The organism is Microbacterium resistens (assembly GCF_031456305.1).
In the GTDB taxonomy this organism is placed as follows: Bacteria; Actinomycetota; Actinomycetes; order Actinomycetales; family Microbacteriaceae; genus Microbacterium; species Microbacterium resistens_A.
Genome location: NZ_JAVDUM010000013.1, coordinates 1 through 54,230, shown reverse-complemented (window position 1 = coordinate 54,230; position 54,230 = coordinate 1). Strand labels below are relative to the sequence as shown.

Sequence of the window (54,230 nt, the reverse complement as noted above, 5' to 3'; positions counted from 1 at the left end):
ATGGCATCGGCCGACGCCTCGTGCGCATCGTCGAGAAGAACGTCATAGTGGGCCGCGACGACCGCGAGCGTCCGCTTGCCCGGGCGATAGCGGTCGTAGGCCTTGTCGATCACGAGCGGATCGATCACCGGGGCGGGCGCGTCCAACGGCTCGACACCGTGCCGCCGCGCCTCGGCGGCGAGCAGGGAGAAGTCGAAGGATGCGTTGTAGGCGACGACCGGAACGCCCTGCGCGAGGAGGGCCTTCAGCGAACCGGTGACGGCGGCCGTCACCGCGGCGGCGGGAGCGCCGTCCCGTCGTGCGCGCTCGGTCGTGATGCCGTGGATGGCCGCCGCCTCGTCCGGGATCGGGACACCCGGGTCGGCGAGCCAGGACCGCGCCGCGATCTCCTCGCCCCGCCGATCCAGCACCCCGACATGGGCGGTGACGATCCGATCGCGGTCGACATCGATCCCGGTGGTCTCCAGATCGAACACGCCGATGCGGTCGAGCCAGACGGGGAGGACAGGTTCGGGGGCCATGCGACCACGGTAGGACGCACTACGGACACCGCCGCCGTGGCACGCCCGTAGACTCGATGAATGCCCGTCCCGTCGCCCTATGCCGAGCGTCTGTGCCGAACACCGGTCGAGAGGGGCGAGGTGGAGGTGCTGGGCGGGACCACCGCCTACTGGACCTACGGTCCCTCCGACCCGGGAGACGGCACGCCGACCGTCGTCGCCGTCCATGGCTTCCGCGGCGACCACCACGGACTGGAGCCGGTCGTCGCCTATCTGCCCGGTGTCCGGGTGATCATGCCGGACCTCCCCGGTTTCGGCGAGACCGCGCCGCTTCCCGATCGCGTCCACGACATCGAGGCCTACGCCGACTGGCTGCGGGCGTTCGTCGCCGAGGTCGCCCCCGGTGCGGTGGTGCTCGGGCACTCGTTCGGCTCCATCGTCAGCTCCGCCGCGGTCGCGGGCGGGTTGGAGACGCCGCGTCTGATCCTCGTCAACCCGATCGGCGCACCGGCGCTCGAGGGGCCCAAGGGCTTCATGACCCGGCTTGCGATCCTGTACTACGCGCTCGGCGCCCGGCTGCCGCGGGGGATGGGCACCGCTCTCCTGCGCCACCCGCTGATCGTGCGGGTCATGAGCATCACGATGGCCAAGACCGGGGACCGAGGGCTCCGCCGGTTCGTCCACGATCAGCATGACCGGTTCTTCTCCCGCTTCGCTGATCGAGACGTGCTCCGCGACGCCTTCGTCGCCAGCGTGTCGCACGATGTCCGCGAGTTCGCGCCGAGGATCGAGGTGCCGACGCTGCTCGTCGCCGCCCAACGCGACGACATCACGCCGATCGAGGCGGAGCGGCGGCTCGTCGGCCTCTTCCCGCAGGCACGGCTCGACGAGATCGCCGGGGTGGGGCACCTGATCCACTACGAGACGCCGGCGGAGGCTGCCGGCGTCATCCGACGATTCCTCAGGCTTCCCTACGCGCCATCCCGATGAGCCCGCCGACGCGGAACGGGATGACCTCGCCCATCGCGAGCGACGTCTCGGTGCGCTCGACGCCGTCGATCGACAGGATCCGCGCATCGGTGTCGAACAGATGGCGGGCGTCGCGGCAGGCCACGCGCGCGAGGATGTCCACGGATCCGCTCAGCCCGTGGGCCTGGACGACCTCCGGGACTCGGGCGAGCTCGACGATGATCCGTGGCAGCTCGGTCTGACGGACGCCGATGTTGACGAACGCCTGCAGCGGGAAGCCGATCACGGCGGGGGAGTAGGACCTCTCGTACGGCAGGAAGACGCCGGTCTGCTCCAGGCGCGTCATCCGTGCCTGGACCGTGTTGCGCGAGAGGCCCAGCCGCTCGGCGAGTGCGACCACGGTGGCGCGCGGCTCGGCGGCGAGAGCGTCGAGGAGGTCGAGGTCGATGCGGTCGAGTGCGGACATAGTGCCAAACGTTAGCAGGCGCTCTTCCCGCGCAGTTTGGCAACATGCTCAAGAAGCTCTCAGATGCTTGAGCTAGGTGCTGAACGGACGTAGCCTCAACGCAACGGCGAGGACGCCGTGCCGCCTCACGAGGGCGGTCGCATGAAGGAGGACGAGGATGTCACCCAGCATCACCCCCATCGCCGACGTCGCGTCGGATCTCGCGCTCTCCGAGCAGCTCATCGCCCCCGACGGGACACGGCACGCCCACGCGCTGCTGGATCCGTTCGTCGCCGATGTCTCGCTCGATCAGCTGCGCGGGCTGTATCGCGACATGAGCATCGTCCGACGGATCGACTCGGAGGGGATCGCGCTCCAGAGGCAGGGACAGCTCGGCCTCTGGGCGCCCTGTCAGGGGCAGGAGGCGGCGCAGATCGGCACCGCCCGCGCTCTTCGACCCGACGACATGATCTTCCCCAGCTATCGCGAGATCGGGGTCCTGTACACGCGTGACGCCGAGCCCGGCGACTTCGTCCGTGTCTGGCGGGGCGAGGAGGGCGCGGGGTACGACCCCGCGGAGCGGCACGTCGCCCCCACCCAGATCATCATCGGCGCGCAGACCCTCCACGCGGTGGGCTACGCGATGGGGATCGCCCACGACGGCACCGACGAGGTCGCGGTGACCTACTTCGGCGACGGCGCGACGAGCCAGGGGGACGTCAACGAGGCGATGGTCTTCGCCTCCTCCTACGGCGCCCCGGTCGTCTTCGTCTGCCAGAACAACCACTGGGCGATCTCCGAGCCGGTCTCGGTGCAGTCCTCGTACCCGATCGCAGGCAGGGCGCCGGGCTTCGGCATCCCCAGCCTGCGCGTGGACGGCAACGACGTGCTGGCCTGCATGGCGGCGATGCGCTGGGCGCTCGAGCATGCGCGCTCAGGACGCGGTCCCGTCTTCATCGAGGCGGTCACCTACCGGATGGGTCCGCACACGACGGCTGACGATCCGACCCGCTATCGGGAGCCGGAGGAGCTGGAGGCATGGCGCTCACGGGACCCGCTGGTCCGAATCGAGACCTACCTGCGTGCGGCCGGAGGGCTCGATGACGCCCAGGCCGAGGAGATCGCGGCGGCGGCGGACACCGCGGCGCGGGAGCTCCGCGCGGCCTGCCTGGGGATGACCACCCGCGAGCCGCTGGCCGTGTTCGACGGCGTCTACGCGGCGCCGCACTCCGGGCTCGACGAGCAGCGCACCGCCTATGCCGAGTACCTCGCCACGTTCGAGGAGGCCTGAGATGACGCAGCTGACGATGGGCAAGGCGCTCGGCGCCGGTCTCCGCCAGGCAATGCGCGACGACGAGAAGGTCGTGCTCCTGGGCGAGGACATCGGCAGGCTCGGCGGGGTGTTCCGGATCACGGACGGCCTCCTGGACGAGTTCGGCGCGAAGCGGGTGATCGACACTCCGCTCGCGGAGTCCGGGATCGTCGGGACCGCGGTGGGGCTTGCGTTCCGCGGATACCGCCCGGTCGTGGAGATCCAGTTCGACGGCTTCATTTACCCCGCTTTCGACCAGATCGTCGCCCAGGTCGCGAAGCTCCACTACCGCACCCAGGGGCGCGTGAAGATGCCGATCACGATCCGCGTCCCCTGGGCGGGCGGCGTCGGTGCGGCCGAGCACCACTCCGAGTCCCCCGAGGCGTACTTCGTGCACACCGCCGGTCTTCGCGTCGTCGCCGTCTCGGACCCGCAGGACGCCTACACAGTGCTTCAGCAGGCGATCGCGAGCGATGACCCGGTCATCTTCTTCGAGCCCAAGCGTCTCTACCACGCCAAGGGCGAGGTAGAGCTGGACGCTCCGCTGGCGGACGCGGCGCCGATGGGGGTCGCCCGCGTGGTCCGGCAGGGGAGCGACGCCACGATCATCGCCTACGGGGCGATGGTGCGCACCGCCCTGGACGCCGCCGAGGCCGCCGCGGATGAAGGACGCTCACTGGAGGTCATCGACCTCCGCTCCCTCTCCCCGGTGGACTACGACACCGTCTGCGCCTCGGTGCGCCGCACCGGCCGCGTGGTGGTCGTGCATGAGGCCTCGCGGGAGGCAGGCGTCGGCGCCGAGGTCATCGCGAGCATCACGGAGAAATGCTTCACCTGGCTGGAGGCAGCTCCCCTCCGAGTCACAGGGCACGACATCCCCTATCCGCCGGCGAAGCTCGAGAAGCACCATCTCCCGGACCTCGACCGCATCCTGGACGCGGTGGACCGCGTGCTGGAGGAGCCGAGCAGCCTGACAGGAGCAGACCGATGACGCAGGAGTTCCGTCTTCCCGATCTGGGCGAGGGCCTGGCCGAAGCGGAGATCGTACAGTGGCTCGTCGCCGAGGGCGACACGGTCACTCTGAACCAGACCCTCGCCGAGGTGGAGACAGCCAAGGCGGTCGTCGAGCTGCCATCGCCCTACGAGGGCACTGTGGCGACGCTGCATGCCGCGGCCGGAGACACGGTCGAGGTGGGCGCACCGCTGATCGCGTTCACCCTTGAGGGCGAGGAGCAGGCCTCCACGTCCGGTGCCGCAGAGGCCGATGCGCCGGAGGAGAAAGCGCAGCCGAACCTCGTCGGCTACGGCAGCGCACCGGCGAGCAAGGGGCGTCCCGCCCGTCGGGCTCGACGGTCCGGCTCGCCGCTGAGCGTCACCGACACCGCCGTGCTCGACGCCGCGCCCCATGACGCGGTCGTCGCCGACACGCCGCCGGCACTCACCCCGGAGCGTCCGCGCTCGACACCGCCGGTGCGCGCCTATGCGCGGAGCCGGGGCGTGGACCTCGTCCTGGTCGCCGCGGAGCTCGGGGACCGGGTCATCGCCCGTTCGGACGTGGACGCGTATCTGGCGCGGATCGACGAGCGGGCGGCCGGATCCGCCGGACCGGCCGGTCATCAGCAGGTCTTCATCGACGGCACGGACGGCACCCGCCGTACCGGGGACGAGCGACGGACGACGAGGGTCCCGATCCGTGGCGTCCGGAAGCACACGGCGGAGGCGATGGTGCGGAGCGCCTTCACCGCGCCCCACGTGACGACGTTCCACACGGTCGACGTGACGGCGACGATGGACCTGATCGCATCGCTGCGGGAGGACCGCTCCCTGCGCGACGGGCCGCGGATCGGTCCGCTCACGGTGATCGCGAAGGCCGTGTGCCTCGCGCTCCCGCACTATCCGGGGCTCAACTCAACCTGGGACGAGGCGGCCGGCGAGATCGTGCAGAACCACTTCGTCGACCTCGGGATCGCCGCGGCGACGGAACGGGGCCTCATCGTCCCGATCATCCGCGACACCGATCGGCTCTCGCTGACGGGCCTCGCCGGCGCCCTCTCGATGCTGACGGAGACCGCTCGCTCGGGAAAGACCCCTCCTGCGGATCTGATGGGCGGAACCTTCTCGCTCACGAACATCGGCGTCTTCGGGATCGACGCGGGGACGCCGATCTTGCCGCCCGGCCAGTCCGGGATCCTCGCTGTCGGAGCCGTGCGCCGGCAGCCCTGGGAGCATCAGGGGGAGATCGCGCTGCGCCAGGTCATGACGCTGAGCCTGTCCTTCGACCACCGCCTGGTCGACGGCGCCGAGGGCGCGCAGTTCCTGAAGGCGGTCGCCGACGTCCTGGAGGAGCCGGGGCGGGCGATGCTGCTCTCGTGACGACGCCTGGACCGTCCGCGGCTCAGCGTCGTGGGCGGTCCAGGCCGAGCACGCGTCGTGTCAGCCTCCGCTCGCGGAGGATGAACGCGCTGCCGATCAGCCAGAGCGGGATCTGGGTGAGGAAGGCCCAGCGGAACGCATCGAGCGTGTAGGTCTCCGGGGAGCCGGCGCCCTGGAGGTCGAGGGCGAGGCCGATCAGGAAGATCGCGATGAGTCCGGCCAGGAAGCCGCCGCCGTTGACGATCCCGGTCGCGGTGCTCAGCCGGTGCTGCGGATTGTGCGTGCGGGCGTGATCGAACGCGACCATCGACGCGGGACCGCCGGAGGCGAGCGCCGCCGCGAGGAAGATCAGCAGCCAGAGCGGTGCCGGGCCCGGCCAGAACGCGACGACGAGCCAGGCGACGAGCTGCAGGGCGACCGTGGGAAGGACGAGCATGAGCGACCGGCTGGTCGGATGCCGCGAGGAGAGCATGCCGATCAGCGGACCGAAGGCGACGCCGCACACGACGAAGACCGTGGTGACGATCGACGCCTCCGCCGCCGAGAGCCCTTCGCCGACGGTGAGGAACGGGATGCCCCAGAGCATGATGAACGCCGTGCCGGCGAACGGGGTGGTGAAGTGGGACCAGAAGCCGAGCCGCGTGCCGGGTTGGGCGAGGGCGGCACGCAGAGAGACCCGGAGGTCTGCGCTCGAGGTGACGACCCTGATCGCGCCGGTGTCGGTGTCCACCGAGACGTCCTCGGCGAACTCGGGAGGGCGGTTGCGGATCACGCCGAACACGAGGACGGTGAACAGCACGCCAAGGCCCGCGAGGCTGCCGAACGCGACGGACCAGGAGGTGGCGTGCAGCAGCGCCGCCAGGGGGACGAGCGCAAGGAGCTGGCCCGTCTGGCCGACGATGCCGGTGAGCTGGGCCATGAGCGGGCCGCGCTGCGCGGGGAACCACGTCGCCACGACGCGGAGGACGCCGGGGAAGATCGCCGCATCGCCGGCGCCGAGGATCATGCGCGCGACGATCGCGATCCCGACGTTGGGCGCGAAGGCCATGACCAGTTGACCGACCGTCATCAGGATCATCCCGGCGACCATGATCGGACGCGACCCGAACCGGTCCAGCAGGATGCCGACCGGGATCTGCATCAACCCGTAGACGGCGAGCTGGAGGACCGCGAACAAGGACAGGGTGGAGGCGTCGGCGTGGAAGAGCTGAGCGGCGTCGACGCCGACGGAGGAGAGCGAGGTCCGGTTCGTCACGGAGAGGACGTAGGCGGCGACGCCGACCGTCCAGATCGACCACATCCGCCAGGCCGGTGCAGGGGCGGGGATCACGGGCGGCACTCTCCTCGAAGGACGGGACTCCATCCTATGGCCGGGCGATCCGCCGACCGCGTGGCGTGTCAGCGGGTGACACGCCGGGGTCCGGTCAGGGCGCGGTGAGGGCGGCGCGAGCCATGGAGGCGAGGAGCGTTCGTGTGGCGGCCGTCGACCGATCGGTGGACCGGGTGCTGTGCGGCGTGGAGTTGATGAGGCCGAAGCAGGCCTGCACCCGGAGCCGGAGCTGTGCAGGCCCTTCGTCGACCACGGCGCCGAGCGTGTCCATCCAGAGCTCGATGTAGGCGCGCTGCAGGTCCCGCACACGCTGCCGGTCCTCGTCGCCGAGGTGCGCCGCGTCACGGTCCTGGACCCGGATGACGTCGGGATCGCGCAGGGCGAAGTCGACGTGGAAGCGGATGAGCGCGTCCATCCGCGCCGGCGCCTCCGCAATGTCGGTGCAGACATGCCGTCCGCCGTCGACGAGCCCCTGGCTCACACCCACGAGGACAGCGCCGAGGAGGGCCTGCTTACCGGCGAAATGACGGTAGACAGCGGGGCCGCTGACGCCCACGGCCGCTCCGATCTCCTCCAGGCTCGCGCTCGCATAGCCCCGTCGGGCGAAGAGATGCGTGGCGGCGCGGACGAGTGCGTCATGGCGATCGAGCTTGGCCTGCTCACGGGCGGTGGTTGCCACTTCAGTTAATCCTCGCTAACCTGATGACGTCGGTTAATGAACACTAACCGGTTTCCGTCCGGCCCACCACGGCGGCGTGACGGATCGTGAGTCGAGGAGGACGGCACGATGGCGCAAGCCCCCACCCAGCGCTCCCTGGCCGAAGGCCTGCGCGAGCGGATCGCGCGCGCGGCGCTCGGCGGTCCCGAGTCGTCCCGCGTGCGCCATGTCGCCCGGGGGAAGATGCTCCCGCGCGATCGTGTGCGGAGGCTGCTGGACGAGGGGAGCCCCTTCCTGGAGGTCGCGCCGCTCGCGGCCGAGGGGCTGTACGGGGGAGAGGCGCCCGGCGCCGGCGTCATCGCCGGGATCGGCCTCGTCCACGGCCGTGCGGTGATGGTCATCTGCAACGACGCCACGGTGAAGGGCGGCACCTACTTCCCGATGACGGTGAAGAAGCACCTGCGCGCCCAGGAGATCGCCCTCGAGAACCGACTGCCCACGATCGCGCTCGTCGATTCCGGCGGGGCATTCCTTCCGATGCAGGACGAGGTGTTCCCGGATCGCGAGCACTTCGGGCGCATCTTCTACAACCAGGCGCGGATGTCCGCCGAGCGGATCCCGCAGATCGCCGCCGTTCTCGGATCGTGCACGGCGGGCGGGGCGTACGTGCCGGCGATGAGCGACGAGACGGTCATCGTCCGCAATCAGGGGACGATCTTCCTCGGCGGGCCGCCGCTGGTGAAGGCGGCGATCGGCGAGATCGTCACCGCGGAGGAGCTCGGCGGCGGTGAGCTGCACGCGAGGGTGTCCGGGGTCGTGGACCATCTCGCCGAGGACGACGAGCACGCGCTGGAGATCGTCCGCGACATCGTCGGGACACTGCCGCCACCCCTGGATCCGGTCTGGGACGTGTCCGAGACCGTCGAGCCCTCCGAATCGTCCAGCCTGTACGACGTCGTCCCCGTGGACGTGAACGCGTCATACGACGTGCACGAGGTCATCCTCCGGCTGATCGACGGCGGAACGTTCGCCGAGTTCAAGCCCGACTACGGCGACACGCTGATCACGGGCTTCGCTCGTCTGCACGGGCACCCGGTGGGCATCGTCGCCAACAACGGCGTGCTCTTCTCCGAGTCCGCGCAGAAGGGCGCGCACTTCATCGAGCTCTGCGATCAGCGCGGCATCCCACTGCTCTTCCTGCAGAACATCACCGGCTTCATGGTGGGTCGTGACGCCGAGGCCGGGGGCATCGCCAAGGACGGCGCGAAGATGGTCACGGCCGTCGCGACGACCCGTGTGCCGAAGTTCACCGTCGTGATCGGCGGATCGTTCGGCGCGGGCAACTACTCGATGTGCGGCCGGGCCTACTCGCCGCGATTCCTGTGGACCTGGCCCGCCAGCCGCATCTCCGTGATGGGCGGCGCGCAGGCCGCCTCCGTCCTGTCCACGGTGAAGTCCGACCAGCTCGCCGCCCGCGGGGAGGAGTGGACGCCGCAGGAGCGTGCCGCCTTCGAGGACCCGATCCGCGCCTCGTACGAGGAACGCGGGGAGCCCTACTACGCGACGGCCCGGCTCTGGGACGACGGGATCGTCGATCCGGAGCAGACTCGTGACCTGCTGGGTCTCGCCCTCGATGTCGCGGCACGCGCTCCGCTGCCCGACTCCCGCTTCGGCCTGTTCCGGATGTGATGCCATGACCGACCCGCTCTTCCCGACCGTCCTCGTCGCCAACCGTGGCGAGATCGCCCGACGCGTGATCCGCACCCTCCGGCGCCTCGGCATCCGCAGCGTCGCCGTCTACTCGGACGCCGATGCGACGGCGCCGCACGTCCGCGAGGCGGACGAGGCCGTACGGATCGGCCCGGCCGCGGCCGTCTCCTCTTACCTCGACGTGGCTGCCGTGGTCGACGCGGCGGTGCGGACCGGCGCGCAGGCGGTGCACCCCGGTTACGGCTTCCTTTCCGAGAACGCCGCTTTCGCCAAGGCGTGCACGGAGGCCGGGATCGTGTTCATCGGCCCCGGGGGGAAGGCCCTGGACGTGATGGCGGACAAGATCCGTGCGCGCGATCACGTGGCCGCTCACGGGGTGCCGATCGTGCCGGGGTTCAGCGCCGCAGGCCTCACGGACTCCGAGATCGCATCGTCGGCCGCAGAGGCGGGCTTCCCGCTGCTCGTCAAGCCGTCCGCGGGCGGCGGGGGCAAGGGCATGCAGATCGTGCGCACTCCGGACGAGCTGCCGGAGGCACTCGCGACCGCACGCCGGGTCGCCGCGGCGAGCTTCGGGGACGACACGCTCCTCCTGGAACGTCTCGTCGAGCGCCCCCGACACATCGAGGTCCAGGTGCTGGCGGACGGTCATGGCGCCGTCATCCATCTCGGTGAGCGGGAGTGTACGCTGCAGCGCCGCCATCAGAAGGTGATCGAGGAGGCGCCTTCTCCCGTCGTGGACGAGGAGACGCGCCGTCGACTCGGCGAGGCCGCGTGCGCCGCGGCGGCGTCGGTCGGCTACCGGGGCGCGGGGACCGTGGAGTTCCTGGTGTCGGCCGATCGTCCGGACGACTTCTTCTTCATCGAGATGAACACCCGTCTCCAGGTCGAGCATCCGGTCACCGAGCTGGTCACCGGAGTGGATCTGGTCGAGCAGCAGCTGAGGGTCGCCGCGGGTCTGCCCCTCGCCCTCGCGCAGTCCGACGTGCGACTCGACGGTCATGCGATAGAGGCGCGCGTGTATGCGGAGACCCCCTCCCGGGGCTTCCTCCCGGCGACCGGCGACGTCCTGCGGTGGACGCCTCCTCAGGGTGTCCGCGTGGACTCGGCGATCGAGACGGGGAGCACCGTCGGTGCGGACTACGACCCGATGATCGCGAAGGTCATCGCGCACGGCGCCGATCGCGCGGAGGCCCTGCGTGCCCTCGACGCCGCGCTGGCCGAGACAGTGCTGCTCGGCGTCGAGAGCAACGTCGCCTATCTCCGCGACCTCCTCGCGGACCCTGCGGTGCGCGCCGGCGATCTCGACACCGGCCTGATCGACCGCCGCCCGCCGTCCACGGATCCGGCACCTGCCCCCTCCGCCCTCGCAGCTGCGGCCGGCGTCGTGTGGCGTCTCGGCGAGCGACAGCGGGAGAGCCGCCGCGCGTCGGCGTTGTGGTCGGCGGGGTCGGGATGGCGCATGGGCGCTCCGGCGGATCCGCCGCAGGTGACCTTCGGCGCGGGCGAGGACATCGTCAGCGCCACCCCGGCCGAGTCTGGTGACGAGGTGCGCATCGGGGCGCGCCGGGATCGAGCCGCCGTCATCGGTCATGCGGCGCCCGACGGCGTCGTGCTCGCGACGGCGGCGGACGGGACGGTCTGGGTGCACGCCGACGGCGTCACCAGCGCCCTCACGCCGCTCAGCAGACGTGCAGCGGCCGATCGACGGCTGGCCCGCCGCGAGCGTGCGGCGGGGGCGACCGATCCGGACCTCCGTGCGCCGATGCCCGGCACCGTCGTCGCCGTGCACGTCGCCGACGACGCAGAGGTCCACGCGGGGGAGCGCATCCTCTCGATCGAGGCGATGAAGATGGAGCACCCAGTGCTCGCCTCGCACGACGGGACGGTGCGGCTCCGCACTGCGATCGGCGACCAGGTACGACGGGACCAGGTCGTCGCGCGCATCGACATCCGCGAAGAGACTCGCGGCGAGACCCGCGATGAGACCAGGGAAGACACCCAGAAGGAGCGTCCATGATGATCGACATGAGTTCGGAGGAGCGCGAGCTCGCCGGGATGGTGCGGGAGTTCGCCGAGGCCGTCGTCGCCCCCCAGGCCTACGAGGCGGACCGCACCCACACCCTGTCCATGGAGGTCGTGGCGCAGATGGGCGACCTCGGCCTGTTCGGCTTGCCGTTCCCCGAGGAGCACGGCGGCCAGGGCGGCGACTACTTCGCCCTCTGCCTCGCCATCGAGGGACTGGGACGCGTCGACCAGTCCATCGCCATCACGCTGGAGGCCGGTGTGAGCCTCGGCGCGATGCCGGTGTTCCGTTTCGGCTCCGATGCGCAGAAGGCCGAGCTGCTCCCGGATCTGCTCGCAGGGCGGGCACTCGCGGGATTCGGGCTCACCGAACCGGAGGCGGGAAGCGACGCTGGCGCGACCAGGACCACGGCGCGGCTGGACGGCGGCGAATGGGTGATCGAGGGGTCGAAGCAGTTCATCACCAACTCGGGGACCCCGATCACCCGCTTCGTGACCGTCACCGCGGTGACCGGCGAGAGCGAGGTGAACGGCCGCGTCCGCAAGGAGATCTCGACCATCATCGTGCCCAACGGCACACCAGGCTTCACGGTGCAGCCCGCCTACGACAAGGTCGGGTGGCATGCATCGGACACGCATCCGCTGACGTTCGACGGCACCCGGGTCCCCGAGGAGAATCTGCTCGGCGAGCGCGGCCGCGGCTTCGCAAACTTCCTCAGCATCCTCGACGAGGGGCGCATCGCGATCGCCGCGCTGTCCACCGGGGCGGCCGAGGGGTGCCTCGAGGCGGCCGTCGACTACGCCAAGAGCCGGACGATCTTCGGATCCGCCCTCAGCACCCGCCAGAACGCGCAGTTCACGCTCGCACGGATGCGCGCGAGGGTCCACTCCGCTCGCCTGGCCTGGCACCACGCCGCGCGGCTGCGGGATGCGGGACGGCCGTTCGGCGAGGAGGCGGCCATCGCGAAGCTGATCGCCGGGGACGCCGCGATGGACAACGCCAGGGACGCGACCCAGATCTTCGGCGGCAACGGCTTCATGAACGAGTACCCGGTGGCGCGGCACTTCCGCGACTCGAAGATCCTGGAGATCGGCGAGGGCACCACCGAGGTGCAGCTGCTCGTCATCGCGCGGGCGCTGGGACTGGCCGGGTAGCGTGGCGGCATGACCGACATCGTCCAGAGAGGCCTCTTCTACGAGGAGTTCGTCGTCGGCGCGCGATATCTGCACCGCCCGGGACGCACCGCGACCGAGGCCGACAACGTGCTGTTCACCACGCTCACGATGAACACGCAGGCGCTGCATCTCGACGCCGCCTTCGCCGCCACGCAGGAGCCGTTCGGGCAACGACTGATGAACTCGATGTGGACGCTGTCGACGATGGTGGGGGCCTCGGTCGCCCAGCTCACCCAGGGCACCCTCGTCGCGCAGCTCGGGCTCGGCGACATCGTGTTCCCCCACCCGCTCTTCGCGGGGGACACGCTGTACACCGAGAGCCTGGTGGTCGAGAAGAGGCTGTCCTCGTCCCGACCGGGGCAGGGGATCTGCACGATCGCGCACACCGGACGGAACCAGGACGGAACGGTCGTCGCGACCGCGTCCCGATCCGTTCTCGTACACCGGATGCCAGACGGGCAGGAAAGGGCAGGGCGACGATGACGCACGCTGAGACTGCGCCCTGGGATCGCGGTCCGGCCCTGCTGTTCTGCCCGGCCGACCGGCCGGAGCGGTATGCCTCGGCGGCGACCAGAGCGGATGCGGCGATCATCGACCTCGAGGACGCGGTGCTCCCCGAGGCGAAGGCGGAAGCGAGGCAGGCGATCCTCGACGCCGACCTCGATCCGCGGATGACGATCGTGCGCATCAATCCCTTGGGAACTGCGGACGCCGATGAGGATCTGCGGATGCTCGCCCGGACCACCCTCCGCTGGGTGATGGTCGCCAAGGCCGAGAGCGCCGTCGCGTTCGATGCCATCGAGGAGCGCTACCGGGTGATCGCGCTCTGTGAGACCGCGCTCGGTGTCCAGGCGGCTCCGGAGATCGCCCGTCACGAGCGGGTTGCCGGCCTGATGTGGGGCGCGGAGGACCTGCTGGCCTCGCTCGGCGGCACCTCCAGCCGCCGTGCGGACCGGACGTATCGTGACATCGCGCGGTTCGCCCGCGCCGGGGTCCTCCTCGCGACGGGAGCTGCGGGGAAGGCGGCGATCGACGCCGTCCACCTCGACATCGACGATCTCGACGGGCTGGCCGAGGAGGCGACGGACGCGGCGGCATCGGGGTTCCGCGCGACCGCCTGCATCCATCCGAAGCAGGCGCCGGTGATCCGGGCCGCCTACCGTCCGTCCGACGAGGAGCTCGGCTGGGCGCAGGACGTGCTCGCCGCGGCGGAATCGGAGTCCGGTGTCTTCCGGTTCGGCGGACGGATGGTCGACGAGCCGGTCCTGCGCCACGCGCGTTCCCTGCTCGCCCGCGCGGGAGGCTGAGCCGGCCAGAGGACTCCGCCTGAGAACGTCAGGCCGAGATCGCGTCCAGCAGGCGTAGCTCGCCGCGTTCGGCGACGAACCGGTGCACGGAGCCGTTCCGCAGCATGTCGCCCTCCCGCGGGATCGTCCCGCCGGAGACGTGCAGGAGAAGGGACCGGATGACGCCGCCGTGGCTGACCACGACGACCGACTCGGCACGGGGGCTGGAGCGTCGCCGCGATGCGCGGGCGATGCGGTCGATCGAGTCCAGTGCCCGATCCCGGACCTGTTGCATGGTCTCGGCGCGCGGCACGTCGGAGTGCCAGCCGCCGTACTGCTGGAGGTAGTCGGAGACCAGCATGCCCTCGGCATCGCCGAACTCCCGTTCCCGCAGGCCGCGGGTGACGGCGGGCTCTGCCAGTCCCAGCTCTCGAGCGATGATCCGTGCGGTCTCCTGGGCACGGACGAGCGGGCTCGCGTAGATCGCCTGATGCGAGTCGCCGGCCAGCAGACGTGCGGCGGAGAGGGCGTCCTCGCGACCGGTGTCGTTGAGCGGGATGTCGGTCGATCCCTGGATGCGGCGGTCGAGGTTCCAGTCGGTCTGACCGTGGCGGACGAGGGTGATGAGGGTCACGTGAGCTGCTCCTGGAGGGCGGGGAGGGCATCGCCGGTGCGAGCGGACACCGTGGCGTCGGCCCACGCGTCGGCGCGCGTCGGTTCGAGGTTGACGATGACGAGGGGGAGGGCGCGTCGGCGTGCGCGCTCGATCACGCGGATGCCGGAGTTCACGACCAGCGAGGAGCCTGCGACGACGAGCGCATCGCAGGAGGCGACCAGGGACTCCGCGACGCGGAATCGCTCGGTCGGCACGTATTCGCCGAAGAACACGACGTCCGGCTTGAGCATGCCGTCGCATACGGTGCAGGTGGGCAGGACGAAACCGTCGGTGGTCTCCGGGGCGACGTCGCCATCCGGCCCGAGGACGATGTCCTCGGGCGTCGCGAGCCAGGGATTGCGCTCGTCGATCTGATCCGCGACGGCGCCGCGGTCGAAGCTCTGCCCGCAGCGGAGGCAGACCACGGCCCGCATGGTGCCGTGCAGCTCGACCGCGCGGGCGGAGCCTGCACGCAGGTGCAGGCCGTCGACGTTCTGGGTGATCACGCCGCCGGAGAGGCCGGAGCGCTCCATCTCGGCGACCGCACGGTGCCCGGCATTGGGCGCCGCCGAGCCGAAGGACCGCCAGCCGAGATGGCCGCCGACCCAGTACCGCCGCCGCGCCGCATCCGATCCGAGGAAGTCCTGCAGGGTCATCGGGGCGCGACGGGGAGTCGAGCCCTCGCCCCGGTACGCGGGGATCCCGGACTCCGTGGAGATCCCGGCTCCTGTGAGGAAGGCGATCCTCCGCCCGGCGAGCGCCTCAGCCGCGCGGGCGATATCGTCGCGCAGCTGCGCGGTCGTGGTGCTCACAGATCCTCCCTCAGCGAGTCTACGGGGCGGGCGCGGCCGGGGCCTGGGAAAGTAGACGGGTGAACCTCGTGCCCCTCTCCGATGCCGCCGACCCCCGCCTGGACGACTACCGGGGTCTCACCGACGTCGCTCTCCGCCGCGTCCGCGAGCCGCAGGGCGGGCTGTACATCGCGGAATCGGCGAAGGTGATCGCACGGGCCGTGGCCGCCGGGCATGTTCCCCGCTCCGTCCTCACGCAGCGGCGCTGGGTCGACGGTATCCGGGAGATCCTGGACGCGATGCCCGGCGACGGGGAGATCCCGGTGTACCTCGTCCCGGACGAGGTCGCCGAGAGCGTGACCGGATATGCGGTGCACCGCGGCGCGCTCGCCTCGATGCACCGCCCGGCGTTGCCGACGATGGCCGAGATGCTCGACGGGATCCGGGTCCCCGCCGACCGCTCCGGGTCGCTGAGCTCGGAGCGCCGAGGGTGCGTGCGCTCCAGGATCGCGATCCTGGAGGATCTGAACGAGCACACCAACGTCGGCGCCGCATTCAGGTCGGCGGCCGCGATGGGCGTCGATGCCGTGCTCGTGACGCGCGGCTGTGCGGATCCTCTCTACCGTCGTTCGGTGCGCGTCTCGATGGGCACCGTGTTCCAGGTTCCGTGGACCCGGATCGACGACTTCCCGAGAGGCCTCCAGGAGCTCAAGGATGCGGGCTACGTCGTCGCGGGCATGACGCTGGGGGAGGGGGCGATCACGCTCGACGATCTGGTCGCTGAGGGCCACGAGAATCTCGCTCTGGTCTTCGGCTCCGAAGGGCACGGACTCACCACGGCCACTGACCGCGTCGTCGATCGGCGTGTCACGATCCCGATGGAGGGCGGCGTGGATTCCCTGAATGTGGCGGCAGCGTCAGCCGTAGCGTTCTACGCGACGCGCGAGGTCGGACCGTAGTCCGGCGCCGGCTCGCGGTTCAGGATCCGTGGACGCTGCAGCACCCAGCCCAGCACGCACTGCCACAGCAGGAACGAGTAGACGGCCCCGCGCTCCCACACTCCGTCCGGGAGCCAGAGGTGCATCGTCAGCAACGTCGCGGAGACCAGCCCGAGCACGCCGAGGACCACGCCCAGGAACCGGAGCCGGCCGGTCGGGAGCAGCGGGCGCATCGCCGACGCCGACAGGATCGCCGCGACGTTCCCGCCCGCGATCGCGGCGAACGCGCCGAGGACGTGGATGATCATGAGCCCGTTCTCCGCGTTCGTCGGCGATCCGGGAACCAGCCCGACGAACACGATGCCGGCGGCGTGGAGCACACCGATGACGGCGAAGCAGATGGTCCCGAAACCCCGTCGCAGATACGGCACGAGCAGGATCAGCCCCAGCAGGAAGAAGAGGCCCGAGCCGATGAAGCCGGCATCCATCACCTGCGGCACGGTCGAGGCGAGCATCCGTGACTCGAACAGCGCATGATCGGGCACACCGAGGTCGCTGATGTAGAAGTGGGCGTAGTCGTAGCCGGGGAACGCCACCGCGGTCACGGCCTCGCAGAGCATGTACCAAAGGGGCCCGATGGCCCAGAGGAGTCCGGCCGTCCGCACGGCGGCGTCCTGTCCGTTCACTGACCTTTCCGTCATGATCCCTCCCGGTGATCGTCTCGATGGAATCGTGATCCGGGTACCCCATCGTCCGCCGGAGGAATCAGATGTCGGCGTCGGGCGGCGACACCGGTGCCGGTGCAGGGCGCTTCGCCTCGATGTTGTCGCCCGAGGACTGGTGGCGCAGCCGTCGCAGCACCCAGGGCACGAGGTACTCCCGCGCCCAGACGAGGTCTCCGGCCCGCGCGTCGCGCCAGGTCCGCTGCGGGACCGGGTCCGGCTGCATCTCCTGCAGATCGTTCGGCACGTTGAGGGCGCGGAGCACGAGACGGGCGACCTCATGGTGGCCGAGCGCGTTCATGTGCAGGCGGTCATCGGCGAAGAATCGCGTGTCCTGGATCACCTTCAGACCCCATTGGTCCGCGACGATGCAGTCGTGCCGGTCGGCGATGGCGCGCACGTTCTCGTTGTAGATCGCGACCTTGCCGCGGAACGGCCGGAACACCGGGGTGAAGTTCGTGTCGATCCCCGTGAAGAGCACGACGGCAGCGCCCGTCCTGGACAGCCGTGTGACCGCGTCGTCGAGGAGCAGGGCGATCTCGTCGGGATCGGTGCCGGGGCGGATCACATCATTGCCGCCCGCGCAGATCGAGACGAGGTCGGGGTTGAGGTCGATCGCCGGCTCGATCTGCTCATCGCCGATCTGGCCGATGAGCTTTCCGCGCACCGCGAGGTTCGCGTACGCGAAGTCGTCCACCTGTGCGGCGAGCACCTCGGCGACGCGGTCGGCCCATCCGCGGTGTCCGCCGGGGGCCGAGGGGTCGGGGTCTCCGATGCCCTCGGTGAACGAGTCGCCGATCGCGACGTAGCGTCGCCAGGGGTGCGCCGTCTCGTTCGGGACGAAGGGGGTGCGGGGCGGTTCGTGACCGGTCAAGGTGCCTCCTGGGATGCCGGCGGCCGGGTCAATCGACGCGCCGTCTCCGAGCCTAGTCCGCAGGTCCGACACGGTGGCGGAGCGGGATCTCCTGCGCGTTGGCCGGCGGAGTCTGCGCCGGCGCGACCGATGTCGGCGCACTCGTCTATCGTGGAATCCCATGCTCTCTCCGTCCTTCCCCCAGCGCGCTCCGTGGGGTACCGCCGACAAGCTGAGGGCCTGGCAGCGGGAGGCGCTGGACGAGTACTTCCAGGCCGACAAGCGCGACTTCCTGGTCGCGGCGACCCCCGGTGCCGGCAAGACCACGTTCGCGCTCACCCTCGCCGTCGAGCTGCTGCGGATGGGCGAGATCGACCGCATCATCGTGGTCGCCCCCACTGAGCATCTGAAGACGCAGTGGGCGGACGCGGCTGCGCGCGTGCACATCCGCCTCGATCCGGCTTTCCGCAACAGCCACTGGGCGCCCTCCGCGCAGTATCACGGTGTCGTGGTGACATACGCCCAGGTGGCGGCGAAGTCCTCCGTGCACCGGCAGCTGACCGAGTCCGCCCGGACGCTCGTCATCCTCGACGAGGTCCATCACGGTGGCGATGCGCTGAGCTGGGGCGACGCGATCCGCGACGCCTACTCGGCGGCCCGTCGCCGTCTCCTCCTGTCGGGAACGCCTTTCCGCAGTGACACCGCGCCGATCCCGTTCGTGGAGTACATCCCCGACGAGTCGGGCTCGCGGCTCTCCAGCACCGACTACCGGTACGGATACGGGCGAGCCTTGGCCGACGGGGTGGTCCGTCCGGTGCTGTTCCACATGTACGCGGGCAAGATGCGATGGCGCACGAGCGCGGGGGACGAGCTCGAGGCGCATCTCGGCCAGGACAACACGAAGGACGTCAACGCCCAGGCGTGGCGCACGGCTCTCGACCCGGCGGGCGAGTGGATGCCCGCCGTGCTCTCGGCGGCCGATCGACGGCTCACGGAGATCCGCCATCACGTGCCGGATGCGGGTGGCCTCGTGATCGCGACGGACCAGACCGTCGCCCGGGCCTATGCGGTGATCCTGAGGGAGCTCACGGGGGAGCGTCCCACCATCGTCCTCTCGGACGAGGCGGAGGCCTCGCTGCGCATCGAGTCGTTCAGCGCCGGCACGAGCCGGTGGATGGTGGCGGTGCGCATGGTCTCGGAGGGCGTGGACGTTCCACGTCTCGCGGTCGGGGTCTACGCCACGTCGGCCTCGACCCCCCTCTTCTTCGCGCAGGCGATCGGCCGGTTCGTGCGGGCCCGTCGCCGCGGCGAGGCGGCGAGCGTGTTCCTGCCGAACGTCCCCGTGCTGATGAAGCACGCGAACGAGATGGAGCGACAGCGGGACCACGCGCTGGATCGGAAGACCAAGGACGACGACGGCCTCGACGATTCGCTGCTGGACAGCGCGAACCGTGAGGATGCGGCGTCCGATGCGCTGACGCAGGAGTTCAGCTATCAGGCGATCTCGTCGCTCGCGCACTTCGACCGCGTGGTCTTCGAAGGGCTGGAGTTCGGTCAGCTCGCCGAGCCCGGCTCGGCCGAGGAGGAGGAGTTCATCGGGCTGCCGGGTCTCCTCGAGCCGGAGCACGTGCACGAGCTCCTCATGCAGCGCCAGGCCCGTCAGTCCCGTCTCCGCGAGGTCAGGGAGGCGACCCAGACGCCGGAGCAGACGACGACGCTCCCTGCGCCTTTGCACCGCACGCTCAAGGAGCAGCGTCAGCTCCTGAACAGCCTCGTCAGCGTGTATGCCCGCCAGACGGGGGAACCGCACGGCGTCGTGCACGCGGAGCTCCGCCGCGTCTGCGGAGGCCCCGCGGTCGCGCAGGCGACCGTCACCCAGCTCCAGTCCCGGATCGACCTGCTCCGACGACGCGTCCGCTCCTGAGCGCGACGTCCCTCGGCCTGTGAGAGGTCGATCGCCGCACGCTTTCGTTGCGTTGATGAGGGTGCCCGAAATGCTGTCAATCCGCGTTCTGGTGCGGATCGCGGTGCCCCCGCTCAGTACCGTGGAACGGTTGCCTGCGAACGAGGAGCCCCCATGATCGACACCCCGGCACCGGCCCCCATCCCCGAACCGACCGACGCCGACCGACGCCGCTGGGCCCGCTATCTCGTCGAAGAGCGCGCGGAGGGACGGGTGTACCGGCGCCTCGCCGCGCGACGGTCGGGGGAGGAGCAGGAGATCCTGCTCTCGCTCGCCGAGGCGGAGGGCCGACATGAGCAGCACTGGCTGGACCTGCTCGGGGGCGAGCCCGCGCGTCTGCCCTCTCCCGGCATCCGCTCCCGGATGCTCGGCTGGATGGCCGGACGCTTCGGCTCGATCTTCGTCCTCGCTCTGGCCCAGAGCGCCGAGGCCCGTTCGCCGTACGACTCCGAGGTCTTCGCGACGCCTGCCATGCGCGCCGACGAGAAGATCCACTACGAGGTGGTGCGCGGGCTCGCGGCCCGAGGACGCCGCCGCCTCTCCGGCTCCTTCCGTGCGGCGGTCTTCGGCGCCAACGACGGTCTGGTCAGCAACCTCGCGCTGGTGATGGGCATCGGCGCGACGGGTGTGAGCGGAGGCTTCGTCCTCTTCAGCGGCATCGCGGGGCTCCTCGCCGGTGCACTCTCCATGGGCGCGGGCGAGTTCGTCTCCGTCCGCTCTCAGCGCGAGCTGCTGGCAGCGACGGAGGCCAACGACGACGCGGCCGCATCGGCGGGCGACCTCGACATCGACGAGAACGAGCTCGCCCTCGTCTACCGCGCCCGCGGGGTCGAGACGGAGGAGGCGCTGCTCAAGGCGCGTCGGGTGGTCGAGGCCGCGAAGCTCGGCGTCCGGCAGACGAGCACCGGCCCGATCGGCGTGCGCGGGGCGGATCACGACCTCATCGGGAGCGATTGGGGTGCCGCCGTCTCCAGCTTCCTCCTCTTCTCCTCCGGGGCGATCATCCCGGTGCTGCCGTGGATCTTCGGTCTGGAAGGCCTCGCCGCGGTCATCACGGCGCTCGCGCTGGTCGGCGTCGCGCTCATGGGGACCGGGGCGATGGTGGGGATCCTCTCGGGAGGGCCGCCGCTGCGGCGTGCGCTCCGCCAGCTCGCGATCGGCTTCGGTGCCGCCGCGGTGACCTACGTGCTCGGACTCGTCTTCGGCGTCAGCGCTGTCTGAGCGGCGACACGGCCGGCCTCGCCTTGGGCCGTAGCTCTATGGGCCAGGCGCGTCGTGTCGCACGGCGGGCGACGATCGTCGGAGTCCGAACTGGCTCACGTCAGGCTGTGCAGGTCCGAGGTGCGGTGTGCGATTGCGGGTGTCCTCGCCTCCGGCGCGGTTGCTGCGCTCGGTCAGCGCGACGAGCGCGAGGTGTCGGTCGGCGGTCCAACAGACCAGACGCCCGCGCTGATCCTTCGTGCGTCCGAGAATGCCTGCCTCCGCCAGCCCGACCAATGCGCGGTGCGCGGCCGCGAGCGAGACCGAGAGGCGTGTGCTGACGGATTCGGCGGTGACCACGGGGTCGGAGGAGAGGCTGTCAAGGATTCGCAGCACGGCGGCATCCCGCCGCGGCACCTCCGGGTTCAGGCCGCGGTCGCGACGGAACGCGACCAGCCGGTCATACTCGTCGCGGTCGAGCGCGGCGATGTCCTCCGCCAGCCTCACGGCGTTCCCCGCGGCCTTCTCCGTGGCGTGCGCGAAGCCGATCACCCAATCGTCGAGTGCAGGCGGGCCGGCACGGTAGCCGGTAAGCCCTGCGATGTAGGCGTCGGTGTCGCCGGCGAAGACGGTGCTGATGGGGATGAGCGCGTTGCGCAGTGCGTCCGCGCGGCGCAGGATCGTGTGGATGAGGGCGCGTCCGGTGCGACCGTTGCCGTCGATGAACGGGTGGATCGTCTCGAACTGCGCGTGCGCGATCGCCGCCCGCACGACCGGATTCCCGCCTGTCTCCGTCACAAACCGCGCGAGGTCAGCCACGAGTCGAGGCACTTCGGTCTCCGGCGGTGGCACGAACGCCGCGCGTAACGGCGACCAACCGGAACCCCCGACCCAGTTCTGCTCCCGCCGCAGTCCCGGCTCCAGGCGGGGTTCGATCACGTGCTGCAGATCCACGATGTCGCCTGTCGTAACCGTGCGGGTATGGTCGGCGAGCTCCGCGATCGCGGCCTCTGTCGCGCGCACGTTCGCCACGACGTCGAGCGCTTGACGAGGGCCCTGGTGCAACAGCTCCGCGATCGCCAAGCGTTTGGGGGTGATGCGATTCCCCTCGATCCACGACGACGAGATGGACTCCGACCGGATCAGCAGATGGTTCAGATACTGGCCGCGTTCCCCGATCCGCTCGTCTGCTCGGGCGAGCACCGCCAGTGCATCCGCCGCCGCCCCCTGCGCGTCGGCGCCGAGCGCCGGGAGACCTGTGTCGAGTTCATCGGGCACATACGCCAGGTAGTGACCGGGCGCGTGATCCTTGCGGCTCAAGCCGCTCGTGTCCTCGGGATGCCACAGACGCTCGACGTATTCGCCCATCACAACCCCCGCCTCTACAGTTCCTATTTCTACTTTAGATGATCTAACCGAGAAATATCAGGAATGGAATCACGGTTAGTCGCCTTGCGTCGTCCGCGAACAACAGCAGGAGCGTCTCGTCTTCGGGGTCAGCGCGGTCTGAACAACGGCCCAGCCCCCTGACCTACCCTGAAGACGTGTCGGCCCGCTACTGCGGGCGGAGGACGGCCATCTGGGGCAGTCACGCTAGCTGGGGAAGGTCGTTTAGGCATCCCCCGGTCGCTGCGGGCATTCGCGACGCGCTCCTGCGAGCGACACCGCCCGCGGTGATGGGGCAAGTCACACAGAGCGTCCAACGCTGGACCGAGTCGTAGCGTGCGGGGGACGCTCAGCTCTCCTCAGCGGCGATCAGGGGTTCGTGGTCCTGTCCGCCGTAGACCCCGTAGACTTCCACCGTCTCCTCATGGACGGCAAACGCGATGACGACGCGGCGGCGGAAGCCGATCGTCCGCAGCCCCGGACGCAGGTCGTCCCGGGCGAGGCCGATCATCGGGAAGCCTGCGAGATCGTCGCAGTAGTCGAAGATCGCGGAGACGAAGCCCTCGGCTCGCTCGGGGTAGCCCGATTTCTCCGCGATCCAGAGGTAGAGGTCGGTGAGCTGCTGCCGTGCGCGGGGTGAGTAGACGACGCTCCGGGTCACGAGTCGCGTTCCGCGAGCCGCCCGGCGTGCAGTTCGGCGAGATGGGCGCGCATGTCGGCGGAGCTGATCGCGCGTGACGGGTCGGCGCGCAGCTCATCGTAGGAGGCGACGACCTCGGTGCGCAGCCACGTCTCGACGGCTTCCTCACGGGCGAACAAGGCGCGCAGGCCGTCACGGACGACCTCGCTTTCGCTCGCATACGCACCGGAGGCGACGCGCTCTTTCAGTGCCTCGGCCATGTTCGTGGGGAGGGTGATGCTGAGCTGCTTCGTCGTGCGCATGATCGAGCCTCGCTTCCAGTAGGACTCAATCCTACTCCGCTTCCTCGGCTGACGGCAGAGACAACCCGCTACGTCCGATCCTCGCTCGAGCCATCCGCGAACAGGGCAAGGAACGTCTCGCGCGGGATCACGACACGATGGCCGAGTTTGACGGAGGGGATGGTGCCGTCCTCGATGCCTACCGTGATAGTGGGGGATCGACCCCGAGGGCTTGTGCGGCTTCCTGACGGGTGATGACGAGGCTGCGCCGACGTTGGAGGTCGTCAAAGCGCCCGCCTCCTACAAGGTCGCCCGCGCCGAGCTGTCGTTCGAGCTGGCGAGGGCCGACGCCTACATTTTCGGCAGCGACCAAGGGTAGCCGCGCTCGCCTGACGCGATGACGAGTCGCTGGGGCTGCCGCCTGAAGTGGGCGGGCAAGGTCAAGAAGTTCGAGCACCTGCCATGCGTCACCCTCAAGGGCCTGCGGCACGCGCATGCGATGATCCTCATGGAACTCGGCGTGTCACCCGAAGTTGCGCAGGAACGCCTCGGGCACTCCGCCATCGCCACGAAGATGAACATCTATAGCCACGTCACCCCGACGATGCAGAAGAATGCCTTCGACCAGTTCGCCAGCCGCCTCGCCGGAAACTGAACCCCGCGATGGGGCAAACAGGGGTGCTGGGTTATAAGCCCATAAGCCAGACTGGACGGGCATACGACGGAAGGCGGCCCCTTCCGGGACCGCCTTCTCACCGTGCGCGAGGGGGGACTTGAACCCCCACGCCCTATCGGGCACTAGCACCTCAAGCTAGCGCGTCTACCTATTCCGCCACCCGCGCCGGGTGTTTTCGGCTGTCTCCAACCGAAGATCGAGATTAGCACGTTCTTCAGGGCCGCTCGAACCGAGGCGGGCGCCCGGGCGCGTCGATGGCGTTTCGATACGCTGAGAGCATGTCTGTCGCCGATCCCGATCTCCCCGAAGTCGCGCGCCTCGCCGCCGAGCTCATCCGTTTCGACACGTCGAACTTCGGCGGCGGGAACGCCAAGGGGGAGCGGGAGGCGGCGGAGCATGTCGGCGCCTACCTGGAGGGCATCGGTCTCACGCCGGAGTACTTCGAGCCGATCCCCCGACGCACCAACGTGATGGCCCGCGTGCCGGGACGCGATGGGGACAAGCCGGCGCTGGTCGTGCACGGACACCTCGACGTGGTTCCGGCGATGGCCGATGACTGGAGCGTCGATCCGTTCGCCGGGATCGTCAAGGACGGGATGCTCTGGGGGCGCGGCGCCGTGGACATGAAGAACATGGACGCGATGATCCTGACCTCCGTCGCCGACCTTCTCCGGGCGGGGGAGCAGCCGGAGCGCGACCTGATCCTGGCGTTCTTCGCGGACGAGGAGAACGGCGGCGTCGAGGGGTCGGCGATCGTCGTCCGCGAGCGTCCGGACTGGTTCGCCGGCGCCACCGAGGCGATCAGCGAGGTCGGCGGCTACTCGATCGACGTCGCAGGACACCGCGCCTACCTGCTGCAGACGGGGGAGAAGGCGCTCATGTGGATCCGCCTCGTCGCCCGTGGCCGTGCGGGACACGGGAGCAGGCTCCACCCGGAGAACGCGATCACGCGGCTCGCCGAAGCCGTTGCGGCGATCGGCCGCACCCAGTGGCCCGTCCGGCTGACCACCACGACCAGAGAGCTGCTCGCCGGGCTCAGCGCGCTGACGGGCATCCCGGATGACGACCCCGACGCGCTGGCATCGGCCGCCGGGCCGGCGGAGGCGTTCCTCCGCTCGACCTTCCGCACGACGGCCAACCCGACGATGCTCACGGCGGGATACAAGCACAACGTGATCCCGGAACGTGCGGAGGCGCTCATCGATGTGCGAGTGCTCCCCGGGACCGAGGACGCGGTCCTGGCCCAGCTGCAGGAGATCGTCGGCACAGATGTCCGGATCGAGATGGTGGTGCGCGACATCGGCATGGAGACGCCGTTCGAGGGCGATCTCGTCGATGCGATGGTCGGCGCCCTCGGACGCCACGATCCTGGCGTCCCGGTGATCCCGTACCTCCTCGGCGCCGGCACCGACAACAAGGCGCTGGCGACCCTCGGGATCACCGGATACGGGTTCGCCCCGCTGCGCCTGCCGGCGGATCTGGACTTCACAGGGATGTTCCACGGGGTGGATGAGAGAGTTCCCGTAGACTCGCTTGTCTTCGGCCAGCAGGTGTTGACCGACCTCTTCCGGACGTACTGACGGCTGTCGCCGATCGGGCGTCTCCGTCCGATCGAAAGCACGCCCATGCATCTGCTCGAAGCCCTGTTCCTCGGCCTCGTTCAGGGACTCACAGAGTTCCTCCCGATCTCGTCCAGCGCTCATCTGCGCATCGTCGGCATCTTCCTCCCGAACGCTGAGGACCCGGGCGCCGCCTTCACCGCCATCACCCAGATCGGCACGGAGGCGGCGGTCGTCGTCTTCTTCTGGCGCGACATCGTGCGCATCATCAAGCACTGGGCGCTGGCCCTGGTCGGACGGATCCCCCGGAACGACCCCGAGGCGCGCATGGGCTGGCTGATCATCATCGGCAGCATCCCGATCGTCGTCCTCGGCCTGCTCTTCCAGGATCAGATCGAGACGGTCTTCCGATCGCTCTGGATCATCGCGATCATGTTGATCGTGTTCGGCGTCCTGCTGGGGATCGCGGACGCGATCGGCGCCAAGCGCCGCGCCCTTAAAGACCTCACCGTCCCGCACGGCATGATCTACGGCGCAGCGCAGGCACTCGCGCTGATCCCCGGCGTCTCCCGCTCGGGCGGGACGATCACGGCGGGTCTGCTGATGGGCTACGAGCGCGCCGCGGCCGCCCGTTACGCGTTCCTCCTCGCGATCCCGGCCGTCTTCGGATCCGGCTTCTACCAGCTCATCAAGAACCTTCACCAGCCCGCGGTCTTCTCCCCGGGGGAGACGCTCGCGGCGACCGGAGTGGCCTTCGTGGTCGGGCTCGCGGTGATCGCCTTCTTCATGCGGTGGATCTCCAAGAACAGCTTCCTGCCGTTCGTGATCTACCGCGTTCTGCTCGGCGCGGTGCTCCTCGTGCTCCTCGGCATGGGCGTCATCCAGCCCTGATCCAGCACTGATCCGGGGAGCTCCGAAGGGTCCGGCGGCCTGCGCTCAGCGCTTGTGGTCGCCGGGCCCTTCGCCGTTGCGGCGCAGATAGCGCTCGAAGGCCTGGGCGATTGCGTCACCTGACGCCTCGGGGGAGTCCCAGGTGTCCCTGGTCCGCTCGAGCTGACGGATGTACTCGGCCATGTCCTCGTCCTCCGCGGCCGCGGCATCCACTGACGCCTCCCAGGCGGCCGCCTCGGTGGCGAGGTGTCCGCGCGGGACGTCGATCCCGGTGATCTCCTCCAGCCGGTCCAGCAGCGCCAGCGTCGCCTTCGGTGAAGGCGTGGCGGAGGCCACGTAGTGCGGCACGCTCGCCCACAGGCTCGCCGTCGGGATGCCCGCGCCCTCCGACGCATGTTCCAGCACGCTCAGGATCCCGACGGGACCCTCGTATCCGGATCGCTCGATGGCGAGGGCGCCCCGGACCTCCTCGTTCTCGCTCGACGCGAACACCGAGATCGGCCGCGTGTGCGGCACGTCGGAGAGCATCGCCCCGAGCGCGACGAAGCCGGTGACGTCATCGCGCAGGGCGACGTCCACGAACTCCGCGCCGAAGGCCTGCCATGCCCGAGCGGGCTCGACGCCGGTGAGAAGCCAGAAGCGCGACTCGCCGGCCTCGCCCACGGGGCGCCACAGCTCCGCCTTCGGCCACTTCAGCCTGCGGGTGCCGTCGCCGTCCATGCCGACGGATGGGCGCGTGTACTGGTAGTCGAAGTAGGACTCGGGATCGACGGCGTGCGCGAGCTCGTACTCGCCGTGGCTCCGCAGCAGCTCCAGGGCGGAGGTCGCGGCCTCGCCCGCGTCGTTCCATCCGTCGAAGGCGGTGACCACGATCCGGGGTCCGAGTGCCTGCACCTCGCTCCTCTCCGCGCCGCCCGACGCGTCGCTGGATCTCTCCAGGCTAGTCGCCGCCCGCGCCGAGCGGGCCGGGCCGCGCCCGGGTCCACGGCTACGATGGACCGGTGACTCAGCTTCCCGCCGCCGTCCTCTGGGACATGGACGGCACTCTCGTCGACACCGAGCCGTACTGGATGGCGGCCGAGACGCCGCTCGTGGAGTCGTTCGGGGGAACCTGGACCCACGAGCAGGCACTCACCCTAGTGGGGCGCGGCCTCGAGGACAGCGCGCGGATCCTCCAGTCCGCCGGCGTCGCGATGGGCGTGACCGAGATCATCGACCACCTCACCGAGGAGGTACGGCGCCAGCTCGTCACAGAGGGCGTCCCTTTCCGTCCTGGCGCACGAGAGCTGCTCAAGAGCCTTCGCGCCTCCGGGCTGCGCACGGCCCTGGTGACGATGTCGATGCGGCGAATGGCGGAGGATATCGTCGCGCTGATCGACTTCCCTGCCTTCGACCTCATCGTCGCCGGCGACGACGTCGAGCGGCCCAAGCCGCATCCCGACCCGTATCTGCAGGCATCGCGTCAGCTCGGCGTTGATCCCGCGTCCGTCGTGGCGCTGGAGGACTCGCCGACCGGCCTGCGGTCCGCCGTCGCGGCCGGAGTCGTGACGATCGGCATCCCGCACATTGTGGCGCTCGACGGCCTCGGAGCCCATGAGCTCTGGCCGACCCTGTCGGACCGGACAGCGGCGGACGTCGCCGACGTGTTCGCCGTGCACGGCACCGCAGGCCGACGCGACGAGGTCGCCGCGTCGGAGGCCCAGGCATGAGTGCCGTGCGTCCCAGCGGTCCGTTCCGTGAGGGCGACCGCGTCCAGCTGACCGGGCCCAAGGGCCGGATGCACACGATCACGCTTCGCGAGGACGGTGAGCTGCACACGCATCAGGGGGTCCTCCGCCATCGCGACCTCATCGGGCTGCCCGACGGCTCGGTCGTGGAGAACAGCTCGGGGCACGGCTATCTGGTTCTCCGCCCGCTCCTGCGCGACTTCGTGATGTCGATGCCGCGCGGCGCCGCGATCGTCTATCCCAAGGACGCCGCGCAGATCGTCACGCAGGCGGACGTCTTCCCCGGGGCGATCGTGGTCGAGGCGGGCGTCGGCTCCGGCGCACTCTCCTTGTCGCTCCTGCGAGCCATCGGCCCGGAGGGGAGACTCCTCTCCTTCGAGCGCCGGGACGACTTCGCCGAGGTCGCCCGCGCCAACATCGAGACGTTCCTCGGCGAGAGGCCTGCGAACTGGGACGTCATCGTCGGCGATCTCGTCGACGCGCTCCCCGAGTCCGTCCCGGCGGGGACGGCGGATCGCGTCGTCCTCGACATGCTCGCCCCCTGGGAGTGCATCGACGTCGTCGCCGAGACCCTCACGCCCGGCGGTGTCGTGCTCTGCTACGTCGCCACCGCGACCCAGCTCTCCCGCGTCGCGGAGTACATCCGGGGGACAGGGCTCTTCACCGAGCCCGAGGCCTCGGAGACCATGGTCCGCGGCTGGCATGTCGAGGGACTCGCCGTGCGCCCGGACCATCGGATGGTCGCGCACACCGGCTTCCTGATCACCGCGCGCCGGCTCGCTCCGGGTGCCGTGCCCCCGGACGTGAAGCGGCGCGCCTCGAAGAAGGCGGGCTACGGCGACGAGGACGTGGAGCTGTGGACCCCGGGGGCGGTCGGTGACCGCGAGATCACCGACAAGAACCTCCGCAAACGCGTCCGGGAGGCGCAGAAGGCCGCGTCCGGTGCACGGATCGCCGCCGATGCGCGCACGGATCGCCCCGCGTCGCCGGACGGCGATTCGGACCCGTCCGCCTAGACTGGAGCGCGTGCGTAAAACTGCCGCTGCTCTGATCACCCTCAGCATCGCCGCTCTCGCCCTCGCCGGCTGTTCGAGCGGGCCTTCCTTCGAGGGCTCGTCGTGCGGCGCCGAAGGAACCGGCGACCTCACGAAGGTCGCGACGGTGAGCGGGGAGCTGGGGAGTCGCCCGGAGGTCAAGGTCAAGACCCCGGCGCACGAGGAGAAGACCACCGTTCAGCGGCTGATCGATGGCGGGGGCAGTGCGATCACCGACAGCGATCAGCTTCTCGCCATCGACCTCTCTCTTTACAGCGGTCGCACAGGAGAGCGCATCGTGTCGACCGAGTACAACGGGGACCTGTCACGCCTTACGAGCGTGACGTCCTGGAGCGACCAGTATCCCGGCATCGGCACGGCGTTGAAGTGCGCGACCGAGGGTTCTCGGCTCGTCGCCGGGATCCCGGTGACCGAGTTCGGAACGAAGGCGGCTGCCGACCTCGAGCTCGAACCGACGGACACGGTCATCACGGTGATCGACGTCACTAAGGTCTACCTGCCCCATGCCGAGGGTGCCGAACAGTACAACGACGCGCTCGGGCTCCCGACGGTTGTTCGCGCCCCCAACGGTCGTCCCGGCATCATCGTCCCCGAGGCCAAGGCGCCCAAGGACCTCGTCGTCCAGACCCTCATCAAGGGCGACGGCGAAAAGGTCACCGGCGATGCGCCCGTTCGGTTGAACTACACGGGCGTGACCTGGGCGGAACGGAAGGTCTTCGACAGCTCATGGGGGAACAAGCCCGTGCCGCTCGACCTCTCGCAGGTCATTCCTGGCTTCGCGGAAGGCCTGAAGGGTCAGACGGTCGGCTCCCAGGTGCTCATCGTGGTACCGCCGGAGCAGGCCTACGGCGACGCCGGTCAGGGGCAGATCCCGCCGAACTCAACCCTCGTCTTCGTCGTGGACATCCTCGGCGTGGACTCGGAAGCCCGGTAGGAGCGCGGTGGCCGCGAAGATCCCGCCGGAGGAGCGCCTGACGAATCTCGTCGTGGCGCTGATGGCCACGGAGATCGGCCTCACCAAGCAGCAGATCCTCGACAACGTGTCGGGCTACCGGCAGCGCCAGGAGTCGGGGACCCGGGCCGAGGCGCTCGAGAAGATGTTCGAGCGGGACAAGGACGACCTGCGCGCGCTCGGCATCCCGATCGAGATGCTCGGCGACCATGCCGACCCGAACGACCTCCGCGAGGCCCGCTATCGGATCCCGAAGGCGGAGTACGACCTTCCTGTCGACATCGAGTTCACGCCGGCCGAGCTCGCCGTGCTGCGCCTGGCCGGAAGCGTCTGGAGCGAGGGCTCGCTCTCCGGGGAGGCCCAGGCCGGCGTGCGGAAGATCCGCGCGCTCGGCATCGACGTCGACGAGCCGATCATCGGTTTCGCCCCGCGCATCACCGCGCGGGACGCCGCCTTCGCCCCGCTCCAGGACGCGATCGAGCGCAGCGTCGCGGTGACCTTCGACTATCTGAAGCCGGGGGAGGAGTCGCCTCGTCGTCGTCGCGTCCAGCCCCTCGCCCTCCTGGAGTACGAGGCGCGCTGGCACGTGTTCGGCATCGATCGGGATGCGAAGGGCGAGCGGATGTTCCTGCTCTCCCGGATCGTCGGCGACGTGGCCGTGACCGCGGATGCTTACGATCCTGTGCTCCGTGAGGACGCGGGGGAGCGGGCGCTGGCGAGCCTGGAGGCGGTCGCCGCCGCCAACTCGGCGCTGCTGGAGATCACTCCGGGGACCGAGGCTTGGCTGCGGTTGGGGCGACGTGCGACGCCCGCCGCCCAGGGTTTCCGCGTGCCCTTCGTCGATCTCCACATCCTCGCCGACGAGCTGGCGTCCTACGGCCCCGAGGTCCGGGTCGTCGAGCCCGCCGTGCTCCGAGACGCCGTCGTGAGCCGGCTGCGGGCCGTGATCGCCGCGCACTCCGTCCCCGATCGGGACCGGGCAGCTGAGGAGGGGACGCGATGACCGCACGCAAGCCATTGCTGACCTCGGACCGGGTCCGCGCCTATCTGACCCTCGTGCCGTATCTGCTGGAGCGTGGCGAGGTGTCCCTCGTCGAGGCCGCCGCCGACTTCGACGTCCCGGTCGCCACGATGCGCTCGATGGTGGAGAAGCTGACCCTCATCGGCCTCCCCGGCGACGACGGGTACTGGCAGCAGCATCAGGAGCTGTTCGATATCAACTGGGACCTGCTCGACGAGCAGGGCATCATCGAGATCACGAACGACGTGGGCCTCCGGCGTGCGCCGAGGCTCACCGCCCGCGAGGCGGCGGCTCTCCTCGCAGGCCTGCAGCTGACCGCTGCGGTGCCGGCGGTCGCCGAGTCGGGAGTGATCTCCGGGCTCATCGCGAAGCTCTCCCGGGGAGCGGCCGGGCTCCCCGCCGACGTCATCGTCGCCCCGGGGCCGGTGGACGAGGTCCGGACGCTGGTCGGACAGGCGCTGCAGAGCGGTGTCGCGATCTCCTTCACCTATCGCGCTCCGGACGCGTCGCCGACGACTCGGACGGTCGATCCCGTGAAGGTGCTGATCACCAACGGGCAGTGGTACCTCCAGGGCTGGTGCCATCTACGCAAGGCGATGCGCACGTTCCACCTTGACAGGGTCAGCGATCCGCGGCTCACCGACATCCCGATCGAGCACGGCGAGGATCCCGTCCCCGAGCTCTTCGCGATCGGCGCCGAGGACGGGGAGGCCACGGTGCGGCTCCCGGAAGGCAACGCCCCGCTCATGAGCGACTATCTCGATCGGGCAGCGAACGTCGCCTCGGCAGCCGGAGTCGTGACGGCGCGGCTGCGCATCGGCGACCCGCTGACGCTCAAGCGACTGGCCGGCCGATTCGGCGGACGGCTCGAGGTCATCGAGCCTCGCGCGGCCCGCGCGGCGACGCATGATTGGGCCGCTGCAGGGCTCGCGCTCTATAACGGTGACGTAGAGCCGTCGACACGGTAGACTGTTCGGAACTTCACTGAGGGGAAAGTTATTATGTTCGCTGGACTGAATGGGTGGCATCTGCTCATCCTTCTTGCCGTCATCCTTCTGCTGTTCGGTGCGGCGAAGCTTCCTGCCCTCGCGCGGAGCATGGGACAGTCGGCTCGTGCCTTCAAGGGTGAGATGAGCGCCATGAAGGAAGAGGACGCGGCTCGCGCCAAGCTCGACGAGAAGACCGAGACCACTGAGGGCTCCACGGCGGCCGGGTCGGCGACCACGACCACCCCGGCGTCTCCTGACCGACCCAGCTGACCTTGGCAGCTGTCGACTCCGTGACCACGGGACGGAGGCGCGGCCGCGACCGTACGATGTCGCTGGGCGCGCACTTGGTCGAGCTTCGCAAGAGGCTCGTGATCGCGGCCGCTGGTCTGATCATCGGGATGGTAGTGGCGTTCATCGTCACCGACCCGATCATCAGTTTCATCACCGAGCCTATTCGCATCATCGTGGAGAAGCGGGGCGATGACTTCGCAGCTCTGAACTACGGTTCTGTGACAGGCCCGTTCGACATGAGGATGCGGATCGCGTTCTCCATCGGGATCTTCTTCTCCGCCCCCATCTGGCTCTGGCAGATCTGGGCCTTCGTGATGCCCGGGCTGACGAAGAAGGAGGTTCGCTACACCCTCTCCTTCGTGGGCGCGGCCGTGCCGCTGTTCTTCGGCGGATGCTACGTCGCCCTGACGGTGATGCCGCACATCATCGAGCTCATGTACGGCTTCACGCCGCAGGGGGCGGTGAACTTCTACAACGCGCAGGACTACTACGACTTCGTCTTCAAACTGATGATCGTGGTCGGCATCTCGTTCGTGCTTCCGGTGTTCCTCGTCGCCCTGAACGTCACCGGCGTCATGTCGGGGCGCGCGATCCTCAAGGGCTGGCGGATCGCGATCCTCATCGCGACGGTGTTCTCGGCACTGGCCACGCCTGCCGCCGACGTCGTCAGCATGCTGATGCTCGCCGGAATCCTCATCGTCCTCTTCTTCGCGGCAGCCGGTCTGTCCCTTCTCTTCGACCGACGTAAGAAGAAGCGTCAAGACGAGGCACTGGCGGGGATCGGCGGATGACGACCTCGCCCGCCGAACGTTATGCGGCGGCGAGGGAAGCACAGGACTATCCGGAGACGGCTGTCTTCGCGGCCTCCCAGCGCTTCGATCTCGATCCGTTCCAGATCGCGGGATGTCACGCGCTGGAACGCGATCGGAGCGTCCTCGTCGCGGCGCCGACCGGCGCGGGGAAGACGATCGTCGGCGAGTTCGCTATCCATCTCGCGATGCGGACGACCGGCGACAAGGCCTTCTACACGACCCCGATGAAGGCGCTCTCGAACCAGAAGTTCCGAGAGCTCGTCGACGTCTACGGGCCCGACGAGGTCGGGCTCCTCACCGGGGACGTGAACATCAACGGCTCGGCGCGCATCGTGGTGATGACCACCGAGGTGCTCCGCAACATGCTCTATGCGGACTCGCCGGCCCTCACCGGTCTGCGGTACGTCGTGATGGACGAGGTGCACTATCTCGCCGACCGCTTCCGCGGTGCGGTCTGGGAGGAGGTCATCATCCACCTCCCGGATCATGTGCGGCTGATCTCGCTCAGTGCGACGGTGTCCAATGCCGAGGAGTTCGGGGATTGGCTCGATACGGTCCGAGGGGACACGGAGGTGATCGTGTCGGAGACGCGCCCCGTGCCGCTGGAGCAGCACGTCCTGGTCCGTGACGACCTTCTCCCGCTGTTCGATGATCGCGCAGGGATCGCCACCGCACAGGTGAACCAGGAGCTCATGCGCATCCGCTCGTTCACCGGGTCCTCCTACGAAAGCAACCGACAGGCGCAGGAGTATCGGAGCAACCGTCAGGCGGGCGTCCGTTCGCCCAGGCCGAAGCGCGGCGGACGACGTCCGGTGCGCTCCGCGAACGTCCGCCGAATCGAGCGCCTCGATCGTCCGAAGGTGGTCGAGCTCCTCGATCGGGCGAACCTCCTTCCCGCGATCTTCTTCATCTTCAGCAGGGTCGGCTGCGACGCGGCCGTGCAGCAGGTCCGACGCTCCGGGCTGCGCCTCACCACCACCGAGGAGCGCCAAGAGATCCGCGCGATCGTCGAGGAACGACTCCGTTCCTTCCGCGACGAGGACCTCGGGATCCTCGGGTACTGGGATTGGCTGGACAACCTCGAACGCGGACTCGCCGCGCACCATGCCGGTCTTCTTCCGGCGTTCAAGGAGGTCGTGGAGGAGCTCTTCCGCAAGCGCCTTCTGAAGGTGGTCTTCGCGACAGAGACGCTCGCGCTCGGCATCAACATGCCGGCACGGACCGTGGTGCTCGAACGCATGGAGAAGTTCAACGGGGAGGCGCGGGTCGCGATCACCTCGGGGGAGTACACCCAGCTCACCGGCCGAGCAGGCCGCCGGGGGATCGATGTCGAGGGACACGCGGTCGTGCAGTGGACCGAGGGAATGGACCCGCAGGCCGTGGCCGCGCTCGCGTCGCGTCGCACCTACCCGCTCAACTCCAGCTTCCGTCCGACCTACAACATGGCGGTGAACCTCCTCGATCGGTTCGGACGGGTGCGCTCCCGTGAGGTGCTGGAGTCCTCCTTCGCACAGTTCCAGGCCGACCGATCCGTCGTGGGCCTTGCCCGTTCCGTGCGCGAGGCGGAGACCTCCCTGGAGGGATACCTCGCGGCGATGACCTGTGAGCACGGCGACTTCGTCGAGTACTCGGGGCTTCGTCGCGAGCTCAGCGACCTGGAGAAGAAGAACCGCTCGGACGGGCAGGCACCGAGAGCTGTGCGGGACAAGCGGCTCCAGAGGATCGAGTCACTTCGTCGCGCGATCCAGCGCCACCCCTGCCATCGGTGCCCCGATCGAGAGGCCCATGCGCGCTGGTCCGAGCGGTACTGGAAGCTCAAGCGCGACAGCGACCGCACACGGCGTCAGATCGAGAACCGCACGAGCACCGTCGCCCGCGTGTTCGATCGGGTCCTGGATGTGCTCCTCGCCGTCGGCTACGTGACGGGCGCCGGCGACGATCTCGCGCTCACCGACGCGGGGCGCACGATGCAGCGCATCTACGGCGAACGCGATCTCCTGGTTGCGGAATCCCTCCGCCGCGGTCTGTGGGAGGGACTCGACGCCCCGTCCCTCGCCGCGATGGCCTGTGGGCTCGTCTACGAGCCGCGCCGCGACGACGGGTCCGTCGATCCGAGGAGCCTTCCGCGAGGCCGGTTCCGCGCCGCCTGGGACGAGACGCAGACGCTCTGGGCCGAGCTCGACGACCTGGAGAAGGACAATCGCCTGCCCGGATCGGACCAGCCGTCCGCCGCGCTCTCGACCGCGATGCACGCATGGGCACGCGGATCCTCGCTCGACCATGTTCTGGAGGAGGCCGACCTGGCCGCGGGGGACTTCGTCCGATGGACCAAGCAGACGATCGACCTCCTCGATCAGCTGTCGATCGTCGCTCCGACCGTCGAGCTCGCCCGGACCGCTCGCACTGCGCTGGATGGTGTCCGTCGGGGGATCGTCGCCTACTCCTCGGCCTGACCCATGACGATCGATCCCGCCGACCCCCCGGTCCTCGACGCCGCGCGCCCGTCCGCTGACGCTCCGTCGCACGACGCGGTGCGGAGCAGCCCCCTCATCCCGCTCTGGGCCGCCATGGTGCTCGCCGCGGCGGCCGGAGGTCTGCTGACGCTCGCCTACCCGGCCGTCTCCCTCTGGATCCTCGCCTTTCCGGCGGTCGCCCTCCTCCTGATCGCCGTGATCGGCCGATCCGCCTGGGCGTCGTTCCTGGTGGGACTCGTCTACGGCGTCGTGTTCTCCGTCATCCTCGTGTCCTGGACCGGACGCTACCTCGGGCCGATCCCGTGGCTGGCTCTCGGCCTGCTGGAGGGCTTTCTGACGGCGGTGACGATCGTGCCGATCGCCCTGGCTTATCGCTGGATGCCAAGACTCGTGCGCGGCCCGATCCTGCGAGGTGTGCTGACGGCCGCGGTCGTCGCCGCCCTCTGGATCGGAAGGGAGCTGTTCCTCGGCTCCTGGCCCTATGGGGGCTTCCCCTGGGCGAGGATCGGCATGGTCATGTCCGAGACCGCGTCCGCGCACGTCTCCTCGTGGCTGGGCGTCAGCGGGCTCGGCTTCCTCATGGTCTTCCTCTCGGCGCTGTGCGTCGAGCTGATCCGTGGGCGCGCGCGTCCTCGGCTCCCCGCGTTCATCGCGCCGGCACTCCTCGTCGGTGCCCTCGCGTTCACACCGTTGTTCCCGACCACTGCAACGGGGACGATGCGCATCGGTGCTGTCCAGGGCAACGGTCCCGCGGGCTACTTCGACGTCAGGAAGCCCCTATCCGTTCTGGACGCGCAGGTGGAGGCCACCGTGCCGCTGTATGGGGAGGGCCTCGACCTCCTCGTATGGCCGGAGGGCGGCGTCGACGCCGACCCCTTCCAGAACCTCGCTGCCGCGCGCACGCTCACGTCGATGGCGGAGCGCTCAGGGGCTCCGGTCCTCGCAAACGCCGCGACCGCGGACGATGACAACTTCTACAACACCTCGTTCCTCTGGCCTGTCGATGCCCCGTGGGATCTCGCCCGCGACGATGTGCAGACGCATGCCAAGCGGCACCCCGTCCCCTTCGGCGAGTACGTGCCCGACCGCGCGTTCTTCAACGCGATCGTGCCCGATCTCATCGGGCTGATCCAGCGCGAGTACACGCCAGGGACCGATGCGCCGATCGTGCGGGTCGGAGAGCGGGTCGTCGGCCTCGCCATCTGCTTCGACGTCATCTACGACGAGGTGATCCGACAGGGGATATCGGAGGGCGCGGAGGTGCTGGTCTTCCAGACGAACAACGCTGATTTCCGAGGCACCGCCGAGAATCTGCAGCAGCTCGCGATCGCACGGATGCGAGCGGTGGAGACGGGCCGCGCGGTCGTGAACATCTCGACGGTCGGGACGAGTCAGGTCATCGGGGCGGACGGGACGACGCGCGCCTCCGTAGACGCAGATCGCCCCGGTGCGCTGGTCGAGGATGTCGAGCTGCGCACCGGGGCGACGGCGGGTGTCGTGATCGGGCCCTTCCTGGAGCAGCTCCTGCTCTGGGGTGGACTCCTCATGGTCGTCGGAGCCGGGATCGTCTCCCGGATCCGCCGATCGGGTGAGGGGCGTTAGGCGCCGATCTTCTCGCGGGTCGGGTCGTCTCCGGCGCCACGGCGGGCCCGGATGTAGGCGAGGCGCTCCTCCAGGAGCTCCTCGAGCTCAGCGCGCGAACGGCGCTCGAGCAGCATGTCCCAGTGGGTGCGGGCGGCCTTGTCGTCCCCGTTCTCGAGCTCGACGGGCTTGCCGTCGACCTGGAGGCGGGCGTCAGCGCCGCAGGAGCGGCACTCCCAGGTGGCCGGCGCCTCGGCGTCAGCTGCGAACATGAGCGTGGTCGCATGACCGCACGTGTCGCACACGTACGAGGTCTGCTGCCGTTCCATGAAGACGACGCCCTCTTCGCTCTGTAGGCTCTGGGCGCCGAGCCGGATGCCGCGTAGGCTGCGATCTGCCATTGTGTGGTCCTCTCGTCGCCCTCAGGTATAGCGGGTCAGCCTGTGCGCTTCATGCGAACGGAGCGCGGGACCCCGACTTCCCAGCCGATGTTCAGTGCGTCGACTCGCCTCCTTCATCTCACCGGATCGTCGGCGGAGAAGGGGAGCGGTCACCGCCGACCGAGCGTCGTGATGGCAAGATCGACGCGGTCGGTCACGATCCCGTCGACACCGCCGTCGATGAGCTCTGCCATCCGCGTCGGCTCGTTCACCGTCCAGACATGGACCTCGACGCCGGCGGCATGGGAGAGCCGGAGCAGAGCGGGCGTCAGCACCCGGATCGGGCCGAAGCGCTCGGGGACCTGGATCGCGTCGACCTCCCGCAGGATCCTGCGGGCGAGCGCCTTCGAGCGAAGCAGCGAGGAGAGCCGGAGGAGCGCGATGGTCCGCTGTCCGGGGGACGCAGCGGGAGCGACGCCGCCCGCTCTTCGGGCAGCCTCGACGGCGGCTCGGCGCGTCGCATCTGAGAAGCTCGTGAGGAGGACCCGCTGGGCATGGGGAGCCACGGCGATGCCCGCGGCCTCGGCGGCGGCACGCTCCTTCACGTCGACGTTGAAGCGCAGCGTGGGGAAGCTCTCCAGCGCATCGGAGAGGGTCAGCAGCCCGCCGCGCCCGGCGAAGCGCTCTTCGAGCTCTGCCGCCTCGACCTCGCGGAGCGGGCGTGGATCGTCGAGAAGGCGCTCGAGCGTCTCGTCGTGGAACAGCACGACCTTGCCGTCGGCCGTGAGGCGGCAGTCCGTCTCGACGTACTCGGCGCCCGCCGCATGCGCCGCGGCGAAGGCGAGGGCGGAGTTGTCGAACACGGACGGATCCCCGCCCGGTGCGGTCGTGAGACCACGATGGGCGAGGATCCGCGGCGCCGATGCGCCTGAGAGGTACTCGTGCGTCACGCCGGTGGTGGCGGCGTCTGTCCGCCGCGCGCGCTGAATGCGCCACCGAAGCTCTTGAGCGCCTCCGTGAGCTCGCTGGGGATGATCCACAGCTTGCTCGACTGGCTGTCGCTGATCTTGGGCAGCATCTGCAGGTACTGGTACGCCAGGAGCTTCTCGTCCGGCTGTCCCTGGTGGATCGCGCTGAAGACGTTCTGGATCGCCTCGGCCTCACCCTGAGCGCGGAGGACCGCGGCCTGCTTGTCGCCCTCTGCACGGAGGATCTCGGCCTGCCGGCGTCCTTCGGCCTCGAGGATCTGGGACTGCTTCGACCCCTCGGCGGTGAGGATCGCGGCGCGACGGTCACGCTCGGCGCGCATCTGCTTCTCCATCGAGTCCTGGATGGAGATGGGCGGGTCGATCGCCTTCAGCTCGACACGGCCGACGCGGATGCCCCACTTGCCGGTGGCCTCGTCGAGCACCACCCGGAGCTGGCCGTTGATGTTGTCGCGGCTGGTGAGGGCCTCTTCGAGGTTCAGGCCACCGACGACGTTGCGGAGCGTGGTGGTCGTCAGCTGCTCGACCGCGCCGAGGTAGTTCGCGATCTCATAGGTCGCCGCGCGGGCATCCGTCACCTGGAAGTACACGACGGTGTCGATGGACACCACCAGGTTGTCCTCGGTGATCACGGGCTGCGGCGGGAAGGACACGACCTGCTCGCGCATGTCGATCAGAGGGCGCAGCCGGTCGATGAAGGGGACCAGCAGGTTCAGACCGGGCATGAGGGTCTTGTGATAGCGGCCGAGCCGCTCCACGACGCCCGCGGTCGCCTGGGGGATGATCCGGACGGAGCGGGCGATCGTCACCAGCACGAAGATGATGACGGCGATCGCCAGGATCCACCCGATCGCTGTCGGGATGAAGGATGCGTTGTCCATGACGGGCTGCTCCTGATTCCTATTCGTGTGCGGAGAGGACGTAGGCGGTGGCGCCCTCGATCCGGCCCACCGTGATGGGAGTGCCGGGGGAGAGGGGCGTTGTGACCGGGGTGTCGGCGGCCAATCTGGCCGTCCAGGTGTCGCCGTTGCTGAGCTTGACCTGACCGGTCAGCGTGCTCACCTCGAGGAGGACGACGCCGTGCAAGCCGACGAGGGCCTCGACGTTCGACTTGGTCGCATCCTCGCCGCGGTGCAGACGTCGCAGCAGGGGCGGCCTGATCAGCAAGATGAACGCAGCGGCGGCAGCCGCGGCGATGATGACCTGTGCCCAGAGAGGGAGCCCGGTGACATCGGAGAGGAGTCCCACCGCGCTGCCCAGCGCGAGCATGAGGAAGGTGAAGTCGAGCGTGAGCATCTCGATCACCAGGAACACGGCGATCAGGACGAGCCAGCCGATCCAGGCCCAGTTCTCGAAAACCTGCAGAATCGCGTCCATGCTCCCTTGCCCCTCGTTTTTGCCAACCTACCATGCGGTTTCCGACATGCGAGAAGACAGGCGGACGCCGTGGATCGGGGCCCGGAGCACGCGATTGGTAGGCTGAGGCTCTCTGTTCGTCGGGCGTGCGACGCCCACTTCCTCGAGGAGCAACCGTGACCGAGCCCCTTCCCGCCGATTCACTGACCGGCAAGGTCGCCCTGGTCACGGGCTCGTCCCGGGGGATCGGCGCAGACACGATCCGCGCCTTCGCCAACGCCGGCGCGGACGTCGTGATCAACTTCCGCAACAAAGCCCCCCGCGCGGAGAAGCTCGCCGCTGAGGTCCGCGAGCTCGGCCGTCGCGCGCTGGTGGTGGGCGCCGACCTCACCGACCCCGAGTCGATCGCGGGGATGTTCGCCGCCGTCGACGCGGAGTTCGGCGGTCTCGACCTGCTCGTCCTGAACGCCTCCGGCGGGATGGAGTCGAACATGGGCGAGGACTACGCCCTTCGCCTCAACCGCGACGCGCAGGTGAATGTCCTCCAGGCGGCGCTTCCGCTGCTGCGGGAGGGCGGTCGGATCGTGTTCGTGACGAGCCACCAGGCGCACTTCATCCGCGCCACCCCGACCATGCCCGAGTACGAGCCCGTGGCGCTGTCGAAGCGGGCGGGCGAGGACGCCCTGCGGGAGCTCATCCCCGCGGTGGAGGAGAAGGGCATCGGTTTCGTCGTCGTCTCCGGCGACATGATCGAGGGCACGATCACGGCGACGCTCCTCGAGCGGGCGAACCCCGGCGCGATCACCCAGCGCCGCGAGTCGGCCGGGCGGCTCTACAACGTGGCCGAGTTCGCTGCGGAGGTCGCAACGGCCGCTGTGGAGCCCATCCCGGCCGACCACACGCGCCTCATCGGCGACGTGAGCGGCTTCGGGGTGGAGTGATCAGACCGCGCGGTCTTCGAGCACGCTCTCCACGTCGCCTGCAGCCCTGCCGAGCGTGATCGCACGGACGATCTGCACGACGCCGAGGGCGACCGCGGAGATCCCGAGCACGAGCCACAGGACGGCAGCCGCGTACAGCGGCGAGAACAGCACGAAGATGCCGGCGAGGATGCTCAGGATCGCGTAGAGCATGGTCCACGCCCTCGCACCGTCGTTGCCGAGCAGCGTCAGAGAGACGAATCCGTCGAAGATCCAGCTCACGCCGATGAAGATCGCGACGATCAGGGCGAGGGACGCGGTCGCCGCCCCGAGGTTGGCGAAGGCGATGATGCCTGCGGCGATGTAGAGCAGGCCGAGCAGGATATGGCCCACACGTGCCCAGCCGCCCTTGCCTCCGGAGAAGATGCCGAGGCCGAGGTAGACGACGCCGCCGATGATCAGGTATGCCGCGAAGATGCCGGTCACGATGATCGCCGTCTTGGCAGGCCAGATGAGCAGCACGAGGCCCGCGATCAGCGCGATGACACCAGAGATCACGAGGAATGCACGGAGCGATTTGACGAGGCTCCTCGCCCCGGCGAGTGGATCGGTCATGGGGGACCTTCTTTCTGGGAAAACGCTGTGAGCGTTCATACCAGCGTAGCGCCGGTCGTCCTCGCGGGGGAGGGGTGACGTGCGAGGATCGCTCCATGACCGTTCCCGACCTCGACCGGCTTCGGGATCTGACCGCGCTGCGTCGTGTCCGGGACCGCATCGACCGCGAGTACGCCAGTCCCTTGGACGTCGAGGCGCTCGCGCGTGGCGAGCACATGTCGGCCGGCCATCTGAGCAGGCAGTTCCGCCTTGTCTACGGGGAACCGCCGTACTCCTACCTCATGACCCGGCGGATCGAGCGGGCCATGGCGCTGCTGCGCCGCGGAGATGTCTCCGTGACAGACGTCTGCTTCGCCGTCGGATTCCAGTCCCTCGGGACCTTCAGCACGCGGTTCTCCGAACTCGTCGGCGTCTCGCCGAGCGCATATCGTCGTGAGCCCGGCCTGGGTCCTGGGATCCCCTCGTGGATGGAGAAGCAGGCGACGAGACCGATCAGGAATCGAGAAGCCGATGTCGCCGGCGATGCGTAGCGTCGGAGTCATGGACATCACGATCAATGCGAGCTTCCTCCCGCACCTCGACGCGGAGGAGTCGCTCGCCTTCTACCGGGACGTGCTCGGCTTCGAGGTGCGCAAGGACGTCGGCTATCAGGAGATGCGGTGGATCACGGTCGGCCCCGCCGGGCAGCCGGACACGGCGATCGTCCTTCACCCACCGGCGGTGGACCCGGGGGTCAGCGACGAGGAGCGCAGGACCATCCTCGAGCTCATGGCGAAGGGGAGCTACGGTGGCATCGTGCTGGCGACGGGGGACGTCGACGGCGCGTTCGCGGAGATCGAAGGCAGGGGAGCGGACGTGGTCCAGGAGCCGATCGACCAGCCCTACGGGATCCGTGATTGCGCCTTCCGGGATCCAGCAGGCAACATGGTGCGTCTGCAACAGAACGTCTGAGAGAGGAAGAGATGCGCGAAGAGCACATCGCCGATTCGCACGACACGATCCGGGTTCAGGGGGCCCGGGAGAACAACCTCAAGGATGTGAGCGTCGATCTGCCCAAACGGCGCCTCACCGTCTTCACCGGGGTGTCCGGTTCGGGCAAGAGCTCGCTGGTGTTCGACACGATCGCCGCCGAGTCCCGGCGCATGATCGATGAGACCTACAGCGCATTCGTCCAGGGGTTCATGCCCTCGGTCCCGCGACCTGATGTGGATGTGCTGGAGGGGCTCACGACATCGATCATCGTCGACCAGGAGCGCCTCGGCGCCAACCCGCGTTCCACCGTCGGAACGGTCACCGATGCGAACGCGATGCTCCGGATCCTCTTCAGCAAACTGGGGTCGCCTCATATCGGAGGACCGACGGCGTTCTCCTTCAACATCCCGACGCAGAAGGCCAGCGGGGTGATGACGGGCCCCGGAGGGGAGAAGAAGATCGTGAAGGATGCGATCTACCTCGGGGGGATGTGTCCGCGCTGCGAGGGCAGGGGAGCAGTCTCCGACCTGGATCTCGCCCAGATCGTCGACGAGTCCAAGTCGCTCGACGACGGCGCGATCATGGTTCCCGGTTACACGGCAGACGGATGGATGGTGAAGGGATTCTCCCAGTCCGGGTTCTATCCGTCCGACAAGCCGATCTCGCAGTTCACCGAGAAGCAGCGTCATCTGTTCCTCTACGGCGAGGTGACGAAGGTCAAGATCTCCGGCATCAACATGACCTACGAGGGGTTGATCCCTAAGATCATGAAGTCGATGCTCTCGAAGGACGTCGATGCGCTGCAGCCGCACATCCGCGCCTTCGTGGAGCGGGTCGCGACGTTCGCGACCTGCCCGGAGTGCGATGGCACGCGGCTGACCGAGGGGGCACGGTCCTCGAAGATCGAGGGGGTCAGCATCGCGGACGCCTGTCGGATGCAGGTCACCGATCTCGCCGAATGGGTGCGAGGGCTCGATCTCCCCGACGCCGGGCCTCTGCTGCGGACGCTGAGTGCGAATCTCGACGCCTTCGTCACCCTCGGCCTCGGCTACCTCAGCCTCGAGCGCCCGTCGGGCACGCTGTCCGGGGGAGAGGCGCAGCGCATCAAGATGCTCAGGCACCTCGGGTCGTCGTTGACCGATGTCACCTATGTCTTCGACGAGCCGACGATCGGCCTGCATCCGCATGACATCCAGCGGATGAACGAGCTCCTGCTGCAGCTGCGAGACAAGGGCAACACCGTCCTGGTCGTGGAGCACAAGCCGGAGACGATCGCGATCGCCGACCGTGTCGTCGACATCGGCCCCGGCGCGGGAAGCGCCGGGGGGACGATCTGCTTCGAGGGGACCGTCGCGGATCTGCGCACGAGCGGGACGCTGACCGGCCGTCATCTGGACGATCGGGCAAAGCTCAAGCCCGAGGTCCGATCTGCGACGGGGGCGATCGAGGTCCGCGGCGCGAACGGGAACAACCTCCAGGACGTAGACGTCGACGTGCCCCGCGGCGTCCTGTCGGTGATCACCGGTGTCGCGGGATCGGGCAAGAGCTCGTTGATCCATGGGTCCGTCGCGGGGCGCGACGGGGTCGTCTCCATCGACCAGGGGGCCATCCGCGGCTCTCGTCGGAGCAATCCCGCGACCTACACCGGGCTCCTCGAACCGATCCGCAAGGCGTTCGCGAAGGCGAACGGGGTGAAGCCGGCGCTGTTCAGCGCGAACTCCGAAGGCGCCTGCCCGACGTGCAAGGGCGTCGGCGTGATCGTGACCGAGCTCGGTTTCATGGACACGGTCGAGTCTCCGTGCGAGGACTGCGGCGGAAAGCGATTCCAGGCCGCGGTCCTGGAGTACACCCTGGCCGGGCGCGACATCACCCAGGTCCTCGACATGCCGGTCGCTGAGGCGCGGGAGTTCTTCGCTGCGGGAGAGGCGAAGATTCCCGCAGCGGCCGCCATCCTGACCAGGCTCCAGGACGTCGGCCTCGGCTATCTCACCCTGGGGCAGCCGCTCTCGACACTGTCCGGAGGAGAGCGTCAGCGGATCAAGCTGGCCTCCCAGATGGCGGAGGGCGCCGAGGTGTACATCCTCGATGAGCCGACGACCGGGTTGCATCTGGCCGACGTGGAGAATCTCCTCGGGTTGCTGGACCGTCTCGTCGACTCTGGGAAGACCGTCATCGCGATCGAGCACCACCAGGCCGTCATGGCGCATGCCGACTGGATCATCGATCTCGGACCGGGCGCCGGGCACGACGGCGGGCGGATCGTGTTCGAGGGCACGCCTTCGGATCTCGTCGCCGCGGCGAGGACCCTGACCGGCCAGCATCTCGCCGCCTACGTCGGCGACTGACCGGCTCGCTGTCCGTTGAGGTTCCCTGGGCGCTAGTGTCCAGGGAACCTCAACGGATAGCGCCGTACCTCCTGCCGAGCGTCTGCAGGGGAGGAGCGCGGGGGAGAGGACACCCCTCTTCTACGCGGTTCATCAAGCAAGGCTACGGATGTGGTTGGCATTTCCGCGCAGAGCAGGCTTGTACCGATTGATATCCACGTCATCAATGTGATCGGCGACTAGCTCCAGAAGGATGGCGATGGATTCGTTGGGATTACCGGCCGCGTGCTGAGTTATCGCCTGGAACGCGACTATCGAAGCGGATGCTGGATACTTGCCCCGGGCCTCGTCGAAGATTCTGAGGGAATCCTCGATTCTATGAAGGTTTCTCAATGTCGAACCATATTGTATGTAGCATCTGCGGAGAATATCGCCATCGAGACCAGAGGCGAGCGCTCTTTCATAGAATTCCCGCGCAGTCTCTTCGTTCCCGGCCGTGTCATAGGCTCCTCCCATCTCGTATAGAACTCGTGGGTTATCAGGATTGACCTGGTAGATCTTCTCCAACGCATCAATTGTCGGCTGCATATCGCTCCGGTCGCGCCGCTGAGATATCTCGTCAAGTTGCTCATCAAGCGTCATGGGTCCATCATGCAACACCTGTGAAGCCAGACCTGCCTCAAACCAGGGATGATAGGCAGCATGACAGTTGATCGCTCCTACATCCGAGTGAAGGCCATGCTCATAGCGCCGAACGACGACGGTTCGCACCACCTCGTCAGCAGCAACGCTCCCACCAGCGAGAACCCGTTGGGCTTTCACCGACTGATCGGTGGCAGCGTCGAGCTGGGGGAGACGCACCAGGAAGCGATAGTCCGCGAAGTGGGGGAGGAACTTGGGGCCCGCATCCTCGACCTCACACACCTCGGTATGGTCGAGAACATCTTTCGCTACAACGGCGAACTCGGCCACGAGATCGTCGCTCTCTACTCTGGGAGGGTGGAACCAGCGCCAGCAGAGGAGGGCGGGACGCTCACCGAATCGGATGGCTCAGTGGTTCCTGTTGTATGGCGGCCATTCGAGGACGCCGACATCGCCGTGCCGTTGTACCCGGCAGGTGCAAACGATTGGATTCGCGGCTCGCAGCCCTGGCCGTCTTTCCGGGCGAAGCCAAGACCTGCGTAGCGAGCAGGTCGCGACCCAGTCTGCGAATAAGTCCAGTTTGTGCGTTGTCCGATACTCTATTCCGCAGCAAAATAGACGCTTGCGGAAATGCGAGTGTAGCCTCGCGGTCCTTGAGGACCTGCCAACACGAAAGTTGGGCTCCCTCCCGCCGCTTGCACCGATACGGGAAGACTGCGAGAACATTGCACAAGGTGTTTCTGCGATGAGATCAGGATGAGGCAGTACTCTTGATCACCTGGTTCACCAGCGCCTTTCGCAATGAAGACACTCCATCCCGATTCTTCCGTGATGAGTCTGGTTGTCCCGCGATCAAGCTGGGTTAGGTCGAGGCCGCTCACGTCCACCGGAACGACGTCGACCTGGGATTGCTGTCGCTCGAACTCAGGGACGATGACCCCCGGAGAGCAAGCAGTGAGAGCAAGGGCGAGAATCACGATCGTCAGTCCGCCGCGGATCCTCGCCCTCATGACCTTCTCCGATGTCCTCGTCAACGCTCGTACCAGCAATCTAGTCCACGCTTCACGGATCCGTGCGGGGTGTCCGACCTGCACTGACGGTACGACTCGGTGTAGGTGAGAGCGTGCGCCAGGGGCCGTACAGGGAGACGAGGCCGGGGCCGGTCTCAGTGACGAGGCGGCGATCTGGGCGCTGAGCGGTTTTGAACTCCTCGTCGAGTGTCTTCCAGGAATTATGCCAGGGTCAGTACTTCACCCACTCGTATTGGGCTGGGAGCACGACGAGCGCAAAGACCAGCCCCACTCCAACGAAGAAGACGCTGATCCATACAGCCGCAAAACCGATTCGCTTCACCTTGGCTGTATGAACTGGGTCTTCTCCGACCTTGGCAACGAGGACGACTGTCACGAGTGAGATCACCCATCCGAGAAGCGAGATGCAACCGAAGATAACTGCAATATTGCTTTCGAGGGGTTCCCAGTACAGAGCCTTTTCGAACGAACCACCTACCCAGATCAGTCCGGCCAGATTGAAGGCGGCTGCCCCTCCCAGACCCAGGATCGTCCCTACTGCGGCAACAAGGATGATTGATGTAACTCTCATCGGATCTGCCGTCCGATCTTAGAAGGACTGGTGTCAGCGGTAGATTGTGTAGTACAGCATCATTCTATTCCTGCCGTACGCCGGCGCTGAATCACCGGGTGAACAACCGAGGATCTCAGTTCCCCGATAATGCACATTATGTCAGCTTGTAATCTGACAACTTGCATGATCCGCAGGTTACTGGTCCTCGGCATCGACCCCCAGCGGTCCAGGAACGCGACCCTGAAGAATCTGACCGCGCAGATCGACATCCACACGCTCTCCGATCTTCTCGGCTACAGCACCGTCACGCTCCAGATGCCCGCACCGATCGTCGCGGATTCACTCGACTACATGCCAGGAACTCGCGAGCGTCTGACCGAGCGCCCTCCGAGCCTCGTCCGGCAGCCGGGCGAAGAGCTCCGGCCAGCGGTCGACGACATCGAGCACCCTTGCCACGGCGCTTCTCCTCTACCGCTCGCTAGACCCGGCGTCCGTCGTATCGAGCATGCGCGTCACATCGTCCAGACTGGCGGTGACGAGCCGGTAGTACGCCCAGATTCCGCGCTGGGAACGGGTCAGGAACCCGGCGGTGGTGAGGACCTTGAGATGGTGGGACACGGTCGGCTGCGACAGCCCGACCGGGTCGATCAGGTCGCACACGCACGCTTCCTGGTCTTGGCTGGATGCGACGATGGACAGCAGTCGCAGCCGGGCCGGATCCGCGAGAGCCTTCAGTCGCACGGCGAGCTGCTCGGCGTCGTCCTGGCCGAGGGGTTCTTTCACGAGCGGCGCACAGCAGGACGCCTTCGCGGTGACGTCGGTGACCTCAAGCATCGTGACCATGCATCGATACTAATCGATATTGACAGTCATCGATAGATGCGCCCATACTTGCATCGACGTTCATCGATATGCGGAGGTTTCTGATGGTGACGATGCTGGATCTCACAACCCGGACAACGGTCTCGGACCGGCTGGCGACGCTGCCGGTCGTGATCATCGGCGCAGGCCCGATCGGGCTCGCCGCCGCGGCGAATCTGGTCGAGCGGGGCATCGACTTCGTAGTCCTCGAGGCTGGAGACCGGGTCGCTGACTCGGTCCAGCTCTGGGGTCACACCCGGTTCTTCTCCCCGTGGCGTTTCCTCGTGGATCCGGCCGCCCGCCGGCTGCTGGAGGCTGCGGGCTGGACGATGCCGGCTGCGGAGGGTCGGGCGCCGACCGGGCAGGAGCTCGTTGACGACTATCTGTCTCCGTTGGCGGATCTGCCGGAGATCGGGTCGCGGATCCGGTTCGATTCGCGGGTGGTCGCCGTGTCGCGGGAGGGCATGGACCGCACCCGCACCGCCGGGCGCGCGCAGGCCCCGTTCCTGCTGCGCGTCCAGCACCCGGACGGGCAGGTCACCGAGACGACCGCGCAGGCGGTGATCGACGCGTCCGGCACCTACGCATCCCCGAACCCTCTCGCCTCCTCCGGGCTCGCGCCCCTCGGCGTCGACCAGGTCGCCGACCGGGTCCTGCACGCCCTCCCCGATGTTCTCGGGACGGACCGAGCAGGGTTCGCCGGGAAGCACACGGTCGTGGTCGGGGCGGGCCATTCCGCGGCGAACACGCTCATCTCCCTGGGCAAGCTTGCCCAGGAAGAGGCAGGCACGCGGGTGACGTGGGTGATCCGGAACTCGTCCGCGATCCGGGTGTCCTCGTCGCCGGATGACGAGCTCCCGGACCGGGCCAAGCTCGGCAGTCGGGTCGAGCGGATGGTCCAGTCCGGACAGATCACCCAGGTCGACTCGTTCGAGATCTCCCGCGTCGAGAACCCCGGCGACAGGATCCGGCTGATCGGCACCCGCCGCGGCGAGGCAGCGATGCTGGATGCGGATCTGGTGGTAAACGCGACCGGGTTCCGCCCCGACCTGGACATGCTGCGGGAAGTCCGGCTCGAGCTGGATGACATCGTCGAGGCCCCGCGCCGGCTGGCGCCGCTGATTGACCCGAACCTTCACTCCTGCGGCACGGTCGAACCGCACGGGTTCCGGGAGCTCACCCACCCGGAGTCAGGGTTCTTCATCGTCGGGATGAAGTCCTACGGTCGGGCCCCCACGTTCCTGCTCGCGACTGGGCATGAGCAGGTCCGCTCGGTCGCGGCCTGGCTCGACGGCGACCTGCAAGCCGCATCCCAGGTCGCGCTCACGCTCCCGGCGACCGGGGTCTGCTCCACCGGCGACAGCGGCGGAGGATCCTGCTGCTCATGACCCAGATCCGAGCCATGGTCCCTGCGGACTGGGCGCGGGTCAAGGAGATCTTCGTGGCCGGGATCGCCGGCGGGGACGCTACCTTCGAGACCACCGCCCCCACCTGGGAGCAGTTCGACGCCGGGAGGATCCGGGCGCCGCTACTGGTCGCCACTGACGCGAAAGGCTCGGGCCGAAGGTCGCCCTCATCCACCAGGACTACTTCCGCCGCGAGATCTTGAGCAACGACGACAGGCCACAGCGCTCCCGCGACGCAAGCATTCTGATCGTCGGCGCTGCGCGCGAGGCTCTGAACCTCGGATACGACGTCATCTTGGACGGAATCTTCAATCTGCGCGACTACTCAGCACTGTTCGAGCGCCTGTACGACGACCACCGCGGGCAGACCCGGATCTACCAGTTCGACATCGGGCTCGACGAGACGATCCGACGCCACGCAGGACGGCCACTGTCGAAGAAGTTCGGTGAGGAAAAGATCCGCGACTGGTACGACGGGTGGCAACCACTCCCCTGGCACGACGAAACACGCGTAAGCGGCGACGTTTCGACCGAAGATCTGGTGGCGTTGATCCTGAAGGACCTCAGCCTTCTACGCTCACCACAGCGGGGCGATTGAGGGCGAATAGTCCTCGCAGTGATAAGCCGGATATCCAGTCAAGGACTTGCGTGACGCGTACTGTGCTCGTGAGCACAGTACGTAAGCGACACCCCCAGGTGCAGGATCCTCTCATGGCTGTGTGGACGCTCGCGAGACCCGCCTCGGACCTGAGCTACGCTCTCAGCGTGGAGAACATCGAGACGTATCTATCAGGCCTCACCCCACAGCGGACTGCCCTGTTCACGCGGCTGACAGCACGGGCTGCGAAGCTGGCAGCAGAGAAGCCCGACATTCAAGACTTTGTGTTCGTTCCCGGGCACAAGCACCCTACTCGGGACGACAGCCAGAGCGCGTTGTGGCGGGCCATCGAGCAGATGATGCGGGTCTCGCCCGCCGGCGACGACGAACTCCCCATCATCTGGTTGGGGTACGACGTCGCGACGCGATTCACCAGCAGTCGGGAAGCACAGGGATTCCTCCTCACCGACCGCCGACTTATCGTCAAGGACACCGTGAATCTGGTGTTCGGCAAGGGCGAAGCAAGACAGTACCCGCTCTATGTCGGTTCGAACGGTATTGCAGGGTCGGCCAACACAATCGCATCGACGGCGATTGAAGACTACGACTGGGACAGCGCCGGCTCACTCGTTGACGAAGAAGACGCCGAGTGGTTCAGCCAGCTGCTCGTCGCCGCGATCACCATAACGTTAGAAGCCCTCGCGGACACCGGCACGGTGATCGATGGCGCGCCGATCACTGCGAGCGACATCCGCGGCCGTGTAAAGGAACTCGGTCTCTCAGCCGCAGCGAAATATGCCGATGACAAGAAACACGCGAAGCACTTTGCAAAGTTCGCCAAGAAGATGCCGCTCGACCCCGGCGAGCAGATCCTCGTGTGCTTCAGCGCCAGCACTCTGGCGGGCCCATATGGGCTCATACTCACCGACCGGTACCTGCGATCTCGTGGTCTCGGCGAAGATCCCGTATCGACTCCGCGACTCCAGGTCGACACTGAGGCGGTGAGGGTGAATCCCGAGAACAAGAGCCAGATTATTGCTGCGATCGGTGAGGTGCACGAGTTCCCTAGCCACCTGGGCGAGCGCGAGGCCGGCGCCCTCGTCGTTCTCATTCGGGAGTGGGCAGACGGTCGAGTCAGCTGAGCCGCTCTCCTGCCTGCACACGACCCCTGGGGCTCACACTCTGTATTGTCCGATCCGGCCGACCGCGTTCCGCGCATGGTCACATCCCACGGCCCCTATCGCGTACTCTGATGGCAGTCTCGGAAACCTGACCGCGACGGTAGATCGCGACGCGAGGAGGAGCGCGATGGGCATCGTATTCCCGGATGGGACGGTCTCGGTCAGAACCGCGGACGGCGACATAGTCCTCCTGCGCATCTGCGATCTGTGCGGTGCGGCCGTCGTCGAAGCCGACGACACCGATCTCGCGTTCCACAAGCGCTGGCACCGGATCACCGGTTCCGGCAACTGGGTCGACCCCGCGACCGGTCGCGTCCACGGTCCCGGGAACCCGTTTCTTCCAGGCAAATCGTCCGACTGAAGACTCCGGTATCGAGAGCGCAGAACTCGCATCATCAGAGAATGTGCTCCGACCGGGGTGGTTTGAGCAGCTTCTACTCTGGAGCGCCCGGCTTACTCTTCTTTTTCAGAAGGATTGCCACAAGCATCGTCACGATCATTATTGGCAAGATAGAAATACTAATGCTATTTAGCTTCCCTCCTTCTTCTGGGTGGGCTATCGCGACGATGGACAACACAGCAACCAGTATGGCAATGATCACGGTTGCAGCGACGGCGGCCCAGAATATGCCCAAACTTCTCATCGACATCTGGCCCTTCTCCTCCATTGCGAAGGCCAGACGAAATGTGCGACCGATATCGCAAACAGCGCCCAAGCGGTAAGCAGCGCCCAGAGGTTGGTGTCGCGTCCAACAGGCGTTCTCCACTCGTCGGTCTCTGCGGCCATGGGCGCGATGGCGATGATGATGGCACACGCGACAAACCCCAAGCCCGCACCTGCGACCGTGATCCCACCGTTGGCAAGCCAACGAGACCGAAGCGCCGGCACGAGTCGAAGGGGAAGTCCAACGATCATCGCGGCGATCATCGACGACACGGCGAGGAACAAGGCACCCATGTTCCACCCGATTATCGTCCCGATGCCGTCATATGCCTCAGCGGTAGAGCTGATCAGGAGGATCATCGCCGCCACGAACAGGACGAGCCCGCCGACGAAGAACTGAGCGAGAGTGAGTGCCCCAATGCCACCGCCCCGCCGCGGAGGATGTTGTTCACGGTCTGATGTGCGATCTCCCGCTTGATGCTGACTCACACAGAGATCTTACGAGTCAACTCCGCCGTGGGTATCGTCGTTGTGAATAGAGATGTGCCCTCCGCCCGTCGATGGAGACCTTGAGATGATTGAGCGTCGATCCGTAGTGATCCCCGACTTCGTGGGAAAACCCGTGCACGTCGCCCGGGATATCGCAGTGAACGCTGGGATTGATCTCGCGAGCGGTGATCCGGATGGGCCCGGCCTCGGATCGCTCACTTGGCCTGGTCTGTTCTGGGTGACCTCGCAAGACCCTGCCGCCGGGACCGCAGTCGAGCCAAGAACCCAGGTGCGGATCACCTTCCTGAAAGACGGCCAGGCCAGGAGCGACGTACCAGCCCAGACAGGCGGGCCTCTCCCCTCGCTCAAGAGCCACGCAGAGCCAGAAGTCCAGGAAGAGGCATAGCGGGACCGGGCGCCCGACAGTAGCACTCCCCCACGCCCGCAAAAGGTCCTCCGCTGACGATTTACCTTGTGCGGGTATCGGGATCAGCTGTCGTGCACAGCGAGCATGAACCACTGGCGTCGTCCGGCCTGAAGCACATCCTGTGCCCCTATCGACACAGGTTCCTCGCTGTCGAGTCGCTTGACGCCGTTGATCCGCACGCCGCCTTCGGCGATGAGCCTCCGCGCCGCTGATCGTGTGAGCTCGGGACGGGCTGCGTTCACAAGCTGAAGAACCGTCGCCTGTCTGGGCACATCGACGTGCGGCATCCTGGCCGGAAGCCCCCGTTCTGAGAACACCTCGAGAAACCCGCGCCGTGTGTGCCCGGCCTCCGAGGCGCCATGGTGGCGCGCGACGATCGCCTCGGCGAGGTCCAACTTGGCGTTGCGCGCATCGACGCCGCCGAGGGCGGCTCGTCGTCCGAGGTCATCAACATCGACAGGTGGAAGCTCCGTGTACGCCCTTGCCCACACGCCGACCAGATCGTCGTTCAAGGTCATGAGCCGCCCGAACTTGTCTTCCGCCGTCTGCGCGAGTCCGACGTAGTTGCCCAACGACTTCGACTGCTTGGGACCGCCATCGAGGCCCGGGGTGATGGTGCTTGTGATGACTGTCTGCGGCCGTTGGCTATGCTTCGCCTGCAGTTCTCTCCCCATGCTCTCGTTGAACAGCTGGTCAGATCCGACGATGGTCAGATCCGAGTGCAAGGCCACGCTGTCGAAGCCCTGCAGCACAGGGTAGATCAACTCGTGCATTGCGATCTCTCGACCCTCCTCAACCCGCTTCTGGAACATGTCGCGAGCCATCAACTGGCTATGGGTCACGAGACTCAGCTCGCTGATCACATCGGTGATCGGCATCGACGCGTACCACTCCGAGTTGCGCCGGATCTCGAGCACCTCCCGGTCCTTTCGCAGGACCAGACTCACCTGATCGAGGAACGCCTGAGCGTTCCGTTCGATCTGGTCCGTGGTCAGCACAGGGCGGGTGCTGGTTCGGCCAGTCGGGTCGCCAACTCGGGTCGTCGTGTCGCCGAGGAGGAAGACGATGACGTGACCGAGATCCTGCAGGCACCGCATCATCCAGAGGTTCACGGCATGGCCGAGATGCAGGTCGGGGGCGGTGCAGTCGACACCGAACTTGATCCGGAGCGGCGTCCCGGAGGCGAGCCGTTCGCGCAGGTCATCACGGCCGAGGATCTGCTCGGTCGTACGACTCAGATGGTCGAGCACTTGATCGGGCGTTGTCATGGGTCTCTCCCTCGATATGCGAGCGAGAACTCCCAGCAGACCCGCTCACGCTGAACGCAAGAAAGGTGAGGACCGATGGTCCTCACCTTGGGCTCTGGGATGTGCCGAGTATCTGAGATCAGCGATGTACGCGCCAACGGCTCACTCCAGAGCCGTCGAGATACACCAAACCGATCACCATGCGCGAAAGCATAGCCAGTTCAGCGCGGCGTCTCTAGTCGTTGGGGTGGCGTCCCGGGGAGTGGTGGGGTTTCTGGCAGGGCTCACGGTGTCGTAGACGCTAGCGAGCCATCGTGCGATGGTCAGTGAGTACCGATCA

Annotated in this window: 57 protein-coding genes and 1 tRNA gene (1 of these 58 running past the window's edge); 34 read left to right on the top strand and 24 right to left on the bottom strand. The window is 68.0% G+C overall.

The annotated features are described in order from the left end of the window. Positions 1–521, bottom strand: partial view of an exonuclease domain-containing protein gene (locus J2Y69_RS14180; RefSeq protein WP_310021860.1) — the 5' portion only. It extends 184 nt beyond the left edge of the window; the window shows 521 of its 705 coding nt (coding positions 1–521); it begins with the start codon at positions 519–521; the stop codon falls past the left edge of the window. Positions 522–581: 60 nt separating this feature from the next. Between J2Y69_RS14180 and J2Y69_RS14175 the strand changes: the two genes are divergently transcribed. Then, entirely contained in the window at positions 582–1,490 is a 909-nt protein-coding gene (locus J2Y69_RS14175; protein WP_310021858.1) for an alpha/beta fold hydrolase, read from the top strand. Here J2Y69_RS14175 and J2Y69_RS14170 read toward each other — a convergent pair. Further along, positions 1,462–1,935 (bottom strand): Lrp/AsnC family transcriptional regulator, encoded by a 474-nt coding sequence (locus J2Y69_RS14170; protein ID WP_310021856.1) that lies wholly within the window; start codon positions 1,933–1,935, stop codon positions 1,462–1,464. The genes J2Y69_RS14175 and J2Y69_RS14170 overlap by 29 nt on opposite strands. Before the next feature lie 157 nt (positions 1,936–2,092). Between J2Y69_RS14170 and pdhA the strand changes: the two genes are divergently transcribed. From pdhA to J2Y69_RS14155, 3 genes are read left to right on the top strand one after another with little or no spacing between them, the layout of a single operon-like run. Next, a complete protein-coding gene (gene pdhA / locus J2Y69_RS14165; protein ID WP_310021854.1) occupies positions 2,093–3,205 on the top strand; it encodes a pyruvate dehydrogenase (acetyl-transferring) E1 component subunit alpha in 1,113 nt (370 codons plus the stop codon). Between the two features lies 1 nt (position 3,206). Beyond that, positions 3,207–4,217: an alpha-ketoacid dehydrogenase subunit beta gene (locus tag J2Y69_RS14160; RefSeq protein ID WP_310021852.1), complete on the top strand. Its 1,011-nt coding sequence runs from the start codon at positions 3,207–3,209 to the stop codon at positions 4,215–4,217. Beyond that, entirely contained in the window at positions 4,214–5,599 is a 1,386-nt protein-coding gene (locus J2Y69_RS14155) for a dihydrolipoamide acetyltransferase family protein (protein ID WP_310021850.1), read from the top strand. Before J2Y69_RS14160 ends, J2Y69_RS14155 begins: the two co-directional genes overlap by 4 nt. 22 nt (positions 5,600–5,621) lie before the next feature. Here the strand turns inward: J2Y69_RS14155 and J2Y69_RS14150 are convergent, their stop codons facing one another. Both J2Y69_RS14150 and J2Y69_RS14145 read right to left on the bottom strand, forming a co-directional pair. Continuing rightward, positions 5,622–6,938 (bottom strand): nitrate/nitrite transporter, encoded by a 1,317-nt coding sequence (locus J2Y69_RS14150; protein WP_396653107.1) that lies wholly within the window; start codon positions 6,936–6,938, stop codon positions 5,622–5,624. An 85-nt stretch (positions 6,939–7,023) separates the two neighbouring features. Continuing rightward, entirely contained in the window at positions 7,024–7,608 is a 585-nt protein-coding gene (locus J2Y69_RS14145; protein WP_310021848.1) for a TetR/AcrR family transcriptional regulator, read from the bottom strand. 108 nt (positions 7,609–7,716) lie between these two features. On the opposite strand from J2Y69_RS14145, the gene J2Y69_RS14140 reads away from it, so the two are divergent. From J2Y69_RS14140 to J2Y69_RS14120, 5 genes are read left to right on the top strand one after another with little or no spacing between them, the layout of a single operon-like run. Further along, positions 7,717–9,276: a carboxyl transferase domain-containing protein gene (locus tag J2Y69_RS14140; protein WP_310021846.1), complete on the top strand. Its 1,560-nt coding sequence runs from the start codon at positions 7,717–7,719 to the stop codon at positions 9,274–9,276. 4 nt (positions 9,277–9,280) lie between these two features. Continuing rightward, the gene (locus J2Y69_RS14135) at positions 9,281–11,314 is read left to right on the top strand and encodes an acetyl/propionyl/methylcrotonyl-CoA carboxylase subunit alpha (protein WP_310021845.1); all 2,034 of its coding nucleotides are present in this window, start codon (positions 9,281–9,283) and stop codon (positions 11,312–11,314) included. Continuing rightward, positions 11,314–12,474, top strand: coding sequence for an acyl-CoA dehydrogenase family protein (locus J2Y69_RS14130; RefSeq protein ID WP_310022039.1), 1,161 nt, complete (start codon positions 11,314–11,316; stop codon positions 12,472–12,474). Before J2Y69_RS14135 ends, J2Y69_RS14130 begins: the two co-directional genes overlap by 1 nt. A 9-nt stretch (positions 12,475–12,483) precedes the next feature. Next, the gene (locus J2Y69_RS14125; RefSeq protein WP_310021843.1) at positions 12,484–12,978 is read left to right on the top strand and encodes a MaoC family dehydratase; all 495 of its coding nucleotides are present in this window, start codon (positions 12,484–12,486) and stop codon (positions 12,976–12,978) included. After that, complete coding sequence (locus J2Y69_RS14120; protein WP_310021841.1) at positions 12,975–13,802, top strand: HpcH/HpaI aldolase/citrate lyase family protein; 828 nt, start codon at positions 12,975–12,977, stop codon at positions 13,800–13,802. The genes J2Y69_RS14125 and J2Y69_RS14120 overlap by 4 nt, the downstream gene beginning before the upstream one ends. Before the next feature lie 28 nt (positions 13,803–13,830). On the opposite strand, the gene J2Y69_RS14115 is transcribed toward J2Y69_RS14120, so the two are convergent. Next, on the bottom strand, positions 13,831–14,415 hold the full coding sequence (locus J2Y69_RS14115; protein WP_310021839.1) for a histidine phosphatase family protein: 585 nt from the start codon (positions 14,413–14,415) through the stop codon (positions 13,831–13,833). Then, positions 14,412–15,248 (bottom strand): Sir2 family NAD-dependent protein deacetylase, encoded by an 837-nt coding sequence (locus tag J2Y69_RS14110; RefSeq protein ID WP_310021837.1) that lies wholly within the window; start codon positions 15,246–15,248, stop codon positions 14,412–14,414. Before J2Y69_RS14110 ends, J2Y69_RS14115 begins: the two co-directional genes overlap by 4 nt. 59 nt (positions 15,249–15,307) lie before the next feature. Here J2Y69_RS14110 and J2Y69_RS14105 point away from each other — a divergent pair, with 59 nt between their 5' ends. Then, positions 15,308–16,186 carry a TrmH family RNA methyltransferase gene (locus tag J2Y69_RS14105; protein WP_310021835.1) on the top strand — a complete coding sequence of 293 codons (879 nt, stop codon included), beginning with the start codon at positions 15,308–15,310 and terminating at the stop codon, positions 16,184–16,186. Here the strand turns inward: J2Y69_RS14105 and J2Y69_RS14100 are convergent. Both J2Y69_RS14100 and J2Y69_RS14095 read right to left on the bottom strand, forming a co-directional pair. After that, the gene (locus J2Y69_RS14100) at positions 16,159–16,866 is read right to left on the bottom strand and encodes a DUF998 domain-containing protein (protein ID WP_310021834.1); all 708 of its coding nucleotides are present in this window, start codon (positions 16,864–16,866) and stop codon (positions 16,159–16,161) included. The two genes, J2Y69_RS14105 and J2Y69_RS14100, sit on opposite strands and share 28 nt — an antisense overlap. A gap of 64 nt (positions 16,867–16,930) precedes the next feature. Continuing rightward, positions 16,931–17,761, bottom strand: coding sequence for an SGNH/GDSL hydrolase family protein (locus tag J2Y69_RS14095; protein WP_310021832.1), 831 nt, complete (start codon positions 17,759–17,761; stop codon positions 16,931–16,933). 160 nt (positions 17,762–17,921) lie between these two features. On the opposite strand from J2Y69_RS14095, the gene J2Y69_RS14090 reads away from it, so the two are divergent. Together J2Y69_RS14090 and J2Y69_RS14085 are read left to right on the top strand one after the other, a co-directional pair. Beyond that, positions 17,922–19,664 carry a DEAD/DEAH box helicase gene (locus J2Y69_RS14090; protein ID WP_310021830.1) on the top strand — a complete coding sequence of 581 codons (1,743 nt, stop codon included), beginning with the start codon at positions 17,922–17,924 and terminating at the stop codon, positions 19,662–19,664. Positions 19,665–19,817: 153 nt separating this feature from the next. Then, a complete protein-coding gene (locus J2Y69_RS14085) occupies positions 19,818–20,924 on the top strand; it encodes a VIT1/CCC1 transporter family protein (RefSeq protein ID WP_310021828.1) in 1,107 nt (368 codons plus the stop codon). A gap of 36 nt (positions 20,925–20,960) precedes the next feature. Here the strand turns inward: J2Y69_RS14085 and J2Y69_RS14080 are convergent, their stop codons facing one another. The 3 genes from J2Y69_RS14080 to J2Y69_RS14070 all read right to left on the bottom strand — a co-directional run bounded on the left by J2Y69_RS14080 (position 20,961) and on the right by J2Y69_RS14070 (position 23,231). Continuing rightward, positions 20,961–22,271 (bottom strand): Fic family protein, encoded by a 1,311-nt coding sequence (locus J2Y69_RS14080; protein WP_310021827.1) that lies wholly within the window; start codon positions 22,269–22,271, stop codon positions 20,961–20,963. Between the two features lie 367 nt (positions 22,272–22,638). Then, positions 22,639–22,950, bottom strand: a complete 312-nt coding sequence (locus tag J2Y69_RS14075) for a type II toxin-antitoxin system RelE/ParE family toxin (protein ID WP_310021825.1) — start codon at positions 22,948–22,950, stop codon at positions 22,639–22,641. After that, positions 22,947–23,231 carry a ribbon-helix-helix domain-containing protein gene (locus J2Y69_RS14070; protein WP_310021823.1) on the bottom strand — a complete coding sequence of 95 codons (285 nt, stop codon included), beginning with the start codon at positions 23,229–23,231 and terminating at the stop codon, positions 22,947–22,949. The genes J2Y69_RS14075 and J2Y69_RS14070 overlap by 4 nt, the downstream gene beginning before the upstream one ends. A 376-nt stretch (positions 23,232–23,607) precedes the next feature. On the opposite strand from J2Y69_RS14070, the gene J2Y69_RS14065 reads away from it, so the two are divergent. Next, the gene (locus J2Y69_RS14065; protein ID WP_310021822.1) at positions 23,608–23,865 is read left to right on the top strand and encodes a tyrosine-type recombinase/integrase; all 258 of its coding nucleotides are present in this window, start codon (positions 23,608–23,610) and stop codon (positions 23,863–23,865) included. 103 nt (positions 23,866–23,968) lie between these two features. Here J2Y69_RS14065 and J2Y69_RS14060 read toward each other — a convergent pair. Further along, a tRNA-Leu gene (locus tag J2Y69_RS14060) sits at positions 23,969–24,052 on the bottom strand. Positions 24,053–24,164: 112 nt separating this feature from the next. Here J2Y69_RS14060 and J2Y69_RS14055 point away from each other — a divergent pair. Both J2Y69_RS14055 and J2Y69_RS14050 read left to right on the top strand, forming a co-directional pair. Further along, complete coding sequence (locus J2Y69_RS14055) at positions 24,165–25,466, top strand: M20/M25/M40 family metallo-hydrolase (protein WP_310021820.1); 1,302 nt, start codon at positions 24,165–24,167, stop codon at positions 25,464–25,466. A 45-nt stretch (positions 25,467–25,511) separates the two neighbouring features. Continuing rightward, entirely contained in the window at positions 25,512–26,336 is an 825-nt protein-coding gene (locus tag J2Y69_RS14050) for an undecaprenyl-diphosphate phosphatase (protein WP_310021818.1), read from the top strand. A 45-nt stretch (positions 26,337–26,381) separates the two neighbouring features. On the opposite strand, the gene J2Y69_RS14045 is transcribed toward J2Y69_RS14050, so the two are convergent. Then, entirely contained in the window at positions 26,382–27,230 is an 849-nt protein-coding gene (locus J2Y69_RS14045) for a PAC2 family protein (protein ID WP_310021816.1), read from the bottom strand. A gap of 107 nt (positions 27,231–27,337) precedes the next feature. Between J2Y69_RS14045 and J2Y69_RS14040 the strand changes: the two genes are divergently transcribed. Genes J2Y69_RS14040 through lnt form a run of 9 tightly spaced genes read left to right on the top strand, consistent with a single transcriptional unit; the run spans position 27,338 to position 37,259 of the window. Continuing rightward, positions 27,338–28,045, top strand: coding sequence for an HAD family hydrolase (locus J2Y69_RS14040; RefSeq protein ID WP_310021814.1), 708 nt, complete (start codon positions 27,338–27,340; stop codon positions 28,043–28,045). Continuing rightward, the gene (locus tag J2Y69_RS14035; RefSeq protein ID WP_310021812.1) at positions 28,042–29,079 is read left to right on the top strand and encodes a tRNA (adenine-N1)-methyltransferase; all 1,038 of its coding nucleotides are present in this window, start codon (positions 28,042–28,044) and stop codon (positions 29,077–29,079) included. The genes J2Y69_RS14040 and J2Y69_RS14035 overlap by 4 nt, the downstream gene beginning before the upstream one ends. Positions 29,080–29,089: 10 nt before the next feature. Beyond that, positions 29,090–30,052, top strand: a complete 963-nt coding sequence (locus tag J2Y69_RS14030; protein WP_310021810.1) for an FKBP-type peptidyl-prolyl cis-trans isomerase — start codon at positions 29,090–29,092, stop codon at positions 30,050–30,052. A gap of 7 nt (positions 30,053–30,059) precedes the next feature. After that, positions 30,060–31,073, top strand: coding sequence for a helix-turn-helix transcriptional regulator (locus J2Y69_RS14025; RefSeq protein WP_310021806.1), 1,014 nt, complete (start codon positions 30,060–30,062; stop codon positions 31,071–31,073). Next, on the top strand, positions 31,070–32,059 hold the full coding sequence (locus J2Y69_RS14020) for a helix-turn-helix transcriptional regulator (RefSeq protein WP_310021804.1): 990 nt from the start codon (positions 31,070–31,072) through the stop codon (positions 32,057–32,059). Before J2Y69_RS14025 ends, J2Y69_RS14020 begins: the two co-directional genes overlap by 4 nt. Positions 32,060–32,092: 33 nt before the next feature. Further along, complete coding sequence (gene tatA / locus J2Y69_RS14015) at positions 32,093–32,350, top strand: twin-arginine translocase TatA/TatE family subunit (RefSeq protein WP_310021802.1); 258 nt, start codon at positions 32,093–32,095, stop codon at positions 32,348–32,350. 56 nt (positions 32,351–32,406) lie between these two features. Further along, positions 32,407–33,162 (top strand): twin-arginine translocase subunit TatC, encoded by a 756-nt coding sequence (gene tatC, locus J2Y69_RS14010; RefSeq protein WP_310022037.1) that lies wholly within the window; start codon positions 32,407–32,409, stop codon positions 33,160–33,162. Beyond that, positions 33,159–35,636 (top strand): DEAD/DEAH box helicase, encoded by a 2,478-nt coding sequence (locus J2Y69_RS14005; protein ID WP_310021801.1) that lies wholly within the window; start codon positions 33,159–33,161, stop codon positions 35,634–35,636. The genes tatC and J2Y69_RS14005 overlap by 4 nt, the downstream gene beginning before the upstream one ends. A gap of 3 nt (positions 35,637–35,639) precedes the next feature. Beyond that, positions 35,640–37,259 carry an apolipoprotein N-acyltransferase gene (gene lnt, locus J2Y69_RS14000; RefSeq protein ID WP_310021799.1) on the top strand — a complete coding sequence of 540 codons (1,620 nt, stop codon included), beginning with the start codon at positions 35,640–35,642 and terminating at the stop codon, positions 37,257–37,259. Here lnt and J2Y69_RS13995 read toward each other — a convergent pair. The 4 genes from J2Y69_RS13995 to J2Y69_RS13980 all read right to left on the bottom strand — a co-directional run bounded on the left by J2Y69_RS13995 (position 37,256) and on the right by J2Y69_RS13980 (position 39,981). Further along, a complete protein-coding gene (locus J2Y69_RS13995; protein ID WP_310021796.1) occupies positions 37,256–37,639 on the bottom strand; it encodes an RNA polymerase-binding protein RbpA in 384 nt (127 codons plus the stop codon). The genes lnt and J2Y69_RS13995 overlap by 4 nt on opposite strands. Before the next feature lie 149 nt (positions 37,640–37,788). Beyond that, positions 37,789–38,568 (bottom strand): glycerophosphodiester phosphodiesterase family protein, encoded by a 780-nt coding sequence (locus tag J2Y69_RS13990; protein WP_310021795.1) that lies wholly within the window; start codon positions 38,566–38,568, stop codon positions 37,789–37,791. Further along, positions 38,565–39,485 (bottom strand): SPFH domain-containing protein, encoded by a 921-nt coding sequence (locus J2Y69_RS13985; protein ID WP_310021793.1) that lies wholly within the window; start codon positions 39,483–39,485, stop codon positions 38,565–38,567. The genes J2Y69_RS13990 and J2Y69_RS13985 overlap by 4 nt, the downstream gene beginning before the upstream one ends. A gap of 19 nt (positions 39,486–39,504) precedes the next feature. Next, complete coding sequence (locus J2Y69_RS13980) at positions 39,505–39,981, bottom strand: NfeD family protein (protein WP_310021791.1); 477 nt, start codon at positions 39,979–39,981, stop codon at positions 39,505–39,507. A gap of 155 nt (positions 39,982–40,136) precedes the next feature. Between J2Y69_RS13980 and J2Y69_RS13975 the strand changes: the two genes are divergently transcribed. Then, a complete protein-coding gene (locus tag J2Y69_RS13975) occupies positions 40,137–40,901 on the top strand; it encodes an SDR family oxidoreductase (RefSeq protein ID WP_310021789.1) in 765 nt (254 codons plus the stop codon). Here the strand turns inward: J2Y69_RS13975 and J2Y69_RS13970 are convergent, their stop codons facing one another. Then, a complete protein-coding gene (locus J2Y69_RS13970; protein ID WP_310021787.1) occupies positions 40,902–41,495 on the bottom strand; it encodes an HdeD family acid-resistance protein in 594 nt (197 codons plus the stop codon). Positions 41,496–41,590: 95 nt separating this feature from the next. Between J2Y69_RS13970 and J2Y69_RS13965 the strand changes: the two genes are divergently transcribed. Genes J2Y69_RS13965 through J2Y69_RS13955 form a run of 3 tightly spaced genes read left to right on the top strand, consistent with a single transcriptional unit; the run spans position 41,591 to position 44,812 of the window. Then, positions 41,591–42,025 (top strand): helix-turn-helix transcriptional regulator, encoded by a 435-nt coding sequence (locus J2Y69_RS13965; protein WP_310021785.1) that lies wholly within the window; start codon positions 41,591–41,593, stop codon positions 42,023–42,025. Positions 42,026–42,035: 10 nt separating this feature from the next. After that, complete coding sequence (locus tag J2Y69_RS13960) at positions 42,036–42,446, top strand: VOC family protein (protein WP_310021782.1); 411 nt, start codon at positions 42,036–42,038, stop codon at positions 42,444–42,446. An 11-nt stretch (positions 42,447–42,457) separates the two neighbouring features. Then, the gene (locus J2Y69_RS13955) at positions 42,458–44,812 is read left to right on the top strand and encodes an excinuclease ABC subunit UvrA (RefSeq protein WP_310021780.1); all 2,355 of its coding nucleotides are present in this window, start codon (positions 42,458–42,460) and stop codon (positions 44,810–44,812) included. 132 nt (positions 44,813–44,944) lie between these two features. Here J2Y69_RS13955 and J2Y69_RS13950 read toward each other — a convergent pair whose 3' ends face one another. After that, positions 44,945–45,433 carry a tetratricopeptide repeat protein gene (locus J2Y69_RS13950; RefSeq protein ID WP_310021778.1) on the bottom strand — a complete coding sequence of 163 codons (489 nt, stop codon included), beginning with the start codon at positions 45,431–45,433 and terminating at the stop codon, positions 44,945–44,947. Positions 45,434–45,493: 60 nt separating this feature from the next. On the opposite strand from J2Y69_RS13950, the gene J2Y69_RS13945 reads away from it, so the two are divergent. Next, entirely contained in the window at positions 45,494–45,976 is a 483-nt protein-coding gene (locus tag J2Y69_RS13945; RefSeq protein ID WP_310021776.1) for an NUDIX domain-containing protein, read from the top strand. Between the two features lie 699 nt (positions 45,977–46,675). Here J2Y69_RS13945 and J2Y69_RS13940 read toward each other — a convergent pair. Together J2Y69_RS13940 and J2Y69_RS13935 are read right to left on the bottom strand one after the other, a co-directional pair. Continuing rightward, positions 46,676–47,035: a hypothetical protein gene (locus J2Y69_RS13940; protein WP_310021774.1), complete on the bottom strand. Its 360-nt coding sequence runs from the start codon at positions 47,033–47,035 to the stop codon at positions 46,676–46,678. A gap of 450 nt (positions 47,036–47,485) precedes the next feature. Continuing rightward, entirely contained in the window at positions 47,486–47,860 is a 375-nt protein-coding gene (locus J2Y69_RS13935) for a metalloregulator ArsR/SmtB family transcription factor (RefSeq protein WP_310021772.1), read from the bottom strand. Positions 47,861–47,952: 92 nt separating this feature from the next. Between J2Y69_RS13935 and J2Y69_RS13930 the strand changes: the two genes are divergently transcribed. From J2Y69_RS13930 to J2Y69_RS13915, 4 genes are all read left to right on the top strand, one after another. Further along, on the top strand, positions 47,953–49,266 hold the full coding sequence (locus tag J2Y69_RS13930) for an FAD-dependent oxidoreductase (RefSeq protein WP_310021770.1): 1,314 nt from the start codon (positions 47,953–47,955) through the stop codon (positions 49,264–49,266). A gap of 217 nt (positions 49,267–49,483) precedes the next feature. Then, the gene (locus tag J2Y69_RS13925) at positions 49,484–49,882 is read left to right on the top strand and encodes a P-loop NTPase family protein (RefSeq protein ID WP_310021767.1); all 399 of its coding nucleotides are present in this window, start codon (positions 49,484–49,486) and stop codon (positions 49,880–49,882) included. Between the two features lie 167 nt (positions 49,883–50,049). Further along, positions 50,050–51,024: a hypothetical protein gene (locus J2Y69_RS13920; protein WP_310021765.1), complete on the top strand. Its 975-nt coding sequence runs from the start codon at positions 50,050–50,052 to the stop codon at positions 51,022–51,024. Between the two features lie 166 nt (positions 51,025–51,190). Beyond that, positions 51,191–51,424, top strand: a complete 234-nt coding sequence (locus tag J2Y69_RS13915) for a histidine ammonia-lyase (RefSeq protein WP_310021763.1) — start codon at positions 51,191–51,193, stop codon at positions 51,422–51,424. Positions 51,425–51,497: 73 nt separating this feature from the next. Here the strand turns inward: J2Y69_RS13915 and J2Y69_RS13910 are convergent, their stop codons facing one another. Continuing rightward, complete coding sequence (locus J2Y69_RS13910) at positions 51,498–51,713, bottom strand: hypothetical protein (protein ID WP_310021762.1); 216 nt, start codon at positions 51,711–51,713, stop codon at positions 51,498–51,500. Further along, complete coding sequence (locus J2Y69_RS13905) at positions 51,704–52,216, bottom strand: hypothetical protein (RefSeq protein ID WP_310021759.1); 513 nt, start codon at positions 52,214–52,216, stop codon at positions 51,704–51,706. The genes J2Y69_RS13910 and J2Y69_RS13905 overlap by 10 nt, the downstream gene beginning before the upstream one ends. A 52-nt stretch (positions 52,217–52,268) precedes the next feature. Between J2Y69_RS13905 and J2Y69_RS13900 the strand changes: the two genes are divergently transcribed. After that, positions 52,269–52,622 (top strand): PASTA domain-containing protein, encoded by a 354-nt coding sequence (locus tag J2Y69_RS13900; protein ID WP_310021756.1) that lies wholly within the window; start codon positions 52,269–52,271, stop codon positions 52,620–52,622. Positions 52,623–52,705: 83 nt separating this feature from the next. On the opposite strand, the gene tyrS is transcribed toward J2Y69_RS13900, so the two are convergent. After that, a complete protein-coding gene (tyrS, locus tag J2Y69_RS13895; protein WP_310021754.1) occupies positions 52,706–53,911 on the bottom strand; it encodes a tyrosine--tRNA ligase in 1,206 nt (401 codons plus the stop codon). Positions 53,912–54,230 lie beyond the last annotated feature (319 nt).

Bases quoted from the DNA above. Each gene is read 5' to 3' on its own strand.
- J2Y69_RS14175 (WP_310021858.1), top strand. From the start codon at position 582: ATGCCCGTCCCGTCGCCCTATGCCGAGCGTCTGTGCCGAACACCGGTC.
- J2Y69_RS14170 (WP_310021856.1), bottom strand. From the start codon at position 1,935: ATGTCCGCACTCGACCGCATCGACCTCGACCTCCTCGACGCTCTCGCC.
- pdhA (WP_310021854.1), top strand. From the start codon at position 2,093: ATGTCACCCAGCATCACCCCCATCGCCGACGTCGCGTCGGATCTCGCG.
- J2Y69_RS14160 (WP_310021852.1), top strand. From the start codon at position 3,207: ATGACGCAGCTGACGATGGGCAAGGCGCTCGGCGCCGGTCTCCGCCAG.
- J2Y69_RS14155 (WP_310021850.1), top strand. From the start codon at position 4,214: ATGACGCAGGAGTTCCGTCTTCCCGATCTGGGCGAGGGCCTGGCCGAA.
- J2Y69_RS14140 (WP_310021846.1), top strand. From the start codon at position 7,717: ATGGCGCAAGCCCCCACCCAGCGCTCCCTGGCCGAAGGCCTGCGCGAG.
- J2Y69_RS14135 (WP_310021845.1), top strand. From the start codon at position 9,281: ATGACCGACCCGCTCTTCCCGACCGTCCTCGTCGCCAACCGTGGCGAG.
- J2Y69_RS14130 (WP_310022039.1), top strand. From the start codon at position 11,314: ATGATCGACATGAGTTCGGAGGAGCGCGAGCTCGCCGGGATGGTGCGG.
- J2Y69_RS14125 (WP_310021843.1), top strand. From the start codon at position 12,484: ATGACCGACATCGTCCAGAGAGGCCTCTTCTACGAGGAGTTCGTCGTC.
- J2Y69_RS14120 (WP_310021841.1), top strand. From the start codon at position 12,975: ATGACGCACGCTGAGACTGCGCCCTGGGATCGCGGTCCGGCCCTGCTG.
- J2Y69_RS14100 (WP_310021834.1), bottom strand. From the start codon at position 16,866: ATGACGGAAAGGTCAGTGAACGGACAGGACGCCGCCGTGCGGACGGCC.
- J2Y69_RS14090 (WP_310021830.1), top strand. From the start codon at position 17,922: ATGCTCTCTCCGTCCTTCCCCCAGCGCGCTCCGTGGGGTACCGCCGAC.
- J2Y69_RS14085 (WP_310021828.1), top strand. From the start codon at position 19,818: ATGATCGACACCCCGGCACCGGCCCCCATCCCCGAACCGACCGACGCC.
- J2Y69_RS14080 (WP_310021827.1), bottom strand. From the start codon at position 22,271: ATGGGCGAATACGTCGAGCGTCTGTGGCATCCCGAGGACACGAGCGGC.
- J2Y69_RS14070 (WP_310021823.1), bottom strand. From the start codon at position 23,231: ATGCGCACGACGAAGCAGCTCAGCATCACCCTCCCCACGAACATGGCC.
- J2Y69_RS14065 (WP_310021822.1), top strand. From the start codon at position 23,608: ATGACGAGTCGCTGGGGCTGCCGCCTGAAGTGGGCGGGCAAGGTCAAG.
- J2Y69_RS14055 (WP_310021820.1), top strand. From the start codon at position 24,165: ATGTCTGTCGCCGATCCCGATCTCCCCGAAGTCGCGCGCCTCGCCGCC.
- J2Y69_RS14050 (WP_310021818.1), top strand. From the start codon at position 25,512: ATGCATCTGCTCGAAGCCCTGTTCCTCGGCCTCGTTCAGGGACTCACA.
- J2Y69_RS14035 (WP_310021812.1), top strand. From the start codon at position 28,042: ATGAGTGCCGTGCGTCCCAGCGGTCCGTTCCGTGAGGGCGACCGCGTC.
- J2Y69_RS14020 (WP_310021804.1), top strand. From the start codon at position 31,070: ATGACCGCACGCAAGCCATTGCTGACCTCGGACCGGGTCCGCGCCTAT.
- tatA (WP_310021802.1), top strand. From the start codon at position 32,093: ATGTTCGCTGGACTGAATGGGTGGCATCTGCTCATCCTTCTTGCCGTC.
- tatC (WP_310022037.1), top strand. From the start codon at position 32,407: ATGTCGCTGGGCGCGCACTTGGTCGAGCTTCGCAAGAGGCTCGTGATC.
- J2Y69_RS14005 (WP_310021801.1), top strand. From the start codon at position 33,159: ATGACGACCTCGCCCGCCGAACGTTATGCGGCGGCGAGGGAAGCACAG.
- lnt (WP_310021799.1), top strand. From the start codon at position 35,640: ATGACGATCGATCCCGCCGACCCCCCGGTCCTCGACGCCGCGCGCCCG.
- J2Y69_RS13995 (WP_310021796.1), bottom strand. From the start codon at position 37,639: ATGGCAGATCGCAGCCTACGCGGCATCCGGCTCGGCGCCCAGAGCCTA.
- J2Y69_RS13985 (WP_310021793.1), bottom strand. From the start codon at position 39,485: ATGGACAACGCATCCTTCATCCCGACAGCGATCGGGTGGATCCTGGCG.
- J2Y69_RS13980 (WP_310021791.1), bottom strand. From the start codon at position 39,981: ATGGACGCGATTCTGCAGGTTTTCGAGAACTGGGCCTGGATCGGCTGG.
- J2Y69_RS13970 (WP_310021787.1), bottom strand. From the start codon at position 41,495: ATGACCGATCCACTCGCCGGGGCGAGGAGCCTCGTCAAATCGCTCCGT.
- J2Y69_RS13965 (WP_310021785.1), top strand. From the start codon at position 41,591: ATGACCGTTCCCGACCTCGACCGGCTTCGGGATCTGACCGCGCTGCGT.
- J2Y69_RS13960 (WP_310021782.1), top strand. From the start codon at position 42,036: ATGGACATCACGATCAATGCGAGCTTCCTCCCGCACCTCGACGCGGAG.
- J2Y69_RS13955 (WP_310021780.1), top strand. From the start codon at position 42,458: ATGCGCGAAGAGCACATCGCCGATTCGCACGACACGATCCGGGTTCAG.
- J2Y69_RS13950 (WP_310021778.1), bottom strand. From the start codon at position 45,433: ATGACGCTTGATGAGCAACTTGACGAGATATCTCAGCGGCGCGACCGG.
- J2Y69_RS13945 (WP_310021776.1), top strand. From the start codon at position 45,494: ATGACAGTTGATCGCTCCTACATCCGAGTGAAGGCCATGCTCATAGCG.
- J2Y69_RS13940 (WP_310021774.1), bottom strand. From the start codon at position 47,035: ATGAGAGTTACATCAATCATCCTTGTTGCCGCAGTAGGGACGATCCTG.
- J2Y69_RS13935 (WP_310021772.1), bottom strand. From the start codon at position 47,860: ATGGTCACGATGCTTGAGGTCACCGACGTCACCGCGAAGGCGTCCTGC.
- J2Y69_RS13930 (WP_310021770.1), top strand. From the start codon at position 47,953: ATGCTGGATCTCACAACCCGGACAACGGTCTCGGACCGGCTGGCGACG.
- J2Y69_RS13915 (WP_310021763.1), top strand. From the start codon at position 51,191: ATGGGCATCGTATTCCCGGATGGGACGGTCTCGGTCAGAACCGCGGAC.
- J2Y69_RS13910 (WP_310021762.1), bottom strand. From the start codon at position 51,713: ATGTCGATGAGAAGTTTGGGCATATTCTGGGCCGCCGTCGCTGCAACC.
- J2Y69_RS13900 (WP_310021756.1), top strand. From the start codon at position 52,269: ATGTGCCCTCCGCCCGTCGATGGAGACCTTGAGATGATTGAGCGTCGA.
- tyrS (WP_310021754.1), bottom strand. From the start codon at position 53,911: ATGACAACGCCCGATCAAGTGCTCGACCATCTGAGTCGTACGACCGAG.